Annotated in this window: 48 protein-coding genes and 1 pseudogene; 19 read left to right on the forward strand and 30 right to left on the reverse strand. The window is 71.7% G+C overall.

Translation table 11 applies throughout. The features are described from left to right. The coding region (locus MKK53_RS19230; protein ID WP_243930412.1) for a GTP-binding protein at positions 1–143 on the reverse strand (143 nt) is incomplete at its 3' end. A 290-nt stretch (positions 144–433) separates the two neighbouring features. Here MKK53_RS19230 and MKK53_RS19235 point away from each other — a divergent pair. From MKK53_RS19235 to MKK53_RS19255, 5 genes are all read left to right on the forward strand, one after another. Further along, positions 434–1,297 carry an outer membrane protein gene (locus MKK53_RS19235; RefSeq protein ID WP_243930347.1) on the forward strand — a complete coding sequence of 288 codons (864 nt, stop codon included), beginning with the start codon at positions 434–436 and terminating at the stop codon, positions 1,295–1,297. A 95-nt stretch (positions 1,298–1,392) separates the two neighbouring features. Further along, positions 1,393–2,040, forward strand: coding sequence for a maleylacetoacetate isomerase (gene maiA / locus MKK53_RS19240; protein ID WP_243930349.1), 648 nt, complete (start codon positions 1,393–1,395; stop codon positions 2,038–2,040). Between the two features lie 193 nt (positions 2,041–2,233). Next, entirely contained in the window at positions 2,234–3,565 is a 1,332-nt protein-coding gene (locus MKK53_RS19245) for an NAD(P)/FAD-dependent oxidoreductase (protein WP_243930351.1), read from the forward strand. A gap of 17 nt (positions 3,566–3,582) precedes the next feature. Beyond that, positions 3,583–3,885, forward strand: coding sequence for an EthD family reductase (locus MKK53_RS19250; RefSeq protein WP_243930353.1), 303 nt, complete (start codon positions 3,583–3,585; stop codon positions 3,883–3,885). Continuing rightward, positions 3,882–4,193, forward strand: a complete 312-nt coding sequence (locus MKK53_RS19255) for a hypothetical protein (protein WP_243930355.1) — start codon at positions 3,882–3,884, stop codon at positions 4,191–4,193. The genes MKK53_RS19250 and MKK53_RS19255 overlap by 4 nt, the downstream gene beginning before the upstream one ends. 22 nt (positions 4,194–4,215) lie before the next feature. On the opposite strand, the gene MKK53_RS19260 is transcribed toward MKK53_RS19255, so the two are convergent. The 7 genes from MKK53_RS19260 to MKK53_RS19290 form a co-directional block, all read right to left on the reverse strand. Further along, complete coding sequence (locus MKK53_RS19260; protein ID WP_243930357.1) at positions 4,216–7,596, reverse strand: PAS domain-containing protein; 3,381 nt, start codon at positions 7,594–7,596, stop codon at positions 4,216–4,218. Beyond that, a complete protein-coding gene (locus tag MKK53_RS19265) occupies positions 7,593–8,888 on the reverse strand; it encodes an O-antigen ligase family protein (RefSeq protein WP_243930359.1) in 1,296 nt (431 codons plus the stop codon). The genes MKK53_RS19260 and MKK53_RS19265 overlap by 4 nt, the downstream gene beginning before the upstream one ends. Before the next feature lie 149 nt (positions 8,889–9,037). Continuing rightward, entirely contained in the window at positions 9,038–10,657 is a 1,620-nt protein-coding gene (locus MKK53_RS19270; protein WP_243930361.1) for an ABC transporter ATP-binding protein, read from the reverse strand. Positions 10,658–10,660: 3 nt separating this feature from the next. After that, complete coding sequence (locus MKK53_RS19275) at positions 10,661–12,082, reverse strand: M20 family metallopeptidase (protein WP_243930363.1); 1,422 nt, start codon at positions 12,080–12,082, stop codon at positions 10,661–10,663. A 108-nt stretch (positions 12,083–12,190) separates the two neighbouring features. Next, a complete protein-coding gene (locus MKK53_RS19280) occupies positions 12,191–13,135 on the reverse strand; it encodes an ABC transporter permease (RefSeq protein WP_243930365.1) in 945 nt (314 codons plus the stop codon). Next, the gene (locus tag MKK53_RS19285; RefSeq protein WP_243930366.1) at positions 13,135–14,049 is read right to left on the reverse strand and encodes an ABC transporter permease; all 915 of its coding nucleotides are present in this window, start codon (positions 14,047–14,049) and stop codon (positions 13,135–13,137) included. The genes MKK53_RS19280 and MKK53_RS19285 overlap by 1 nt, the downstream gene beginning before the upstream one ends. Positions 14,050–14,316: 267 nt before the next feature. Further along, complete coding sequence (locus MKK53_RS19290; RefSeq protein WP_243930368.1) at positions 14,317–15,831, reverse strand: ABC transporter substrate-binding protein; 1,515 nt, start codon at positions 15,829–15,831, stop codon at positions 14,317–14,319. Between the two features lie 148 nt (positions 15,832–15,979). Between MKK53_RS19290 and MKK53_RS19295 the strand changes: the two genes are divergently transcribed. Together MKK53_RS19295 and MKK53_RS19300 are read left to right on the forward strand one after the other, a co-directional pair. Then, positions 15,980–16,888 (forward strand): LysR family transcriptional regulator, encoded by a 909-nt coding sequence (locus MKK53_RS19295; protein WP_243930370.1) that lies wholly within the window; start codon positions 15,980–15,982, stop codon positions 16,886–16,888. A 481-nt stretch (positions 16,889–17,369) separates the two neighbouring features. Continuing rightward, positions 17,370–17,561 carry a hypothetical protein gene (locus MKK53_RS19300; protein ID WP_243930372.1) on the forward strand — a complete coding sequence of 64 codons (192 nt, stop codon included), beginning with the start codon at positions 17,370–17,372 and terminating at the stop codon, positions 17,559–17,561. Between the two features lie 3 nt (positions 17,562–17,564). Here MKK53_RS19300 and MKK53_RS19305 read toward each other — a convergent pair whose 3' ends face one another. Continuing rightward, entirely contained in the window at positions 17,565–18,233 is a 669-nt protein-coding gene (locus MKK53_RS19305; protein WP_243930374.1) for a L,D-transpeptidase, read from the reverse strand. Positions 18,234–18,403: 170 nt separating this feature from the next. On the opposite strand from MKK53_RS19305, the gene MKK53_RS19310 reads away from it, so the two are divergent. Beyond that, complete coding sequence (locus tag MKK53_RS19310) at positions 18,404–18,847, forward strand: VOC family protein (RefSeq protein WP_243930376.1); 444 nt, start codon at positions 18,404–18,406, stop codon at positions 18,845–18,847. A gap of 2 nt (positions 18,848–18,849) precedes the next feature. Here the strand turns inward: MKK53_RS19310 and MKK53_RS19315 are convergent, their stop codons facing one another. Next, complete coding sequence (locus MKK53_RS19315) at positions 18,850–19,293, reverse strand: cyclic nucleotide-binding domain-containing protein (protein ID WP_243930378.1); 444 nt, start codon at positions 19,291–19,293, stop codon at positions 18,850–18,852. Positions 19,294–19,371: 78 nt separating this feature from the next. Between MKK53_RS19315 and MKK53_RS19320 the strand changes: the two genes are divergently transcribed. Further along, positions 19,372–20,175, forward strand: a complete 804-nt coding sequence (locus tag MKK53_RS19320; protein WP_243930380.1) for an electron transporter — start codon at positions 19,372–19,374, stop codon at positions 20,173–20,175. 6 nt (positions 20,176–20,181) lie between these two features. On the opposite strand, the gene MKK53_RS19325 is transcribed toward MKK53_RS19320, so the two are convergent. Further along, entirely contained in the window at positions 20,182–20,379 is a 198-nt protein-coding gene (locus tag MKK53_RS19325) for a hypothetical protein (protein WP_243930382.1), read from the reverse strand. A gap of 189 nt (positions 20,380–20,568) precedes the next feature. Here MKK53_RS19325 and MKK53_RS19330 point away from each other — a divergent pair, with 189 nt between their 5' ends. Further along, positions 20,569–20,757, forward strand: a complete 189-nt coding sequence (locus MKK53_RS19330) for a general stress protein (protein WP_238248473.1) — start codon at positions 20,569–20,571, stop codon at positions 20,755–20,757. 140 nt (positions 20,758–20,897) lie between these two features. On the opposite strand, the gene MKK53_RS19335 is transcribed toward MKK53_RS19330, so the two are convergent. Together MKK53_RS19335 and MKK53_RS19340 are read right to left on the reverse strand one after the other, a co-directional pair. Next, a complete protein-coding gene (locus MKK53_RS19335; protein ID WP_243930384.1) occupies positions 20,898–21,263 on the reverse strand; it encodes a hypothetical protein in 366 nt (121 codons plus the stop codon). A 421-nt stretch (positions 21,264–21,684) separates the two neighbouring features. Beyond that, on the reverse strand, positions 21,685–22,488 hold the full coding sequence (locus tag MKK53_RS19340) for a response regulator (RefSeq protein ID WP_243930386.1): 804 nt from the start codon (positions 22,486–22,488) through the stop codon (positions 21,685–21,687). Between the two features lie 301 nt (positions 22,489–22,789). On the opposite strand from MKK53_RS19340, the gene MKK53_RS19345 reads away from it, so the two are divergent. Then, the gene (locus MKK53_RS19345) at positions 22,790–23,026 is read left to right on the forward strand and encodes a NepR family anti-sigma factor (protein WP_243930388.1); all 237 of its coding nucleotides are present in this window, start codon (positions 22,790–22,792) and stop codon (positions 23,024–23,026) included. 103 nt (positions 23,027–23,129) lie between these two features. On the opposite strand, the gene MKK53_RS19350 is transcribed toward MKK53_RS19345, so the two are convergent. Next, complete coding sequence (locus MKK53_RS19350) at positions 23,130–23,306, reverse strand: DUF1328 domain-containing protein (RefSeq protein ID WP_007568853.1); 177 nt, start codon at positions 23,304–23,306, stop codon at positions 23,130–23,132. Between the two features lie 180 nt (positions 23,307–23,486). Here MKK53_RS19350 and MKK53_RS19355 point away from each other — a divergent pair, with 180 nt between their 5' ends. The 3 genes from MKK53_RS19355 (at position 23,487) to MKK53_RS19365 (ending at position 25,888) form a co-directional block, all read left to right on the forward strand. After that, positions 23,487–23,678, forward strand: a complete 192-nt coding sequence (locus tag MKK53_RS19355) for a hypothetical protein (RefSeq protein ID WP_243930389.1) — start codon at positions 23,487–23,489, stop codon at positions 23,676–23,678. A gap of 273 nt (positions 23,679–23,951) precedes the next feature. Beyond that, positions 23,952–24,911: a DUF2865 domain-containing protein gene (locus MKK53_RS19360; protein ID WP_243930391.1), complete on the forward strand. Its 960-nt coding sequence runs from the start codon at positions 23,952–23,954 to the stop codon at positions 24,909–24,911. A gap of 59 nt (positions 24,912–24,970) precedes the next feature. Then, positions 24,971–25,888: an MBL fold metallo-hydrolase gene (locus MKK53_RS19365; protein ID WP_243930393.1), complete on the forward strand. Its 918-nt coding sequence runs from the start codon at positions 24,971–24,973 to the stop codon at positions 25,886–25,888. 4 nt (positions 25,889–25,892) lie between these two features. On the opposite strand, the gene MKK53_RS19370 is transcribed toward MKK53_RS19365, so the two are convergent. Together MKK53_RS19370 and MKK53_RS19375 are read right to left on the reverse strand one after the other, a co-directional pair. Continuing rightward, complete coding sequence (locus tag MKK53_RS19370; RefSeq protein ID WP_243930394.1) at positions 25,893–26,672, reverse strand: DUF1499 domain-containing protein; 780 nt, start codon at positions 26,670–26,672, stop codon at positions 25,893–25,895. A gap of 80 nt (positions 26,673–26,752) precedes the next feature. Further along, entirely contained in the window at positions 26,753–28,576 is a 1,824-nt protein-coding gene (locus MKK53_RS19375; protein ID WP_243930395.1) for an AsmA-like C-terminal region-containing protein, read from the reverse strand. Between the two features lie 284 nt (positions 28,577–28,860). Here MKK53_RS19375 and MKK53_RS19380 point away from each other — a divergent pair, with 284 nt between their 5' ends. Then, complete coding sequence (locus tag MKK53_RS19380; RefSeq protein WP_243930413.1) at positions 28,861–29,601, forward strand: CoA transferase subunit A; 741 nt, start codon at positions 28,861–28,863, stop codon at positions 29,599–29,601. Between the two features lie 20 nt (positions 29,602–29,621). Further along, positions 29,622–30,281: a 3-oxoacid CoA-transferase subunit B gene (locus tag MKK53_RS19385; protein ID WP_243930396.1), complete on the forward strand. Its 660-nt coding sequence runs from the start codon at positions 29,622–29,624 to the stop codon at positions 30,279–30,281. A 266-nt stretch (positions 30,282–30,547) separates the two neighbouring features. Here the strand turns inward: MKK53_RS19385 and MKK53_RS19390 are convergent, their stop codons facing one another. The 4 genes from MKK53_RS19390 to MKK53_RS19405 form a co-directional block, all read right to left on the reverse strand. Next, positions 30,548–31,231 (reverse strand): metal ABC transporter permease, encoded by a 684-nt coding sequence (locus MKK53_RS19390; protein ID WP_243930397.1) that lies wholly within the window; start codon positions 31,229–31,231, stop codon positions 30,548–30,550. 50 nt (positions 31,232–31,281) lie between these two features. Next, entirely contained in the window at positions 31,282–31,986 is a 705-nt protein-coding gene (locus MKK53_RS19395; protein ID WP_243930398.1) for a metal ABC transporter permease, read from the reverse strand. Between the two features lie 321 nt (positions 31,987–32,307). After that, positions 32,308–35,007, reverse strand: coding sequence for an aconitate hydratase AcnA (gene acnA, locus MKK53_RS19400; RefSeq protein WP_243930399.1), 2,700 nt, complete (start codon positions 35,005–35,007; stop codon positions 32,308–32,310). A 480-nt stretch (positions 35,008–35,487) separates the two neighbouring features. Continuing rightward, positions 35,488–36,279: a tetratricopeptide repeat protein gene (locus tag MKK53_RS19405; RefSeq protein WP_243930400.1), complete on the reverse strand. Its 792-nt coding sequence runs from the start codon at positions 36,277–36,279 to the stop codon at positions 35,488–35,490. Between the two features lie 147 nt (positions 36,280–36,426). Here MKK53_RS19405 and MKK53_RS19410 point away from each other — a divergent pair, with 147 nt between their 5' ends. Beyond that, the gene (locus tag MKK53_RS19410) at positions 36,427–37,821 is read left to right on the forward strand and encodes a leucyl aminopeptidase family protein (RefSeq protein WP_243930401.1); all 1,395 of its coding nucleotides are present in this window, start codon (positions 36,427–36,429) and stop codon (positions 37,819–37,821) included. A 124-nt stretch (positions 37,822–37,945) separates the two neighbouring features. Here the strand turns inward: MKK53_RS19410 and MKK53_RS19415 are convergent, their stop codons facing one another. The 7 genes from MKK53_RS19415 to MKK53_RS19445 form a co-directional block, all read right to left on the reverse strand. Next, positions 37,946–38,266, reverse strand: a complete 321-nt coding sequence (locus MKK53_RS19415; RefSeq protein ID WP_243930402.1) for a BrnA antitoxin family protein — start codon at positions 38,264–38,266, stop codon at positions 37,946–37,948. Beyond that, complete coding sequence (locus tag MKK53_RS19420) at positions 38,253–38,528, reverse strand: BrnT family toxin (protein ID WP_243930403.1); 276 nt, start codon at positions 38,526–38,528, stop codon at positions 38,253–38,255. The genes MKK53_RS19415 and MKK53_RS19420 overlap by 14 nt, the downstream gene beginning before the upstream one ends. A 49-nt stretch (positions 38,529–38,577) precedes the next feature. Beyond that, positions 38,578–39,750, reverse strand: a complete 1,173-nt coding sequence (locus tag MKK53_RS19425) for a M20 aminoacylase family protein (RefSeq protein ID WP_243930404.1) — start codon at positions 39,748–39,750, stop codon at positions 38,578–38,580. Positions 39,751–39,842: 92 nt separating this feature from the next. Then, positions 39,843–40,286: a Cu(I)-responsive transcriptional regulator gene (gene cueR, locus MKK53_RS19430; protein WP_243930405.1), complete on the reverse strand. Its 444-nt coding sequence runs from the start codon at positions 40,284–40,286 to the stop codon at positions 39,843–39,845. Next, complete coding sequence (locus tag MKK53_RS19435; protein ID WP_243930406.1) at positions 40,283–42,796, reverse strand: heavy metal translocating P-type ATPase; 2,514 nt, start codon at positions 42,794–42,796, stop codon at positions 40,283–40,285. Before MKK53_RS19435 ends, cueR begins: the two co-directional genes overlap by 4 nt. A gap of 130 nt (positions 42,797–42,926) precedes the next feature. Next, complete coding sequence (locus MKK53_RS19440; RefSeq protein ID WP_409564373.1) at positions 42,927–44,174, reverse strand: ATP-binding protein; 1,248 nt, start codon at positions 44,172–44,174, stop codon at positions 42,927–42,929. 15 nt (positions 44,175–44,189) lie between these two features. Continuing rightward, complete coding sequence (locus tag MKK53_RS19445; RefSeq protein WP_243930407.1) at positions 44,190–45,293, reverse strand: lysylphosphatidylglycerol synthase domain-containing protein; 1,104 nt, start codon at positions 45,291–45,293, stop codon at positions 44,190–44,192. A gap of 232 nt (positions 45,294–45,525) precedes the next feature. On the opposite strand from MKK53_RS19445, the gene MKK53_RS19450 reads away from it, so the two are divergent. Beyond that, complete coding sequence (locus tag MKK53_RS19450) at positions 45,526–45,669, forward strand: hypothetical protein (protein ID WP_243930408.1); 144 nt, start codon at positions 45,526–45,528, stop codon at positions 45,667–45,669. 71 nt (positions 45,670–45,740) lie between these two features. After that, positions 45,741–45,911: pseudogene (locus tag MKK53_RS19455) on the forward strand (addiction module antidote protein); the annotation flags it as partial. Positions 45,912–45,924: 13 nt separating this feature from the next. On the opposite strand, the gene MKK53_RS19460 reads toward MKK53_RS19455, so the two are convergent. The 3 genes from MKK53_RS19460 to MKK53_RS19470 are packed head-to-tail and all read right to left on the reverse strand — an operon-like array spanning position 45,925 to position 48,538. Further along, on the reverse strand, positions 45,925–46,548 hold the full coding sequence (locus tag MKK53_RS19460; protein ID WP_243930409.1) for a uracil-DNA glycosylase: 624 nt from the start codon (positions 46,546–46,548) through the stop codon (positions 45,925–45,927). Further along, a complete protein-coding gene (locus MKK53_RS19465; protein ID WP_243930410.1) occupies positions 46,538–47,296 on the reverse strand; it encodes a PIG-L deacetylase family protein in 759 nt (252 codons plus the stop codon). Before MKK53_RS19465 ends, MKK53_RS19460 begins: the two co-directional genes overlap by 11 nt. Positions 47,297–47,299: 3 nt before the next feature. Next, the gene (locus MKK53_RS19470) at positions 47,300–48,538 is read right to left on the reverse strand and encodes a glycosyltransferase family 4 protein (RefSeq protein WP_313901569.1); all 1,239 of its coding nucleotides are present in this window, start codon (positions 48,536–48,538) and stop codon (positions 47,300–47,302) included. Between the last annotated feature and the right edge of the window lie 315 nt (positions 48,539–48,853).

Consider the following 48,853-nt stretch of genomic DNA (forward strand, 5'->3'; position numbering starts at 1 on the left):
TCGTAGGCCGTGAACGTCGCCCCGCCCGTCTCCGCAAGGACCTTCGTGATCGCCGCCGTCAGCGACGTCTTCCCGTGGTCCACGTGACCGATCGTGCCGATGTTGCAGTGCGGCTTGTTGCGGGAGAACTTTTCCTTGCCCATGATTCCCGTTCCTGCGGCGGGGGCAACGCGGGCGCCCCGGATCCAGCTCGGCCGCCCCCGACGCTTGACGGGGGCGAAAAGCGCCGGACGCTTAGAAGGTTGGTCCGCCCGGATCAAGGGCCGCGCCGAATCCGCGGGCCGCCGTCAAGGCGACGCCGGCCGGCAGCTGCCGCCACCCCCACGGCCCCGCTTTCGGAAGCTACTGTGTCTTTAAGGGCATAGGCGACTTCCGTTGCCGCGATTAACTTGGCCACATAGGCATTCAGAACAGAACACCGGGTCTCGCCGCAATGATGAAGAAAGTCCTCCTCGCCACCGCCGCTTCGGCCCTCCTCGCGACCGCCGCCGGCGCCGCCGACCTTCCGCGCCGCGCCGCGCCGCCGCCGATCTTCACCCCCGTGCCGGTCTTCACCTGGACGGGATTCTACGCCGGTCTCGAGTCGGCCTACACCTTCACCGACAACCAGCGCATCACCACCACCGGCGTGCTCCCGGCGAACGCCACCAACGTCGCCCTCGGCCGCCGCCCCGGCGCCGTGACGACCTCGCAGGACGGCATCGCCAACATCGGCGGCACCGCCGGCTACAACTACCAGTTCACGCCGGGCTCGGGCATCGTCGTCGGTATCGCCAACAGCATCGACTGGACGGACATCACCAAGAACCGCTTCGTCCTCGGTGCGCCGAACGTCGCCGGCGGCCCGCCGAACGCCAGCCAGTTCCGCCAGAGCCTCGACTGGCTCGGCACCCTGACCGGCCGCGTCGGCTACGCCTTCGACCGCGTGCTCGTGTACGGGACCGGCGGTCTCGCCTACGGCAACGTGTTCCACGATGCGAACTTCTACAACCCGGCCGGGGCCCTGCAGTTCGCCGGCCGCTACGACGACTTCAAGACCGGCTACGCCTACGGCGGCGGCATCGAGTACGCCCTGCCGACCGACAGCTTCCTGAGCAACTTCGCCGTCGGCCGCTACCTCGGCATCAAGTACGACGCCATCACCATCAAGGCCGAGTACATCCACTACGACCTCGGCACGCAGAACGTGCTCGTGAACGCCGTCTCGGGCGTCGGCACCGGCGCCTACGTCTCGCGCTTCCGCACCGAGGGCAACATCGTCCGCGCTGGCTTCAACTACAAGTTCGGCGGCTTCTAGGACCTCTGACGGAGAGGATTCTCCGCGCTAGAAAAGGGCGGGTGCCGGATGCGGCGCCCGCCCTTTTTCGTGGTCCCTTCGGTGGAGTGGCTCCCATGCACATGTACGGCAACTGGCGCTCGGCCGCCGCCTTCCGGGTGCGAATCGCCCTGAAGCTCAAGGGCCTCCCCTACGAGGAGACCTTCATCGACCTCGATGCCGGCGACCAGCACAAGCCGGAGTTCCGGGCGATCAACCCGCAGGGCGCGGTGCCGGCCCTGTTCGACGGCGACGGGCCGCCGCTCACCCAGTCCCTGGCGATCCTCGACTACATCGAGGAGACGAAGGGCGGCCAGCGCCTCCTGCCGGAGGACCCGCGGGCGCGGGCGCGGGCGCGGTCCCTGGCGCAGCTCGTGGCCTGCGACACGCATCCCCTCTACGTGCCGCGGGTGCGCACCTTCCTCACCGAGGAGTACGGGCTGCCGAAGGAGCGGATGATGGCCTTCGTGCGCCACGCCTTCGGCACGGGCCTGAAGACCCTGGAGACCCGCCTGTCCTCCGAGGCCGGGACGGGGCGCTTCTGCCAGGGCGACGCGGTGAGCCACGCCGACCTCTGCCTCGTCAGCCTGTGGGTCGGGACCGGGATCTTCGGCGTCGACACCGCGCCGTTCCCGACGGTGGGCAGGATCGCGCAGACCTGCCTGGAGATCCCGGCCTTCGCCGACGCCCACCCCCTGCGCCAACCGGGCGCCCCGCAGCCGTGAGGCGGTCGCCGCCGAAGTCTCCGGGCGATCGGCAGGAATAAGCCGTCCGGCGGGCCGGGGCCGGACTTCGACTCCGATAAAAATCGCGGCGCGTCGCCGCGCGGGAAGAACTGGCAATCCCGTGCTGCGTAAGTCTATTCAAGTTCTCCCATCGGCGGCGATAAAACCCGGCGCCGCGATCCTCGAGGCATCCATGGCGGCAAGGGCAAGCGAAACTGGGCGTCACCGTGTCGTCGTGGTCGGCGGCGGCGCCGCGGGCCTGCAACTGGTGACCAAGCTCGGCGACCGCCTCGGAAAGCGCGGGAAGGCGGAGGTGGCGCTCGTCGACCGGGCGCGCACGCATATCTGGAAGCCGCTGCTGCACGAGGTCGCCGCGGGCAGCCTCGATGTGGGCCACCACGCCGTGGACTACCTCCACCACGCCCACCAGCACCATTTCCGCTACCGGATCGGCCAAATGATCGGGCTCGACCGGCAGGCCAAGCAGATCACCCTGGCGCCGAGCTTCGACGCCGAGGGCCGCCAGGTCACGCCCGAGCGGGTCGTGGAATACGACACGCTGGTGGTGGCGGTGGGCTCCACCACCAACGATTTCGGCACGCCCGGCGTCGCCGAGCACGCCATCGCCCTCGACACGCAGGAGCAGGCGGTGCGCTTCCACCAGCGCCTCGTCAACGCCAGCCTGCGGGCGCACACCCAGGCGGGGCCCGTCCGCCCCGGCCAGCTCCACGTGACGGTGATCGGCGCGGGCGCCACCGGCACCGAACTCGCCGCCGAGCTGTACCGGACCCTGCGCCACGTGGTGGCCACGGGCCTCGACAAGATCGATCCGGACAAGGACATCCGCATCACCCTCGTGGAGGCGGCCGACCGGATCCTGCCCGCCGTGCCCGAGCGGCTCTCCGCCGAGGTGATGCAGATGCTCGCCAAGATCGGCGTCGATGTCCGGCTCAAGGCCCGGGTGACCGAGGTGCGGGCCGACGGCGTCGCCCTGGCCGACGGGACCTTCCTGCCCTCGGAGCTCGTCGTCTGGGCGGCGGGCGTCAAGGCGCCGCCCTTCCTGCAGGGGATCGGCGGCCTGGAGACCACCCGCACCAACCAGCTCGTGGTGACGCCGACCCTGCAGACCACGCACGACCCCGACATCTTCGCCATGGGCGATTGCGCCTACCTCGTGGAGGCGGGCTCCGACCGGCCGATCCCGCCGCGGGCCCAGGCGGCCCACCAGCAGGCCACCCACCTGATCGGGCAGATCGAGGCGAAGATCGCCGGGCGTCCCCTCACCCCGTTCAAGTACCGGGATTTCGGCTCGCTCGTGTCGCTCGGCCACTACTCGACGGTGGGGAGCCTGATGGGCTTCATCCGCGGCCAGAACATGCTGATCGTCGGCCTGTTCGCCCGCATGATGTACCGCTCGCTCTACAAGATGCACGAGCGCGCGCTGCACGGTACGGTGAAGACGACCATCGACGCGATGGCCCGCGCCCTCACCCGTCGCACGGTCTCGCGGGTGAAGCTGCACTAGACTCCAGGGAGAACGCCATGATCCTCGTCAGCGTGATGTACCCGGCCGGCCCGCCCTTCGACATGGGCTATTACCTGAACACGCACATGCCGCTGGTGCGCGAGCGCTGGTCCGGCCTCGGCCTGCACGAGGCCACCGTGGTGACGGGCAAGGGCACGCCCGATGGCGGCCCGGCCCCGTTCCAGGTGATGGCCCTTCTGAAGTTCGAGTCGGCCGACGCCTTCGGCAAGGCCGCCGCCGCGCACGGGGCCGAGATCTTCGCCGACATCCCGAACTTCACCCAGGCCCGGGCCCAGGTGCAACTCAACGACTTCGCGTGATCGACGTCATCGAAGCGGTGAAGAAGGCCGAGCCGGCGCTCGGCCCCTACGTCCTCGTCCTGCGCGGCGACGCCCGGGCGCTGGCCGCACCGGATCGCTTCACCCCCGAGGCCCTGGCCTGGATCGAGGCGAATGCGCCGGGGGGACGCCTTGCCCAGGTGGACGTGCTGCTGAGCCCCTACCCCGGCGCCCCCCCGGCCGCCCGGACCCTGACCGTCGCCGCCTTCGGCGACTCGCGCCAGCTCGCGGCCTTCGCCACGGCCTGGACCGCCGACCCCCTCGACGACGAGGACGAGACGGCGGTCTGAGGGACCGCGGGGCGGCGGCGGGCTACGCCGCCCTGATCGTGCGGATGATCCGCAGGGTCTTGGCCCGCTGCACCTCCAGGCGCCGGATCAGCTGAGAGAGGTCGCCGCCCGCATGGGCGGCGGCCTCCAGCTCGCGGCAGAGTTCCGACAGCCCCGCGAAACCGAGCATCCCCGCCGCCGAGACCATGGCGTGGGCGTCGTGGGCGATCTCCTGCCGGTCGTTCATGGCCAGCCGGAACCGCTGCGAGAGCTCGCCGGCCAGCATGTCGAGCAGGCCATCGACCCGGTCCGGCCCGAACCGCAGGCGCATGGCGTCGAGCACCTCGGCGTCGAGGGCCTGGGGGTCGATGGCCGGATCCGGCGGGACCACGGGTTCCGGCCGGGCCAGCCGCTTGCGCGCCCCCGGGGCGGTCCACCGCTCGATCATGGCGCAGAGGTCGTTCCGGCGGAACGGCTTGCCCACATGATCGTCCATCCCGGCCTGGAGCAATTCCTCGATCTGCTCCGGCAGGACGTTGGCCGTCATCGCCACGATGGGGACGTCGCAGGCCGGCGGGGCGAGGGTGCGGATCCGGCGCGTGGCCGCGAGCCCGTCCACCCCGGGCATCTGCACGTCCATCAGCACCAGATCGAAATCGAGCCCCATGGCGAAGGCGGCCTCGACGGCGGCGAAGGCCTCGCCCCCATCGACGGCCACGGCGACCTCGTAGCCCTGCGATTCGAGCACGGCGCAGGCGAGTTCGCGGTTGATGGCGACGTCCTCGGCCAGGAGCAGCCGCAGGGTGCGGGTCTTTTCCGGCACCGCCCCGCCCGTGATCGCCGCCACGGTGCCCGGCATGTCGCGCCGGGGCTGGGCGGGGGACAGGGCGGGCTGCTCCCCGCGCGGAAGGGTCAGGGTGAACCAGAAGGTCGAGCCCTCCCCCTCCCGGCTATCGACCCCGATCTCGCCGCCCATCAGCGTCACGAGCTGGTGGGAGATGGCGAGGCCGAGGCCGGTGCCGCCGAAGCGCCGGCTGATCGAGCCGTCCACTTGGCTGAAGCGCCGGAACAGGCGCGCCTGGTCGGCCGGCGCGATGCCGATGCCCGTATCGGTGACGGCGAAGTGCAGGGCCTCCCCCGGCCGGCCTTCCGGCGCGAGGCCGCCGCCCCGGCGCCGGACGCTCAAGGTGACGGAGCCGACCGTGGTGAACTTCACCGCGTTGTTCAGGAGGTTCAGGAGCACCTGCTGGAGGCGGCTCGAATCGCCCACCACGAAACGGGGCAGGTCGGGGTCGAGATCGACCCTGATCGCCAAGCCGCTCTTCAGCGCGCCGCCGCGCACGATCGAGATCGCCGCCTCGATGAGGGAGACGAGGGGGAAGGCCACGGCCTCCAGGGCCAGCTCCCCCGCCTCGATCTTCGAGAAGTCGAGGACGTCGTTCACCACCGTGAGCAGGGCGGTGCCCGAATTCTGGATCAGGCTGAGGCGCCGCCTGTCCTCGCCCACCAGCGTGTCGCCCTCGAGCAGCAGGTCGGCGTAGCCGAGGATCCCGTTCAGGGGCGTGCGGATCTCGTGGCTCATGGCGGCCAGGAAGTTGCTCTTGGCCGCGCTCGCCCGCTCGGCCTCGGCGCGGGCCGTCTCGGCATCGTGGGTCGCCGCGCGCAGCGCCGCCTCGGTCGCCTTCGAATCGGTGATGTCGAGGTGCAGCCCGACCATCCGCACCGGGCGCTCGGCATCGCCGAACACGGTGCGGCCCCGGGCGTAGATCCACCGATCCCCGGCGCGGAACTGGGCGGCGTAGGTGGTGCGGGAATCGATCGCCCGACGGACCTCGTTCCAGGCGTCGGCGGCGTCGTCGGGGTTGAGGAGGGCGGTCCACTCGGCGGCGGAGAGCAGGCAGGTCTCCCCGGGGCCGCATTCCAGGCCGTGCATCCGCGCGCTCTCGGGCGCGAGGCTCACGAGGCCCGTCTGCATGTCCCAATCCCAGGTGCCGGCCCCCGCCGCCTCCAGGGCGAGGCCGAGCAGCTGGCGCGCATCCTCCACGGCGATGCGGGCGGTGACGATGTCATCGACGTCGAGGGCGGTGCCGAACCATTCGAGGATGTCGCCCCTGGCGTCGAGCAGGATCGGCGAGACCGAGATCTGGTGCCAGCGGTACACGCCGTCGTGGCGGCGGATCCGCCACTGGCCGGAATAGCCCTGTCCGGTCGCCAGGGCCCGCTCCCAGGCCTTCTGCATCGCCGCGGAATCATCGGGATGGTTGCGGGCGAGGCGCTCGGCCCGGGCGGCGCCGATCGGCCCGTAATAGGCGCGGAACTGGGCGTTGAGATACGTCGCCTCGCCGTCGCTGACCCGCATGGTCCACACGAGGAGGGGCAGGCTCTCGGCGAGGCCGCGGTAGCGCACGTCGCTGCGCCGGACGGCGTCCTGCACCCGGCGCATCTCGGTGACGTCGATCAGCACGCCGACGAGGCCGATCGCCGTCCCGTCGGCGTCGTGCTGGCACACGCCCCGCACCACCACGTCGCGGGTGGAGGCGTCGGGCCGCAGGATCCGCGCCTCGTAGGCGAAGGAGTCCCCCGAGGCCACCGCCGCGGCCACGGCGGCCTGGACGCGCTCGCGGTCGTCGGGGTGATAGTAGGCGGCGAGCTGGGCGAGGTTGGGCGGGGGCTGCTGCGGATCGAGCCCGCTGATCCGGAACAGGCCGGGCGACCACGTCACCCGCCCGTCCGCCAGGGTGACCTGCCACGTTCCGATGGAGGCGAGCCATTCGGCCATCATCAGCTGGGCGTCGGCGCTCTCCTGCGCCCGGGCCCTGAGCTCGATCTCGTCGTTCTGCTTGAAGATGACCGCCTCGCGCGCCTGGACCACGGCGGCGGCCTTCGTCCGCTCGGCATTGGCGTGCGCCAGCCGCAGATGGGCGATGACGGTCTCGGCGAGGTCGGCGAAGGTGGCGGCGTGCTCGTCGGTGAAGTCGCGCGGGACCGTGTCCACGAGACAGAAGGTGCCGACCGGCAGCCCCTTCTCCAGGGCCAGGGGAATGCCGGCGTAGAAGCGCACGGCCCCCTCGCCGCGCACGGCGGCGAGGTCGCGGAAATCGGGGTGCTCGCGGGTATCCCGCGCGACGATGGTGGTGCCCCGCTCGACGGTGAAGTGACAGAAGGTCTGGCGCCGGGGGGCGGTGGTGGGGATCAGCTCGCAGGGCGTCTTCAGCCAGACCTGCTCGTCGCCCATCATGGCGACGAAGGCGCCGGCCACGCCGAACACGCGCCGGGCGATCCGGCACACCGCCTCGAAATGCGGCTCCGGCGCGGTGCCGAGGATGCCGAGGGCGGCCAGGGCCTCGATCCGGGCGGCCTCGTCGCGGGCCGGCCCGGGGCCAGGGGGGGACTGAGGGATGTCCTGCGTCGGGTCCTGTATCATCGGCCGCGCACCGTCCCGTATTGCCACGCCTCCGGATCGACTGCCCCGGTCCTCCGCCGCTTGTGCCACGACAGGCGGGCCGCCTCCAGTGCCCAGACCATGCCCAGCATCATGTAGACGTGGCGCCACTTCTCGATATCGATCTGGAATGCCTGGAGGAAGAACATGAACAGCGCAGGCCAGACGATTTGCGCATGGCGGGCATAGGGCGACCGGCGGGTGATGAGCCGGAAGCCGACGACGGTCGTGGCGCCGACCAGGAGGATGAAGACGGCACCGCCGAACCACCCGCCGTTGGCGAAGGAGCCGATGTAGGAATTGTGCGGCTCCAGGCCGAAGACGAGGCGCCAGTGCATCGGCCCCATCCCGAAGGGCCGCTCCATCAGCATCGGGATGCCCCGGAGCTGGTTGCCGAAGCGGCCGGTCTCCCCCTCGTCGTAATCCTGGGTGAGGGCGGCGCGGGTCTCGAACATCTGCCGGACGGAGTCGAGGCAGAGCAGCCCGGCCACGGCCACGAGCCCGAGCCCGAGGGTCGCCAGGGTCAGGAGCACGATCCGCCGCCGCAGCCGGGCCGACCCGCTCGCCGCGTAGACCGACACCACCATGACCGTCACGGCGACGACGGTGCCGCCCCAGGAGCCGCGGGAGAAGGATAGGAAGATCCCCGCGAGGATCACGAGGAGGCCCGCGAGGCTCAGCGCCGGCCGCCGGGCGGTGCCGGTCAGCAGGGCGTGCATCAGGTAGAGGGCGCCGAGCGTCAGGAACGAGCCGAACACGTTCGGGTCCTGAAAGGTGCCCGAGGTCCGGCCGTAGCGGTAGAACAGGTCCTCGACTCCCAGGAGGTCGAGATAGCCGACGATGCCGGCGATGGCCGAGAACAGGCAGCTCGCCGTGTAGGCCTTCAGGGCCAGCTCCATCCGGGCATGGGTGTCGTCGGCGAAGACCATCGCGAAGAACACCCCCGTCGTACACAGGTAGACGAGCTGGACCGTCCAGGTGACCGGGAACTCCTCGTCGAGGAAGGGCAGCAGGCTGGCGATCATCGCCGCCGGATAGAGCACCAGCAGGGCGACCAGGGGCAGCACGCCCCGGTGCAGCCGCAGGCCGAGGCACAGCCACAGGGCGATGGTGGGGATCGCGATCACGTCGTAGGGCGACGTGTCGGAGAAGGCGAAGCAGGCGAAGAACACGAAGGCTGCGAACATCGCCCCCGCGACGGCGCGCACCGCATCGATCAGCGGCAGGCCGGGCGCTGCGGCGAGGGCCCCGGCGGGGGCGGCGGCGTGAGCCATGATACGCGACTCCGCGGGCCGGAGACGCGGGCCCACGCCGCCTCTATCGCGCACAAATGGTTTCGGCCGGGTAACGCCGGGGCGGATCGCCCGCCCCGGGTTGCAGGACCATCCGGGAGCGACATCCCGGAAGCCCGACGCGAGGGGCCCTACCCCGCCGCCCGGGCGCCCGGCACGGCGGCGAGCAGGCTGCGCGTGTAGGCGTGGGCCGGCGCGGCGAAGAGTTCGGCGGTCGGGCGCAGCTCCACCACGGCCCCCCGGTGCATCACCGCGATCCGGTCGCAGATCGTGGCCGCCACCCGCAGGTCGTGGGTGATGAACAGCATGGCGAGCGACAGGCGCTTCTTCAGGTCCTCCAGCAGCGCCAGCACCTGCGCCTGGACCGAGACGTCCAGGGCCGAGACCGCCTCGTCCGCCACCAGCACGTCGGGCTCCATGGCCAGCGCCCGGGCGATGCCGACGCGCTGGCGTTGCCCGCCGGAGAAGGCGTTCGGGTAGCGGTCGTAGGCTCGCGGGTCGAGGCCGACCAGGGCGAGCAGCTCCTCGGCCTTGGCCCGGGCCTGCCTGCCCGGCATGCCGTGGGCGATGGGGCCGGCGGTGATGATCTGCCCCACCGTGCGGCGCGGGTTGAGGGAGGCGAAGGGGTCCTGAAAGATCATCTGGATCCGGCGGCGCTCGCTGCGCAGCGCGGAGGGCGCCAGGGCCGAATAGTCGAGGTCGCCGACGCGGATGGTGCCCCCGTCGGGCTCGATCAGGCGGATGGCGAGCCGCGCGGTCGTGGACTTGCCGGAGCCGGATTCGCCCACGAGGCCCAGGGTCTCACCCCGGCGGACGTCGAAGGTCACGGCATTGGCCGCGTTCACCACCCGCGGCGGGCCGAACCAGCTCGCCTTGGTGATGAACGTCTTCTTCAAACCGCTCACCGAGAGGGCGACCGGGGCGCCGTCCAGGGGGGCCCGCTTCGGCGGGTTGAGGGTCGGCACCGCCGCGAGCAGCGCCTTCGTGTAGGGCGCCTGCGGATCGTGCAGCACCGCGGCGGCAGGGCCGAACTCCACCAGCTTGCCGCGCTGGAGCACCGCCACCTGATCGGCGATGTCGGCCACCACGCCGAAATCGTGGGTGATGAACATCACGCTCATGCCCCGGCGCCGCTGCAACTCGCGGATCAGCTTGAGGATCTGCGCCTGGGTGGTGACGTCGAGGGCGGTGGTCGGCTCGTCGGCCACCAGCACCGAGGGTTCGAGGGCGAGCGCCATGGCGATCATCGCCCGCTGGCGCTGGCCGCCGGAGAGCTGGTGCGGATAGGCCCGGACGATCTCCGCCGGGTTCGGCAGGCCGACCTCGGTGGCGAGCGCCACCACCTTCTCCTGCCGCTCGGCCCGGGTGAACAGGCCGTGCGCCTCGTACATCTCGGCGATCTGGTCGCCGATGCGCATGACCGGGTTGAGGGCGGTCATCGGCTCCTGGAAGATCATCGCCACCCTGCGCCCGCGCAGCTCCCGCCACTGCGCCTCGGTCAGGCCCAGAAGCTCCCGCCCCTCGAAGGTGATCGAGCCGCCGGAAACGGTCAGGGCACGGGGGAGCAGGCCGGTCAGCGCGTAGGCGCTCATCGACTTGCCGGAGCCCGATTCGCCCACCACGCAGAGGATCTTGCCGGCCTCCAGATCGAGGCTCAGCCCCTCGACGGCGTAGGGCCGGTCCGCGCCCTTGGGCAGGGCGATGGTCAGGTCGCGGATGCGCACGACCGGCGCGGCGGCGGGTTCGGACATGATTCAGGCTCCCCCGGCGCGGCGGCGCAGGATGGCGGGGCCGTCCTCCCCGAGATCCCAGAACAGCCCGGCCATGATCGCCATCGCCTCACGGGATTCGGAGGCGAGGAGGTGCTCGTCCGGGGCGTGCTGCTGGCAGGCGGGGTAGGAATGCGGAACCCACAGGGTCGGCAGGCCCAGGATCTCGGAGAAGGCGTCGTTCGGCAGCGAGCCGCCGAGGTTCGGCAGCAGGGCCGGCGCCTTGCCGCTGCTCGCCTCGATGGAGCCGAGCGCCCAGCCGACCCACGGGTCCTCCACAGGAAGCCGCGTCGCCTGGAACACCTCCGCCGCCCGGGCGGGGCCGACCGAGACCATCGTGAAGCCGTGCGCGTCGAGATGGGCGCGGACGTTGGCGAGCAGGTTCTGCCAGTCCGTGCCGACGACGAAGCGCAGCTGCATCACCGCCTTGGCATGGGGCGGCACGGCGTTGACCGGCCCGTCCGGATCGCCGGTGCGGAAGGCCAGCACCTCCAGGGCGTTCCAGGCGAAGACCCGCTCGGCGGGGGTGAGGCCCGGCTCGCCCCACTCCTCGTCGATCGCCGGGGCGTTGGGATCCTCGCCGACGCGGATGTCGCTGAGCGCCGCGCGGACGCCCTCCGGGATCGGCGGCGGGCGCAGGCTGTCGAGGAGGATGGTGCCGCGGGCATCGACCAGGGAGGCGATGGCGCTCGCCAGCACCGTGCCGGGGTTGCGCAGCAGCCCGCCCCAGTTGCCCGAATGGTGGCCGCCCTCGCGCAGGTGGATCGCCAGCTCGAAGTTGTACGCCCCGCGCGAGCCCAGGAAGAGCGTCGGCCGCACGGCGTTGAGGCGCGGCCCGTCGGAGGCGATCAGCACGTCGGACTTCAGGGCCGCCGCCTGCTCCCGGCAGAACGGCCGCAGGCCCGGCGAGCCCAGCTCCTCGCCCATCTCGATCAGCAGCTTCACGTTGAAGCCGAGCCGGCCGCCGCGGGCCGCCATCACCTGCTCCAGGGCGACGAGGTTGAGGACGTGCTGGCCCTTGTTGTCGGCGGTGCCGCGCCCGTACCAGCGGTCGCCCTCGACAGTGACCGACCACGGGTCGAGCCCGTCTCGCCACTGCTCGGGGTAGCTGCGCACGGTGTCGCCGTGGCCGTAGATCAGCACCGTGGGGAGGTCGTCGCCCTCGTGGCGGGTGGCGATCAGGAACGGGCCGTGGGCGCTGTTCGGGTTCGGCAGGATCCGCTGGTCCGTGAAGCCGAGCCGCCCGATCAGCGGGCCGATGAAGTCCGCGAGGTAGGTATGGAGCTGCCCGGCATGGTCGGGCCGCTGGCTTTCGGTGGGGATCGCCACCGCCTGCCGCAGGAGGGCGAGGTAGCCGCCCGCATCGAAATGGGCGGTGGCGCGGGCGATGGCGTCGTGGCGCGTCATGAGGGGGCTCTCGGGAACTGGAGTGGCCGTCTGTGCGAGCGGAGCGGAGCGCGCCCTGGGAAGCGCCCCGCATTCACCCCGCGCGCGATGGCGGCGCGGGGGGAGGCTTCAGGTCCGCGCCTCGGGGGCGGTGACGTCGCGCAGGCCGTCGCCCAGCAGGTTGATGGCGAGGACGAGGACCAGCAAAGCCACGCCGGGGATGGTGATCACCCAGGGCTGGAAGAACATGTACTGCTTGCCCTCGGCGATCATCAGGCCCCACGACGGCAGCGGCGGCTGCACGCCGAGGCCGAGGAAGGACAGGGCCGCCTCCAGCAGGATGGCGTGGGCCATCTCCAGGGTGGCGACCACGATCAGCGCGTTGGCGATGTTGGGCAGGATCTCCTGCAGGACGATCCGCAGGTCGGTGAGGCCGGAGGCGCGGGCAGCGCTGATGAAGTCCTGGTTGCGGATCTGCTGGGTGGTCGCCCGGGCCACGACGGCGAAGCGGTCCCAGAGCAGGAAGCCGAGCACCAGCACCACCACCTTGAGCGAGCCCCCCACCAGGGAGGCCATCGCCAGCGCCACGAGCACCACCGGCAGGGCGAGGCGGGTGGTGACGACGTAGCTCACCAGGGCATCGACCCGGCCGCCGAAATAGCCGGCGCAGACCCCGAGGAAGGTGCCGATCGCCCCGGAGATCAGGGCCGCGGTGAGGCCGATCAGCAGGGAGATCTGGCCGCCGTAGAGCAGGCGGCTGACATAGTCCCGGCCGAGCTTGTCGGTGCCGAGCATGTGGTCCCAGGTGCCCTTGGCGTGCCAGATCGGCGGGATCAGCCGGCGGGACACGTCCTGCGCGTAGGGATCGTGCGGGGCGATCAGCGGCGCGGCGAGGGACGCGAGCACGATCAGCCCGAGCAGGCCGCCGCCGATGAGGCACCCGCCGTGGCGCAGGAACCGGCCGAGGACGATCGCGCCGGGGGAGCGCTGGGAGGCCGGGACCGCCGGGGCGGCCTCGGCGTCCGGCGGCAGGTTCGGGGCGGCGAGGGCCGCGGAATCGCGGGGCAGGGTCATCACTGGCGAAGCCTCGGATCGAGGAAGGCGTTCAGCAGGTCGGCGGCCAGCGTCAGGCAGATGTAGATCATCGCCAGAACCAGCACGATCGCCTGGACCACGGGGAAGTCGTTGCGGGCGATGGATTCCCAGGCGAGCTGCCCGAGCCCCTGGAGGGAGAACACCGCCTCGATCACGATGGAGCCGCCGAGCATGAAGCCGAACTGCACCGCCGCCAGCGCGATCACCGGGATCACCGCGTTCCGCAGGGCGTGCCGCACCAGGATCTTGCGCGGCGGCAGGCCCTTGGCCCGGGCGGTGCGGACATAGTCGGAGGACAGCACCTCCAGCATCCCGTTCCGGGTCAGGCGCATCACCGCGGGCATGGCGTAGTAGCCCAGCGCCACCGCGGGCAGGACGAAGTGCTTCCACGTCGCGTTGCCGGAGACCGGCAGCCAGCGCAGGTTCACCGCGAAGATCAGGATCAGCGTCAGGCCGAACCAGAAGCTCGGCATCGCCTGCCCCAGCACCGAGACCGACAGGGCCAGCCGGTCCACCCAGGTGTCCCGCTTCACGGCGGCGATCACCCCGAGGGGGATCGCCACGAACAGCGCCACCGACAGGGCGATGATCCCGAGATAGAGGGTGATCGGCAACCGCGCGGCCAGCAGGTCGATCACCCGCTCGCGGAAGTAGAACGAGTTCCCGAAATCGAGGTGCAGCGCCCGCCAGCCCCAGGTGAGGAACTGTGCCAGCAGCGGCTGGTCGAGCCCGTAATCCCGGCGGATCTGTTCGATCTGCGTCGCGGTCGCCTCGGGGCCGGCGATGGCGGTGGCGAGGTCCCCCGACAGGTGCAGGAGGAGGAAGCTCGCCACCGCCACCGTGAAGGCGACGGCCAGGGCGACGAGGATCCGCCGGAGGGTGAAGGCGAGCATGGTGCTAGGCTCCTTCGGATCGGCAGGGCGCGCGGGCGGGCGCCGCGCGTCTGCCGGGATCGGTGGACGAGGGGGCGCCCCCGGCCGTCCCCACCTGCCGACCCCGTCTTTGCGCGCACAGCGAAGCGATCCAGGGATCCGCCCCGGTCCGGGACGTCCCGCTGCCCTGGATGGCGTCGCTGGCGCTCGCGAAGACGTTGAGGGTGGCAGGACGCGGCGGGGTCCCGCGCCGATCCGCGCCGGGGGAGAAGGAAGGAGCCACCGCCGTCACTTCCACGAGGCGGCGTAGAAGCGCGGCACCTCGTCGGGCTGGGCGGTGAAGGACAGGTCCGAGGTGAAGGCGTAGTTGGTGGAGTAGGAGAACATCGGAAGGGCGTAGGCCTGGGAGGCGATCCGCCCCAGCGCCTTGGCGTAGGCGGCCTTGCGCTTGTCCGGGTCGGAGGCGGTGTCGCCCGCCTGGAGGTCGGCGATGACCTCCGGGTCCTTGGTCAGATCCTCCTCGCCGCCGCGGAAGTAGACCCCCGCGAAGGCCGAGACGTCGTTCACCGAGAACGAGCCCCAGGTCTGGTAGCCGATGGAGACCTTGCCGGCCCGCAGGCTGTCGCGGAAGGCGGCGTAGCGCAGGTAGTTGAGCCGCGCCTTGATGCCCACCGCCCCGAGGTAGCCGATCACCGCCTCGGCGTAGTCCCGCTCCCGGTAGGCGCCGAGATCGATCTCGAAGCCGTTCGCGTAGCCGGCCTCATTCAGCAGGGCCTTGGCCTTGGCCGGGTCGTAGGGGTAGCGCATCACCCCCTGATCGACGCAGCCGAACTGGTCGATGAAGCACAGCGAGTTCATCACCCGCGACGAGCCACGGACGAGGTTGTCCACCATCGCCTTCCGGTCGATGGCGTAGGAGATCGCCTGCCGGACGCGGACGTCCTTGAGGGGCGAGTTCTCCTTGGCGCGGCCGAGGGTGTCGAACTGCAGGAAGCCGACGCGCATCGTCTCGGAATTGAGGATCGTGATGTTCGGCGCGGCGCTGAGCTGGTCCGCCTGGTCGCTCGGCACCCGCCAGATCCAGTCGACCCCGCCGGTCATCAGCTCGGCCACCCGGCTCTCGCCGTCGGGGATGACCCGGAACTCCAGCTTGCCGATCTTCGGCGTCCCGAGGGGGCTGCCGGGCCAGTATTTCGCGAACCGCTCCAACTTCACGCCGCGCCCGCTGTCCACCGCGACGATCCGGTAGGGGCCGCTGCCCACCGGCGCCTTGGCGAACCCATCGAGCCCGACCTTCTTGAAATAGCCGGCGGGGAAGATCGGCGTCGGGCCCGCCAGGTATTCGAGGGCCGCCGGGAACGGCTGTTTCAGGTGGATCCGCACCGAGTGCGGGCCTGTGACCTCCGTCGACTTCATCCAGTCGACGTTCTGGCGCGTCACGGTGCGCGCCTCCGGGGTGAGGACGTAGTTGAAGGTGAAGGCGATGTCTTCGGGACCGAGGACATCACCGTTGTGGAAGGTAACGCCTTCACGGATCACCAGATCGAGGGTCGTCTCATCGACCCATTTCCAGCTGGTCGCCAGCATCGGCTCGTAAGCGCCGGTCTTGGTGTTGCGGTAGATCAGCGTATCCCAGCAGTTCCGGGCGAGGATGACACCCTCCCGGGCGCTGTTATGGTACGGGCTGACGTTCTCTGGCTCCGAATCGGATGCGTAGACCAATGTGTCGTTGGCTTTTCCTGCGAGCGCAGGGCCGGCGATCAGGCTGGCGATCAGCGCGGCGGCAAGGGTGCGTGGCGGCATACGGGTCTGCTCCACAACGCGGAAAGGCCTCAGGGCCCATGCCGCTTTTTTCACCGTGCCAGCATGTTGTGCAGAAACCATCGCAACAAGTAGAATTTGGCGATGGATGCGTTGCCGGTTCGGCAGGGCAGGTCGGGAATGGGGGCCCATGCAGACCACGAGCCTGCGCTACTTCCTCACCGTGGCCCGCGCCGGCTCGATCGCGGCGGCCTCGGCGCAGCTCAACGTCGCCGCCTCGGCGATCTCGCGGCAGATCGCCAACCTCGAAGCCGAACTCGACTGCGTGCTGTTCGAACGCCTGCCCCGGGGGATGGCGTTGAGCCCGGCCGGCGAACTCCTCGCCCGGCACGCCCACCAGGTGCTGGTGCGGGCGGACCAGGTGGTCATGGAGATCCGCGAGATCGAGGGCCTCGCCCGGGGCCGGATCCGCGTGGCCTGCTCGGAGGGCTTCGCCCTCGACATCATCCCGAACGTCATCGCGGATTTCCACGCGGACTATCCCGGCATCCGGTTCGAGGTGTCGATGCTGCCCCCGGCCCAGGCGACGACCCTGGTGGCGCAGGGCGAGGCCGACGTGGCGATCACCTTCGCCATGAGCCCCGCCGAGGGCGTCGATGTGCTCTACGACGGCACGGTGGAGATGATCGCGCTGGCCGCGCCGGACCATCCCCTCGCGGGGCAGCCGTCGCTGCACCTCTCCGATATGCCGAAATACCCCCTCGCCCTCCCCACCCGGGACACCACGGTCCGCCTCGTCTTCGACGCCGCTTGCCAGACGGAGGGGATCGTCGTGGAGCCGGTCCTGACGGCGAACGTGCTCTCGGCGCTGCTGCCCTTCGTGCGCCGCTCCCGGGGCCTCGCCCTGATGTCGGCCCTGCCGGTGCAGACGCCGCTGCGGCTGAACGAGATCATCAGCCTGACGATCCGCTCGCGCATGCCCCTCACCCGGACGATCCAGATCCAGGCGATGCGCGGCCGGCGCCTGCCCCGCTCGGTCCAGGCCTTCGTGAGCCGCATCCGGGCGGCCCTGCCCCCGGCGCGGGAGCTGGCGCCGTAGGGGTTCCCCGGGTTTCCCGCGTCCCCCGCCCGCCACGGCGGGCACCATGGCAATATTCGACATAGGCCGGAAACATCGCCCCCGCACATTTCACCTCGGGAGGGCCGGACGATGCTTCAGGACGACATGGACGAATCGCGGGCGCGATCGATCGACCGGGCCCTACTCGCCGCAGCACTGATTTCGCTGCTGTTCGGGCTGACCGCGATGATGGCGGGGCTGGTGCGGTGAGCGAACGGGCCGGCAAGGAGGCGGACGAAGCCCGGTGGACGGCCCTGGTCCTCATGGGCGTCGGCCTCGCCCTGCTGGCCCTGGCGCTCGCCTTCGTCGGCTTTCCCTGAGGGACGGCCCCGATGGGGGTAAGGCGCCGGCCGGCCCAAACCCATCACGGCGATGGGGCGGATGCCGCGGACCGCAGACTCAAGGACACCGAGCCGACGCCATGCGGGGAACGGTGGACTCGGCCGAATGTTGACCTGACATGCGCGCGCTCACGACCATCGCCTACGGCTTTGCCGCAGCCCTCGCCTTCGTCGTCGTGGCCGGCCATGTGATCGGCCCGCCCGACCCGGACGAGGCCCGGCACGGCGGCCTCACCGCGGCGACGGTGCTGGGGACCGACGGGTCGCAGGCCGATGCCGAGCGCGAGGCGGCCGCGAGCCCGTCGAGCTGAGCGTCAGCTCCGCGCGCCCCGCCCGCTGCGCTTGACCAGAACGCGGGTGCCGACGGGCACGTGCTCGTACAGGTCCGCCACATCCTCGTTCAACATGCGCACGCAGCCCGACGACATCTGCTCGCCGATGCTCCAGGGTTCGTTGGTGCCGTGGATGCGGAACAGGATGTCGCGGTTGCCCTGGTAGAGATACAGGGCCCGGGCGCCGAGGGGGTTGTCGACCCCGCCCTTGCGGGTTCGCGGGAGGTCCGGGTGCAGGGAGACCATGGTCGGGGTCGGGCTCCAATCCGGCCAGACGCCCTTGCGGCCGACCCGCGCCTCGCCCCTCCAGGAGAAGCCGGCCTTGCCCACGCCGACGCCGTAGCGCAGCGCCGTGCCGCCCTCCTGCACGAGGAAGAGCTGCCGTTGGTCGATGTCCACCACGATCGTGCCCGGCGCCTCGAGGCCCGTATAGGCCACGGTCTGCCGGCGGTACTTCGGATCGAGCCGGCCGGTATCCACCAGGGGGATGTCGAACGGCTTGTCGGCCTTGGCGCCGATGTACCAGGCCGAGTCGTCGTCCTGCGCAAGCTGGGACTGGCGGGTCTGGCAGCCGGCGAGGGAAACCGTGGCCGTCAATGCCAGAATCACCGCGTGGATCGGGCGGCGGATGTTCGGGCGTGGAGCGGCCATGACCTTCCTTCTGCACTGTTCCAGGCCGTGCCTAACCTGAAGCCGCCCGCGCCGATGTAGCTTTTGCGCCGCATCCGGGGTGGAACGGCGCTACGCGCGGCCATGCCGGCGCCCTAATTCAGAACAGGGTTCGCCACGCCGGGGCGCGGGGCATCCCGGGGAGGCCATCCATGCCCGAGACGCAGACCGAACCCGCCGATGCCGTCGAGGCCTCCGTCGCCCACCTGCGGCCGGCGATCCACCTCGACCATTGCGTCATCCATGTCAGCGACTGGGACCGGTCGAACGCGTTCTACCGGGACGTGGTCGGGGCCGAGATCGTCGCCCGCGGGGCGGGCTTCGCCTACCGGTTCGGCGGCGTCCAGCTCAACTGCCACGGCCCGGGCGTGAAGGCCGAGCCGGTGGCGGCGCAGCCGGTCCTGCCCGGCAACAGCGACCTGTGCTTCCGCTGGTCGGGCACGGTGGAGGAGGCCATCGCCCACCTCGAAGCCTCGGGCACCCCGGTGGAACTCGGCCCCGTCGAACGCCACGGGGCGGCGGGCGCCGGCCGGAGCGTCTACTTCCGCGATCCCGACGGATCGCTCCTCGAATTCATCACCTACCCGGCCGAATGACCTCAGCCCCGGCTCTCGGCAAGCGCCTGGTTCGTCTGTTCGAGGCGCGTCGCCAGGACCCGCATCAGGGCGATGCTGATTTGTGGAAACTGCGCCAGCAGTTCGAGGAACACCCCCCGGTCGATGCGCAGGGCGGTGACGGCGGTCTCCGCCGTGACGGTGGCCGAACGGGGCTGGTCGGCCAGGATGCCCATCTCCCCCACCAGCGCGTCCGCCCCGAGCAGGGCGAGGCGCACCGGGCCCACCGGCCCGTCGATGCTGACCTCGGCGCTGCCTTCCAGGATGACGTAGGCCGCATCCGACACGTCGCCCCGGGCGAAGAACCGTTGGCCGGGCTCGAAATGTACCCTCTCGCTGGTGAAGGCGAGGAGCTTGAGGCGCGCCGGCTCCACCTCGCGGAACAGCGGGACTTGCCGGAGGGACGAAACCTCGGTGTCGAGGGTCATAAGTGGCTCCACGACCGGGAGGACAACCGGGAACTGAACCAAGGCCCGGGGCACCCATCCATGCGGCTCGGCCGGGCTTTGTCCAGCCCCACGCGCCGCCTCGCCGCATCGGCCGCCCTCGCCTGCGTCCTCCTGGCGGCCGGCACCCCCGCCGAGGCACGCCTCGCCCGGGCCGAACTGGACCGGGTCGCCGCCGCCCCGGCGCCGGGGGCGAAGGCGCCCATGGACCTCCCCGTGACCGATGCCCGGGACGGCCGGACGACCCGCCTCGGCGCCGTGCTCGACGGGCGCCCGGTCCTCTTGCTGCCGGTGGACTACACCTGCGGCAATGTCTGCGATCCGATGATCGGCCTCTCGGCGGATGCCCTCGCCGCCACGGGCCTGCGCCCGGAGGACAGGCGCCTCGTCCTCGTCGGGATCGACCCGAAGGACGACGCCGCGACCGCCCGGGACCGAACCGCCGCGATCTGGGGCGACCGGCCGGGGGGCCCAGTCCTCCTCGTCGCCGATGCGGGGGGAATCGCCCGGCTGACCGGCGATCTCGGCTACCGCTACGCCTACGACCGGGACACGGACAGCTTCGCCCACCCCGCCGCGGCACTGCTGCTGACCGGGGACGGGCGGGTCTCCCGCGTGCTCTCCCCCCTGGCCCTCGACGGCCGGGACCTGCGCCTCGCCCTCACCGAGGCGGGCGAGGGCCGGGTCGGCACCCTGTCCGACCGGCTCGCCCTGCTCTGCTACGGCTACGATGCGGCGAAGGGGGTCTACGCCCCCCTCGTCGGCCGGATCCTGATGGTGTCGGGGGCGATGACCATCGTGGCCATCGCGATGCTGATCCTCGTGCTCGTCCGGGTGAGACGGCGACAGGACAGCGCGGCCTGAGGCCCGTCAGCGACGGGTGGCGAGGCCCTGCTTCTCAGAATCGGGCGCGTCGCGCTTGGCGCTGGCGTTCGGCTGGGGCGAATCGATCGGGTCCTCTCGGGTGGTCGGGCGGCTCGCATCCTCGGGCGCCGGCATGGGGGGCAGCGGTGCCGTGTTGGGCTCCACCTTCGCCGCCTCTCCGTTCACCATATTGCGATTGGTCATGCGGTGAGATCCTGCGTTGCAAGTGTCGACTTATGCACGCCAGCCGACTTGTCTTCGCCAACGTTTCCGGGAGGTGCAGGGTTGCCGCCAAGCTCAGCCGGCGTTTCCGGCTCAGCTGGCAGGCCTAGCAGGAACCTTGGTTATTGCTGAAGGTTGTTGCCGAGTGCAGCGAAGCCTGAGGAGGAACTGATGGCATCCGGAAACTCGACCTCGAAACGGGGCTTTGCCTCGATGAACATCGAGCGGCAGCGCGAGATCGCAAGCAAGGGCGGCCGCAGCGTGCCGGCCGAGAAGCGCTCCTTCTCGCAGGACCGCGAACTGGCCTCGTCGGCGGGTCGCAAGGGCGGGCAGTCGACCGGCACCGGCCGCGGCGAATAGTTCGGCGTGTGAGTGAAGTTGCGTAAGGCGCCGCGTCCCCCAAGGACCGGCGCCGTTTTTTTGCCTCCCCGCTCCCGCCCACGAAAAAACCCCGCACGGGGCGGGGTTCCTGTCGACCTGGCGGATTGGGGGGGGGTGGTTCAGGAGATGCAGCGCCCCGGCACCATGCGGCGGGCCTCGGGGCCGACCAGGGAACTGAGGGGCGCCTCGCAGCCTTCGCGCTGGAAGCGGCGGGCCGGCTTGGCCGGCGTCATGCCATCGGGTTCCTGAACGCCGATCGCCACCGGGCCGGTGTCACGGGTTCCGTGGTCGATCCCGGCGACGCGGGTCGGGCTCAGGGCCAGGGACGCGGGCCGCATGCCCGGCAGGACCGAAGGCGTTGCCGGCGCCGCTATGGGGACGAGGGGCGACCACTGGTCGGCGGTGGTCCGCACCACCGGCTGTGCCAGCACGGTGAGAAGAACAGCCGGAGCACCGATCCCGAAGATGAAACCAGACCGCTGCATCACCGTGACCCTCACGAGGAGCTTGACAGGATGTTCTAATAACGTCGCTCCCGTTGACCGGTTCCTCGACTGTCACGCTTCTTTAATGAGTCAGTATTCGCACCGCAGCTCGGCCGGCGGGCGCCGCCCCGCTCCCGCTATCCACAGCCCGGCGCTGTGACACGAAAAACACGTCCGCCCATCAAAATGACGGAACCGCGATGCCGCCCCGCCGTTCTCTCCACAACCCCGGCCACTTGGTCCTCCCCGCATCCCCTTGTGCATCGGCCGGAACCTTTTCGACGGGCTGGAGCGTACGCTCCGGCCCGTTTCTTTGTGTCCGGACGCCCGCGGCTGGATCGCGGGCACGAAAAAGCCCCGGCCGGGGGGCCGGGGCTCGCAGGGTGGCGCGCGACGTGTCGGGCGGTCGGGCGCTCTCGTATCAGGCGCTCTTGGCTTCCCGGCGCCGGGCGGTCTGCTGGAAGAACAGCGCCTGGCTGATGACGGCCGAGACGTTGGCCGGCTGGAAGGGCTTGGCGATGAGGAAGGCCGGCTCCGGCCGCTCGCCCGTAAGGAACCGCTCGGGATAGGCGGTGATGAAGATCACCGGCACCTCGAAGGTCTTGAGCAGGTCGTTCACCGCATCGAGACCGGACGACCCGTCGGCGAGCTGGATGTCGGCGAGGATCAGGCCGGGACGGGCCTCGCTGCTGGCGATCTTCACCGCCTCGCTGCGCGTCCGGGCGACGCCGATCACGTTGTGGCCGAGGCCCTCGACCAGCGCCTCGAGATCCATGGCGATGAGCGGCTCGTCCTCGATGATGAGGATGCCGGTCGCCATGTCGGCGGCCAGTTCGCGGCCGGCCTCGTCCACGAGGTCCCGCACTTCGGCGACATCGACGCCGAGGATCGTGGCGGCATCCTCTTCCGAGAAGCCCTCGAGGCAGGACAGCAGGAAGGCCTGCCGGGGGAGCGGCGTGATCTGGCCGAGGCGGACTTCCGCCGGGAGATCGTGCTGGACCTGCTCGCTGCGGCCGTTCACCGACAGCGAGTTCCAGATCCGCGTGAAGACACGGAACAGGTCCGCCTTGATGTTGGTGCTGCGCCCGAGCGTATCGGGTTCGTTGACCAGGGTCTCAAGGGTCGCCGCCACGTAGGCATCACCCGCCACCTGGCTGCCGGTCAGCGCGCGCGCGTAGCGGCGCAGGTACGGCAGATGCTGCACCACGAGTTGCGATGTCGACATTCTCTCTACCTGTGCCTCGCCTTTGGCCTCGGGCAACGCCCGACACGACATGATCGGGAACGCTGCCTGGGCCGCGGCTTATGATCCTTGGCCTTTCGCCCAACGCGAGTGCGACAGCTCCGTTCCGCGAAAAGCGGAACCGAACCGAAGGGCGGACGTTGCCGCCGAAGCCATGACGTAACTCGCGCCGCAGCACAATGTGGCTTCGCAGCAGCGCGCAACAAGGGGCGCTTGGATGACGGTGGAGAGATCTGACCAGGATCTCCGGACACACTCGTCCGACTCCGGACTTCTCGCAGGCATGGAATCAGGTGAAGCGTTGGTCGATCGCCCCGAGAATGAATCCCACGATGACGAGAACCCACGTCACGAGCCGCGGCCCGGCGCGTCCAAGGGCGTCTCCCTGACTCCACAGATCCGCGACCGCATCGCCCTGCAACTGCGCTCGATGTACGATTCCGTGGCGAGCCAGCCCGTCCCCGACCGTTTCGCCGAACTCATCGCGCGGCTCGACGCCTCCGAGCACGACCAGGGCTGAAGCCCACCGATCCTCTTCCCATCCATCCGATCCGCCCTCGCCGAAAACGAAGCGGGCCGCCCCGAGGGGCGGCCCTTTCCGTATCCGGATCCCGATGGACCGGTCAGAGTGTCGGCGAACGGCCGCGCATCAGGCCGACCACCGCCGAGATGGCGAACAGGACGATGGCGACGAAGAAGACGAGCTTCGCGGCTTCCATGGCGGTGCCGGCGATACCGCCGAACCCGAGCAGAGCGGCCACGAGGGCGACGACGAGGAAAGTAACGGCCCAACCCAGCATCGCGAAGATCCTTCCAAAGCTCCGGCACGGCCGACGGCCCGTGCGGTGATTGCCTTGAAAACGCCAAGTTTCGGGTCCGGTTCCCATCTGTCGCAAGGCGTCGCACCGGGACGGATCGAGGAACAGTCAGGACCGCCCGGCGTTCGTCACAAGGTCTGAAGCACCTTCGCGGAGTAAGCGATGCCGGCTTTCGAGTTCAAGACGATGCGCAAGGGAACGCGTACGGGCGCTGGCGGCATTCCCGACCGGCTGTCCGGGCTCGGGAAAGCCGCGTCGGATTTCGTGGCCAGCATCGTCCGGGGCCTCATGCCGGCCCCCGTCCTCCAGCCGATCCCGGTCCGCGTGCGGTCCGGCGGCCAGCGTCGGATCTGAGGCTTCGCCACCCCGTACCGGCGGGAGTGAGAGACCGGTTCGGCCACGTCCGAGCCGCCGAATTCTGCCATACGCGATCGCTGGCTGGTATCCGACCGATACAGAACCGGCGAATCCTGCATTCATCAGTTGTTTACCGGTGTTGCCCGGTGCGATTCCGCGCGTCTAATCCGGCCCTTGCGCCGGGGCGCGGGTGGGCCGGGGATGATCGTGCCGAATATCGTGGGGGGCTGGGGCGCGTCCCCCCGGCGTGTCGTGGCACGTGTGGCCGGGATGGTGGCCTCGCGCGGGGGCCGCCGGCAGATGATCGGCACCGCCCTGGCCGGCCTCATCCTCGGCCTCGGCTCGGTCTGCGTGGGAAGCTCCCTCGTGAAGGCCTCGGAGCGGGACGGGGTGGCCGGCTTCTTCGAGATGCTGTTCGGCGGCGGCGCCCGCCGGCAGGCAGAGCTTCGGTCCCCGCCGCCGCCCACCCGGTACAACGCCCTCCCGTCCCACCGGCTCGACCGGATCCCCCGCCGCGTCGCCCATACGCCACGGCCCGAATCCTTCTCGTTCGACCACGAGGACCGGCCCCGTCGCCGCCGGGCGAAGGCGGTGGAGGTCGCCGCCCTGTCCCCCGGACGCAGCGGCGACAGGACGGTCTGCGTCCGCCGCTGCGACGGCTACCTGTTCCCCCTCGGCAGCCTGCGCGATCCGGCGGACCTTCCGCTCCACAAGTCCGGCTGCGCCGCCGCCTGTCCGCACGCTGCCACCGATGTCTACACCCTCGCGGCGGGGGAGACCGAGCTGGAGCGCGCCGTCAGCGGAAGCGGCCTGCCCTACCGGGCCTCGGCCGTCGCCAACGTCTACCGGCAGCGGCGGGTGGCGGATTGCTCCTGCCAGCCCGCGGGCGGGGCGGTCCATGCTGCCCTGGAGACGGACCCGACCCTTCGGCGCGGCGACATCATCGCCACCGGGACCAGCGCCCAGGTCGTCACCGGCCTCCGCTCCGGCCGGGTGGACCTGCAGGATTACCGCCGCGCCGCCATCGGGCGCGGTCAGGTGCGGGCGATCGATGCGCGGGTCGGCACGATCCGCCGGGAGTCCGCCGCACGCAGTTTCCGCCAGCAGCTGCGCGCCGTCGAGCGCAGCGCGGTGGTCCAACTCGCGGGCGCGGGCGAGGTTGTCCTCCCCGTGCGGGCGGCGGACGGCGCCGGCCCGCGGGTCGTCGCCCCCTCGCCCTATGCGCGCTGAAGGCGGGCCCGCGCCGGGATGGGGCATCCCGTGGGCGCGAAATGCGCTAGATGCCGGCCATGGCAGAGACGCACGACACTGACCCCGCCCCCCAGGCGATGCCGGAGCCGGGGCGCCTGGACGCGGTGGCGCCGCTGATCCGGCGGCGGGTGGCGGGGAACCGCGGCCCCTTCACCGCGACGGGCACCTGCACCTACGTGGTCGGCCACGACCGGGTGGCGGTGATCGACCCCGGCCCCGATGACCCTGCCCATCTCGACGCGCTGCTGGCCGACCTGTCGGGCGAGACCGTCGAGGCGATCCTCGTCACGCATACCCACCGCGACCATTCCCCCGGTGCCCGGCGCCTGAAGGTGGCCACCGGGGCGCCGATCCTGGGCTGCGGACCGCACCGGGCCGCCCGGCCCCTCGGGGAGGGGGAGGTGCCCGCCCTCGACGCCAGTGCCGACCGGGAGCATCGCCCCGACCGGGAGATGGCGGACGGGGACGTGGTGGCCGGCCCGGGCTGGACCCTCGGCGCCGTCGCCACGCCCGGCCACACCATGAACCACCTCGCCTTCGCCTGTCCGGAGGCCGACGCGCTGTTCTCGGGCGACCACGTGATGGCGTGGTCCACCACGGTCGTCGCCCCGCCGGACGGGCAGATGCGCGCCTACATGGAATCCCTCGACAAGCTGCGGGCGCGGACGGAAGCAGTCTACTGGCCCGGCCATGGCGGCCCGGTGCGGGACCCGGCCCGCTTCGTCCGCGGCCTCGCCGGGCACCGCCGCCAGCGGGAGGCGGGGATCCGCGCCCGCCTCGCGGCGGGGGACGAGCGCGTCGCCGAGATCGTGGCGGCGGTCTACCAGGGGCTCGATCCGCGCCTGCGGGGGGCGGCGGCCCTGTCGGTCTTCGCGCATCTGGAAGACCTCGTCTCCCGCGGCCTCGCCACCAGCGACGGGCCTCCCCTCCTCCACGGCCGCTACGGGCCGGCCTGACCCGCTACTTCGCGGCGAGGGCGAGGTTCGACACCTCGTCGAGGAAGGCGCGGATTCGGTCTGCGTTTCCGCCGAAGTCGCGGTCGCCGAGGCGGGAGGCGGAGCGCACGTCGATGCGCGCCCCGTCGGCCCGGGGGCGCACCCGGATGGTGACGTCGTCTGGAAGGTTGAGCACGAGGCCGCGGGCGACGGCGTCGATCCGGCCCTGGCCCATCCGCCCGCCGGGCCGGATCGCCTCCACGATCTGCCAGTGGCGCTTCACCGCCGCCTGCCGGGCCAGTTCGAAGGCCTGGTCGGCGTCGATGTCGAGGGTCAGGGGTGCGATCTGCGGGTAGGCCCGGCGCTGGGTCTCCCGGGCGGCCCGGCCCGGATCCGGCGGGATGCGCCCGTCCCGGGCGGCGAAGGCCACGCGGGACCGGGAGAAGGCCGGCGGCGAGTCCGGATCGGTGGAGATGTCGGACAGGGGCGGCAGCCGCGCCCCCCGCAGCCCCGCATAGGCCGGGTAGGCGAGCACCAGCACCGCCACCACCAACCCGCCCAGGGCGGCGCCGAGCCCGCGCGCGCCCTCCTGCCAGACCCGCACGAAGGCGAACACCGCCGCAAGGATCGCCAGCACGGCCACGCCGAGCCCCGCCCCCAGGGCGACCAGGGCCGCGGAGACGTCGGCGCGCGGATCGCGCACCACCAGCAACGCGATGAGGGTGGCGAGGAGCGAGAAGACCGCGAGCTGCCGGGCGAGCGGGCCGGCGCGGGTCACGGGTTCCTCGGCGAGCAGGCGGCTCATGGGTCTCCCTTGGGCGGGCTGCGGCGGGCATCGGTGGCGGAGGGAAGGCTTAAGCGAGGCGGATGCCCGCCGCCAGCCCGCTACGGCGCGTAGGCGCGGATGTCGACCGGAAGGCCGATGGCGGCCGGGATCTGGAGGATCCCGCGCATCCGGGCCAGGGACGAGGTCTGCCCGGCCGGATCGTCGGCATCCCCGCGCTGGGCCTGGGCCGTCGGCGCATCCCACGGGCCGGTGATGGCGATGCGGACGGTGCGCCCCCCCTCCGCCGCCTGCCGCGGGGCCAGCAGGGCCACCATGTCGAGGCGCTGGGCCGGCAGGGAGACCTGGCCCCGCAGGGTCGCCGCCACGCCCGCGCCGCGCAGGTCCGCTTCGGTGATCTCGCCGATCCCGTCCGTGAAGCGCAGGACCACGGCCGCGCGCTCGAAGCCGGTACGGCCGTTGCGCCGGGCGAGGGCCCCCGGCGCGAGGCCGCCGTTGCGGTGGATCACATCCGTGAGGTCGAGGCCGGAGAGGGCGCCGCCGTCGATGGCGAGGCTCGCCCGGCCGCCCAGCCCGGCGACCAGCGCCGCCACGTCCCGGCCGTGGCTCTCCACGGAGAACTGGCCCTGGAGTGGGCCGGACACCCAGCGGCTGCTGCCGAGGTCGCTCATCAGCCCGCCGAGATCGACCTGATCGAGGCCGCCCTGCGCCCTCATGTCCGTCTCGGTCGGGTCCGCGCCCCTTACCAGGGTCAGCCGCCCCTTCAGGATCCCGTCCTTCAGGCGAGCGCGGTTGAGGGCCATCTCCACGGCGGCGTCGCGCACCAGCACACTCGCGGCGAGGTCGCCCACCGCGAGGGGCCCGACCTGCCCCTGCGAGGCCGAGATGCGCAGGTCGAGGTCCCCCCGGCTGAGGGGGGCGAGGGCCACCGGGGCGCTCCCGTCCGCCAACAGCGTCACCAGGGCGCCCGCCAGGGGGCCGAGGTCGAGCCGGTCGGCGGCGAGCGTCGCCTGCGCGGACAGCCGCGGCACCTCGCCCATGCCGAGGGAGAAGGCCCCCGCCCCCTCCAGGACGGCACTGCCCGCCCCCACCCGGAGGACAGGCCAGGAGACCGCCCTGCCCTGCGCCTCGAAGGCGCCCTCCAGGCTGAACGCCCCGGCCAGCGGCCCCAGGGGCGCCTCGCAGCCGATCCAGCCCAGGGTCTCCGGCAGGGAGGCCGTCTCGAACCGGGCGCGCCCCGACAGGGAGGGGGAGCCGGCGGCTTCGGCCGGCAGCAGGGCGGTGCCGTCGAAGGCGAGGCTGCCGCCGGGCCACGTCGCCTGCGCGGCGAAGGGGCTGCGATGTCCGTCGATGAGGTCGGTGGGGCGCAGGCGGGTCAGGGAGACCCGCGTCGGCACCCCGCGCCAGGTCAGGCTCGCGTCGAGCGCGACGGCGCCGCTCCAGAACGGCCAGCCGATGTCGAGGTCGATGGCGCGGGCCTGGGCGCCGTCACCGAGCGTCGCCCCGCGCAGGACGATGCGCGGCGGATGCAGGCCCCCTCGCCCGCCTTCGCGGAGGCGGCCGAGGGGGCCCGCCCAGGCGGAGGCCTCGTCCGAGATCCGCCCGCCGTCGAGGGTCAGGCCGTCCACGGGCGCACGGCCCGAGACGAGGCTCAGCGGATCGAGGTCGGCGGTGAGGTGATCCCCTTCGAGGAGGACCGGACCGCTCGCATCCGCGACGCGCACCCGCGAGAGGGACAGGGAGGGCAAGGGGAGGAGGCGGACGGTGGCGGAACCCTCGGCGGTGAGCGTCAGCCCGTAGGAGGCGAGCGGCCCGTTCGCGTAGGCGACGGCCTTGCGGCCCTCCACCGGCCAGTCGCGCAGGCCGAGCCCGGCGAGCACCAGGGCCCCGAGGGCGAGGGCGATGATCGGGCGGCGCGGCGACATCGGGCTCCGGAGGAACCGCCGCCGCGGGGCGGCCCTGCGAGCCGGCGCGGCCCGGCGGGGCTCGTCGATTGACCCTTCGGCATTAACGGTTTCCGAACGCTTTGTCTGCCCGGGCGGCGCGTTCCGCACCGGAAGGTGTGATCCCTCCAGCGCCGGAGGGATCGGCATGACGGATCGGCCGGGCTGCCGCTCCCGGCACTGGACCGCGGGCGCGGAATCGGGAACAGCACGTGCAGACGATGCTCACCGGCGCGGCCGGGGCCGACGGGAGGAAGGACGGTTCGATGCGGAAGGTCTACAAGGGTCCGACGGAGGCGCTCGCCGGCCTCCTGCGCGACGACATGATGATCATGTGCGGCGGCTTCGGCCTGTGCGGCATCCCGGACGAGCTGATCGACGCCATCCAGGCGTCGGGCGTGAAGGGCCTCACCATCGTCTCCAACAATGCCGGCATCGACGGCGTCGGCCTCGGCAAGCTCCTGGAGACCCGGCAGGTCGCCAAGATGATCTCGTCCTATGTCGGCGAGAACAAGGAGTTCGCCCGGCAGTACCTCGGCGGGGAGCTGGAGATCGAGTTCAACCCGCAGGGCACGCTGGCCGAGCGCATCCGGGCCGGCGGCGCGGGCATCCCGGCCTTCTTCACCAAGACCGGCTTCGGCACCAAGGTCGCCGAGGGCAAGGAGACCCGGGAGTTCGACGGCGAGAACTACGTGATGGAGCGCGGCCTGTTCGCCGACCTCGCCATCGTCCACGCCCATACCGGCGACACCGAGGGGAACCTCCGTTACCGGATGACCGCGCGCAACTTCAACCCGATGATGGCCTCCGCCGCCAAGGTGACGGTGGCGCAGGTGGAGCATCTGGTGAAGCCCGGCGAGATCGATCCGGACACGATCCATACGCCCGGCATCTTCGTGAAGCGCATCGTCGCCCTCAGCACCGGCGAGAAGCGCATCGAGCAGCGCACCACCCGCAAGCGCAACGACGCCACGCCCGCCGCCGCGGCCGGCGGCGGCACGCACTGATCGAGGGAGAGGAGACCACCATGGCCTGGACCCGCGAGCAGATGGCGGCACGCGCCGCCAAGGAGCTGGAAGACGGCTTCTACGTGAACCTCGGCATCGGCATCCCGACGCTGGTGTCGAACTACATCCCGGACGGCATGTCGGTGCAGCTGCAATCCGAGAACGGGATGCTCGGCATGGGCCCCTTCCCCTACGAGGGCGAGGAGGATCCGGACCTCATCAACGCCGGCAAGCAGACGATCACCGCCCTGCCCACCACGAGCTACTTCTCCTCGGCGGACTCCTTCGGGATGATCCGCGGCGGGCACATCAACCTGTCGATCCTCGGCGCCATGCAGGTGGCCCAGAACGGCGACCTCGCCAACTGGATGATCCCCGGCAAGATGGTGAAGGGCATGGGCGGCGCCATGGACCTCGTGGCCGGCGTCAAGCGCGTCGTGGTGGTGATGGAGCACGTCGCCAAGAACAAGGACGGCACCGAGAGCGCGAAGCTCCTCAAGGAATGCGACCTGCCGCTCACCGGCACCCGCGTCGTCGATCTGGTGATCACCGACCTCGGCGTCTTCGCCATCGACAAGAAGGGCGACGGCGGCATGACCCTGATCGAACTCGCCGACGGCGTCAGCGAGGAAGAGGTCCGGGCCAAGACGGAAGGCGCGTACACGGTCGGGCTGAAGTAGGCCCACCGCGATGCCCGCCCCCCTCGGCGGGGGAGGGTGGCCCCCAAAGGGGGTCGGGAGAGGGGAGCGGCGGTGCCGGATGCGGCACCGCCCCCCCGGATCACCAAACCCCGTCATTGCGAGCGAGAGCGAAGCAGTCCAGACGACGCCGCCTTATCCGGACGAGTCGCGCCCTGGATTGCTTCGGCTCCGCCTCGCAATGATGGACTGGATGTCAGGGCCGCCCGGATCCCGCGACGGCCCCCGGCACAGGCCGGCCCGCAAGATTACATCGGCGGGGTCAGGCCGTCCTTGCCGACCGCGACCAGCTTGCCGTCAGCCTTGCCGCCGTCCTTGTCGACCACGGCGAACACCTTGGCGCCCGGCTTGAGGACGCTGGTGTCCGCCGGCTCGAAGGCGACGATCGGGGCCGAGGACGGGACGACGATCTGCTTCGAGCCGTCCTTGCCGTAGCTCACCGTCAGGGTCCGGTCGCCGCCGGCGGCAGCCTTGTCGGCCTTGACCGTGCCGTTGGTCATGGCGCTCTTCACCTTCGGGCCGCCGCCGCCGGTCTCGGCCTTCACGGTGCCGTTGGTCATGGCGCTCTTCACCTTCCCACCGCTGGTGGTGTGGTCGGTGATCGCGTCCCAGCCGTAATGGCCCTCGGCGGTGCCGCGCATCGACTCGGGGAACAGCACCACCTCCAGCGCCGTCATCGGGTTCTCGCCCTTGGTGGCGGTGCCGATGAAGGTGCCGTCCTTGATCTGGTCGAGGCTCGACGGCACCACCGACACGACCTTGGCGCCCGTGAGCGCGATGGTCTCGGTGGAGCCCGCCTCGGTCTTCAGGGTGACGGAGCTGGCATCGGCCTTGTCGATCGTGCCGCGCACGCGCTCCAGGGCGGAGGCGGCGGAGACGCCCGCGAGGCCGATGAGGCCGGCGGCGGCGAGGCGTAGGGTAGCAGACGTCATGGGGACTTGGCTCCGATGAGGGGGGAAAGGAATTTCGGGGACCGGACTGGTCACATCGGGGGGGTCAGGCCGTCCTTGCCGACGGCCACGCGGGTCGCGGTCAAGCCGCCGTCGTGGCGGGTTGCGACCACGAACACCTTCGCGCCCTTGCTGAGAGCGGTTCGCCCGGCGGGCTCGAAGGTTACGACCGGGGCGGACGAGGGCACGAGGATCGTGCTCGACTGGCCGCTGCCGTAATTGACGGTGAGCGTCTTGGTGCCGTCCTTTCCGGCTTCGGTCTTCACCGTGCCGTTGGTCATGGCGCTCTTGACCTTCGGGTGCGCGGTGCTCCCCGTGGTCTCGGCCTTCACGGTGCCGTTGGTCATGGCGCTCTTCACCTTGGCGCCCCCGGCCCCCGTGGTGTCGGCGATCTCATCCCACGGATATTGCCCCTCGCCCGTGCCGCGCATGGCCTCGGGGAACAGCACGACTTCGAGGGCCGTCATCGGGTTCTCGCCCTTCGTGGCGGTGCCAATGAACGTGCCTTCCTTGATCTGGTCCAGGCTCGCGGGGATCACCCAGGACACCTTGGCGTCGTCCGCCAGCGCCAAGCGCTCGGTCTTTCCGTCGCGGGTCATCAGGGTGAGGGCGTTCGGCTCCACCGACTCGATCGTGCCCCGCAACCGCTCGGGCGGGGCGGCCTGGGCGATGGCCGTCAGGCCAAAGAACCCGGCGACGGCGAAGCCGGCCAACGTTGTCCTCACGAATGACGTCATGAATCATGTCCTGGCTGCGGAACCCGGAACATGGGGCGCGCCCGAACGGCGACAAGCTTGCGCACGATTGATCTGCGCGACATCGACGCCCACGCCGTCACCCCAGGCAGGCCGTCTTTGCGAGCGTCAGCGAAGCAATCCAGGGTAGCGGGCCGTTTGCGAACCGTAGCGGATCCCTGGATTGTTCGCTTTTCTCGCAATGACGGGCGGAGGCGTGGGATCGGCTGTTTCTGCATCACGGCGCGAAAGCGAAAAAAGGGGCGGTGCCGGCCGGCACCGCCCCCCTTCCCTCCCCCGCCAAGGGGGAGGCCGTCGTGTCGGTTAGGCCGCGAGCGAGCGGAGCACGTAAGGCAGGATGCCGCCGTTGCGGAAGTATTCCAGCTCGTCCAGCGTATCAATGCGGCAGGTCAGCGGGACCTGCTTCACCGAGCCGTCGGACGACTTGATCTCCGCGGTCAGGGTCTGGCGCGGCTTCAACTCGCCGGACAGGCCCTTGATGGTGACGGTCTCGTCACCCTTGAGGCCCAGCGAATCCCAGCTCGTCTCGCCCTGGAAGACCAGCGGCACGACGCCCATCCCCACGAGGTTCGAGCGGTGGATACGCTCGAAGCTCTCGGCGATCACGGCGCGGATGCCGAGCAGCTTGGTGCCCTTGGCCGCCCAGTCGCGCGAGGAGCCGGTGCCGTACTCCTTGCCCGCGAAGACGACCAGCGGCGTGCCCGCCTCGGCGTACTTCTGCGCCGCGTCGTAGATGAACATCTTCTCGCCGGTCGGCTGGAAGAGGGTGTAGCCGCCCTCCACCACGCTGCCCGAGGGGTCGCGGACCATCTGGTTCTTGATGCGGATGTTGGCGAAGGTGCCCCGCATCATCACCTCGTGGTTGCCGCGGCGCGTGCCGTACTGGTTGAAGTCCTGCACCCGCACCTGATGCGACTGCAGGTACTCGCCGGCCGGCGAGGCGGCGCGGATGTTGCCGGCGGGGGAGATGTGGTCCGTCGTGATCGAGTCGAGGAACAGGCCGAGGATGCGGGCATCCTCGATGTCCGTGACCGGCGCCGGGGTCTTCTCCATGCCGACGAAGTAGGGCGGGTTCTGCACGTAGGTCGAGCCGCCGTTCCAGGCGAAGGTCTCGGCCTCCGTCACCTCGACGCCCTTCCAGTTGTCGTCACCGCCGAACACGTCGGCGTAACGGCTCTTGAACAGCGCGGAGGTGATGGTCTTCTCGATGAAGCCCTGGATCTCGGCGGCCGAGGGCCAGATGTCCTTCAGGTAGACCGGCTGACCGTCGGACCCGATCCCCAGCGGCTCCGTGGTCAGGTCGATCTGCATCGAGCCGGCCAGGGCGTAGGCGACGACGAGGGGCGGCGAGGCGAGGTAGTTCGCCCGCACGTCCGGGTTCACCCGGCCCTCGAAGTTGCGGTTGCCGGAGAGGACGGCGGCGGCGACCACGTCGTTGTCGTTGATCGCCTTCGACACGGCCGCCGGCAGCGGGCCGGAATTGCCGATGCAGGTGGTGCAGCCGAAGCCGACGAGGTTGAAGCCGAGCGCGTCCAGGCTCTCCTGAAGGCCCGCCTTCTCCAGATATTCGGCCACCACCTGCGATCCCGGCGCCAGGGAGGTCTTCACCCACGGCTTGGAGCGCAGGCCCTTGGCCACCGCGTTGCGGGCGAGGAGCCCGGCGCCGATCATCACGCTCGGGTTCGAGGTGTTGGTGCAGGAGGTGATCGCCGCGATCACCACGTCGCCGTGGCCGAGGTCGAAGTTGGTGCCCTCGACGGGGAAGCGGCCGGAGATGTCGCCGCCCTTCTTGAACTCGGTCTCCATCGAGCCGGCGAAGCCGGTCTTGGCCCCGGTGAGCAGCACCCGGTCCTGCGGGCGCTTCGGGCCGGCGAGGGAGGGCTGCACCGTGCCCATGTCGAGCTCCAGCGTGTCGGTGAACATCGGGTCCGGCGTGGCGGCGTCGCGCCACATCCCCTGCGCCTTGGCGTAGGCCTCCACCAGGGCGATCCGGTCGTCGTCGCGGCCGGTGACCTTGAGGAAGTCGATGGTCTTCTGATCGACGGGGAAGAAGCCGCAGGTGGCGCCGTATTCCGGGGCCATGTTGGAGATCGTGGCGCGGTCGGCCACCGGCATGTCGTCGAGGCCGGGGCCGTAGAACTCCACGAACTTGCCGACCACGCCCTTCTTGCGCAGCATCTGCGTGACGGTGAGCACGAGGTCGGTGGCGGTGGTGCCCTCGGGCAGCTTGCCCGACAGCTTGAAGCCGACGACCTCGGGGATCAGCATGGAGAGCGGCTGGCCGAGCATGGCCGCCTCGGCCTCGATGCCGCCGACGCCCCAGCCGAGGACGGCGAGGCCATTCACCATCGTGGTGTGCGAATCGGTGCCCACCAGCGAATCCGGATAGGCGAGTTCCTCATCGCCCTCCTTCTTCGTCCACACGGTCTGCGACAGGTATTCGAGGTTGACCTGGTGGCAGATGCCGGTGCCCGGGGGCACGACGGAGAAGTTGTCGAAGGCCGACTGGCCCCACTTCAAGAAGGTGTAGCGCTCGCCGTTGCGGGCGTATTCGAGGGCGACGTTCTCGCCCAGCGCCTTCGGGGTCCCGAACTCATCGACGATGACCGAGTGGTCGATCACGAGGTCCACGGGGACCAGCGGGTTGATCTTCTGCGGGTCGCCGCCGAGCGCCACCATCGCGTCGCGCATCGCCGCGAGGTCGACCACGGCGGGCACGCCGGTGAAGTCCTGCATCAGCACGCGGGAGGGGCGGAAGGCGATCTCGACCTCGGCCTTGCCCTTCTGTTCGAGCCAGCCGACGGCGGCGGCCACGTCGGCCTTCTTGACCGAGCGGTCGTCCTCGAAGCGCAGCAGGTTCTCCAGGATGACCTTCATGGAGAAGGGCAGCGCGGTGGCGGAGGCGAGGCCGTTCTTCTCGGCCTCGGGGATCGAGTAATAGGTGTAGGTCTTACCGCCTGCGGTCAGGGTCTGGCGGGCCTTGAAGCTATCGAGAGATGCCACGGCTGGTCGTATCCTCGCTGCGAATTGTCGAACACGCGCAGGCATAACCCGCGCCACGGAGGTGTTCGGCCTGGAAAGCGCCCGACGGGCGCGCGCCGCCCCGGGAGTGCCCGGATCGAACGGTGCGCGGGGGGCGATTTGGACGCCCGAATGCCGCGCGGCGCAGCCGGGGCCGGTATAGAACGTTTCGAATGTGCCCGCTACGGGGGCAGGATGACAGGCGCGGGAGGGTGTCGTGCGCGGCGGTGCCGTGTGCCCTCACCCCTCGGGGGGCCGACGCGCGGTCCGGTGGCGAACCGTTGCTCCCACCCGATCCCCTCATCCTGAGGTGCCGGCGCGAAGCGGCGGCCTCGAAGCAGCTCTCCGGGGATCGCACGGCACGCTCAAGCCCGCCTTCTAGGCCCGCCGATGCGGGCGCCTCAGGATGAGGCGGAGGTTGGGATCACTCGGGCGATGGTGCCCTCGAAGGGAGAGGCGCGGTCAGCTCCGCTGGGCCTTGGCCAGACCTTCCTTGAACCGATTCGGCGAGGCGGCGAGGCGTCGAAGGGCCGCGACGTTGGTGGCGGCCTCCTCCGGGCCCATGTCCTGGCGCAGCACCACCTCGGCCTCCGGGTAGCGGCCCTTGAGGCCGAGGACGAGGGCGAGGTTCGCCCGCATCTTGGCGTCCGCGCCCGGCTGGGACACGGCGAGGCGCATGGTCTCCTCCGCCCGGTCGAGGTCCCGCGAGAGGGCGTAGGACAGGCCGAGGTTCGACAGGAGCGAGGGCTCGTTCGGGCGGATCTTGAGGGCGGCCTCGTAGAAGCCCTGGGCGCGGGCTTGGTCGCCCATCTGCGCGGAGGCCGAGCCCTCCGCCGAGAGGATGCGCCAATCGGGGTCGGCGGGGGTGTGGGCGTTGGAGAGCACCTCCAGCGCCTCGCGGTAGCGCCCGGCCTCCACCAGGGACTTGCCGTAGGCCCCGAGGATCACCGTGTCCTTCGGATTGCGCAGGGCCGCCTGCTGCAGCACGGCGCTCGCTTGGCTGATCTGGTCGGTGGCGCGCAGGGCCCGGGCGTAGCGGAAGGCGGTGCGGGCATCGCCCGGATTGGCCTTGTACGCCTCCGCGAGGCCGTCGAGGTCCCGCCGGGCCGAGGCCGCCGCCGAGGCGGACGCGCCGAGGGGGCCGATGGATCCGGTCGTCTCGGGGGATTGGGTGTTGCAGGCGCCCAGCGCCAGGGCGACACCGAGGGCGCTGAGGGCGGCGATCCGGCGGCGGGCAAACGGGGCCGATGTCATGTCACGCTCCGCGCGGGGCTCACAGCGACGAGGGGGCGGGTGCGCGGGTTGCGCTTCTCCGTCCCGACGCCCCGGTGATAGACCGTTAAGCCTAATCTCCCGTTAAGGGCGCGCCGGGCGGCCGCCCCACCGACCATGCGAGGGTCCATGACCAAGGCCGCAGCCACGACGACCTCCATCGCCGAACTCCTGCCCGCCGACACCCCCGCCATCGGCGTGACCTGCGTGCGGGCGAACGGCTGGGAGGGCGGCCTGACCGCGGCCGAGCGGGCCTTCGCCTGGGCGACGGGCTTCACCGGCAAGGCGGGCAGCCTCGCCTTCCTCCCGGCGGCGGACGGCAACCTCGGCCGGGTGCTGTTCGGCCTCGGCGATCCGGACGCCCCCGGCGCCGACGCCCTCGCCGCGGGCCGCCTGCCGGGCCTGCTGCCGGTGGGCGCCTACCGCCTCGACGGGGCGCCGGACCCCGCCTTGGCGGCCCTGGCCTGGCTCCTCGGGAGCTATCACTTCGCTCGGTACCGGAAGGGCGAGAGCGCCAAGGCATGCCTCGTCGCACCGGAGGGCATCGACGGGCCGGAGGTGCGGCGGATCGCGGCGGCGGTGGCGATGGGGCGCGACCTCGTCAACACTCCGGCCAACGACCTCGGCCCGGCCGAGATCGAGGCGGCCGCCCGCGCCCTGGCCGGGCGCCACGGGGCGGCGGTCACGGTGGTGCAGGGGGCGGACCTCGAACGCGACTTCCCGCTGATCCAGGCGGTGGGCGCCGCCGCGACCCGGGCACCCCGGCTCATCGACCTGAGCTGGGGCCCGGAGGACGCGCCGCGGGTGACCCTCGTCGGCAAGGGCGTGGCCTTCGACACCGGCGGGCTCGACATCAAGCCCTCCTCGGCCATGCTGCTGATGAAGAAGGACATGGGCGGGGCCGCCGTCGCCCTGGCGGTGGCCGACATGGCGATGGGCGCGGGCCTCGCGATCCGCCTGCGCGTCCTGGTCCCGGCGGTGGAGAACGCGGTGGCCGGCAACGCCTTCCGCCCCGGCGACGTGCTGCGCAGCCGCGCCGGGCTCACCGTCGAGATCGGCAACACCGACGCCGAGGGACGCCTGATCCTGGCCGACGCCCTGGCGCTGGCCGACGCGGAGGCGCCGGACCTGATCCTCGACTTCTCGACCCTCACCGGCGCCGCCCGCACCGCCCTGGGGCCGGACCTGCCGGCCTTCTTCACGGAGGACGACGCCCTGGCGCAGGAGGTGGCGACGGCGGGGCAGCGGGCGGTGGACCCGGTCTGGCGCATGCCCCTCCATCAGCCCTACGCGGCGATGCTCGATTCGAAGGTGGCCGACCTCAACAACGTCTCGAACGGCCCCTTCGCGGGGGCGATCACCGCCGCCCTGTTCCTGCGCCGCTTCGCGCCGAAGACGAAGCGGCACGGCCATTTCGACCTCTACGGCTGGAACCCCTCCAGCAAGCCCGGCCGCCCGGAGGGCGGCGAGGTCCAAACGGCGCGGCTGGCCTACGCGTTGCTGAAGGCACGGTACGGGGGGTGAGGCCCTCCTTTGCCATCGCGAACGACACGCAATGATCCGGGACCGCGGGATGGCACGGAATGTGGCGCCTCCCGCGGTCGGTTCGCTTCGCTGGCGATGTTGGTGGCGTGCCGCCGATAACGGCTCAAGCTGCTTTGAGCTTTTTGGCCGCCTCGGCGAGGGCGTCGTTCATGCGGGTCTGCCAGCCGGGCCCAGTCTCCTTGAAGGTCGCCAGCACATCGGGATCGATGCGCAGGGAAACCGGCACGCGCTTCGACGCAGCCTTCGGGCGACCTCCCCGGCTCTGGAGGGCCTTAGCGAGGAACGGAGGCAATCCTTCGCCGGCCGGCCGCAGTTGGGCGATCTCCGCCTCGCTCAGTTCCGGGTTGTCGCAGACTTCGTCCCAATCATCCCGCGAGTAGGCGGGGTTGGGTTCGTAGCCAGGGGCACGATCAGATCCGGTCATAGGCAGCCCTCTCCTGACGGCTGGCGGGGCGGATGCTCACGATATCGGTCGCCTCCGTCCCCAGGGGCGAGACGATCACCGTGACGACGGCATTCTCGAACCACTCGCCGATCAACAGGAACCGCTCGCGCCCGGTCCGGCTGGGCTTGGTCGGGCGGCTCAGGAAACGGTCGAAACTGAAGGCGTCCTCGAACTCCGCGAAGTCGAGGCCATGCTTTGCGATATTCGCCTGTCGCTTCGGCTCGTCGTAGGTGAACCTCACGGTATGTGTATATACCGAAACAGGCGCCGGGCAAGTGGCTCCACGGGCCCTAATCCCCCACCGGCAACCCGGTCTCGATCAGCCGCGCCCACAGGGCGGCCCCGTAGGGGGCGGCCTCGTCGTTGAAGTCGTAGAGGGGGTGGTGCAGCGAGGCGCTGTCGCCGTTGCCGAGGAACATGTAGGCCCCGGGCCGGCGGCCGAGCATGTAGGAGAAATCCTCCGCCGCCATCATCGGCGCCACCGCCCGGTCGATCCGCCCCGGCCCGACCAGTGCCTCGGCCACGTCCGCCATGAACGCCGTCTCGGCGGGGTGGTTCTCGGTGACGGGGTAGCTCGATCCGTACCCCACCGTCCCCGTCGCGCCGAAGCCGGCCGGAATGTCCCGGACCACCGCTTCGAGCCGGCGCTTGATCGCGTCGCGCACCTCCTGGGACAGGGTGCGCATCGTCCCCCGCATCGTGACGCTCTGCGGCAGGACGTTGAACGCCTCGCCGGCATCCAGGGCGCAGACCGACACCACCGCCGATTGCAGCGGGTCGAGGTTGCGCGAGACGATCGTCTGGAGGGCGACGATGACGTGGCTCGCCACCAGCACGCTGTCGATGGCGTTGTGGGGCAGGGCCGCGTGGCCGCCGCGACCCTCGATGGTGATGGTGAACCGGTCGGTGGAGGCCATGATCGGGCCGGGCCGCACGGCGAAGGCGCCCACCGGCAGGCCGGGGATGTTGTGCATCCCGTAGACCGCCTCGATGCCGAAGCGCTCGATCAGCCCGTCCTCGACCATCGCCTCGCCCCCGCCCCCGCCCTCCTCGGCGGGTTGGAAGATCAGCACGGCGTTGCCGTCGAAATCGCGGGTGGCGGCGAGGTACTTCGCGGCGCCGAGGAGCATGGCCATGTGCCCGTCATGGCCGCAGGCGTGCATCTTGCCCGGAACGGTGGAGCGGTAGGGCAGGTCGCGGACCTCCTGGATCGGCAGGGCGTCCATGTCGGCGCGCAGGCCGATGGCCCGGTTCGAGCGCCGCCCCCGGCCGCGCACCACCCCCACCACCCCGGTGCGGCCGATGCCGGTGACGACCTCGTCGCAGCCGAACTCCCGCAGGCGCTCGGCGACGAAGTCCGCGGTGCGGTGCACGTCGTAGAGGAGTTCGGGCTGGGCGTGCAGCGCCCGCCGCCACGCGGTCATGGGGCCGGAAAGGGCTGCGATCGGTTCGGGGACGGGCATCCGCCTTGGGACTCGCTGAGGAGGGTCCGGACCAAGAGCAAGCCGAAGGCCAGTTGCTCCGTCAAGCCGCGACGGGCCCTTCTCCCCTCCCCTTACGGAGGGGTGCGCTTTTCCCGCGGGGCGCGCTCCCCCAGCCCCGCCGACAGATCGTCGAGGATCGGGCAGTCCGGCCGGTCGTCGCCGCAGCAGGCGTCGGCGAGGTGTTCGAGGCTGCGCGCCATGCCTTCGAGGGCGGCGATGCGGCGGCGCAGTTCCACGATCCGCGCCTGCGCGATGGCCTTCACCGCCGCGCTCGGCCGGTCGCGGTCGCTCCACAGGGCGAGCAAGCCGGCGATGGCCTCGACGTCGAAGCCGAGGTCCCGCGCCCGGCGCACGAAGTGCAGGGCCCGGATCTCGATCTCGCCGTAATGGCGGTAGCCGGCGGCCGAGCGCGCCGCGGGGGGCAGGAGGCCCCGCGCCTCGTACCAGCGGATCATTTTGGCGGAAACGCCGGTGAGCCGCGCCGCCTCGCCCACCGTGACGGTCTCCCCGCTCATGCCGCCCCCCCGGCGGGCGACGGCCCGGAGGCGGTCCGCGCTGCCCCGCCCCCCGCCCGGCGCAGCCGCAGGGCGTTGCCGAGGACGAACAGGCTGGACAGCGCCATCGCCCCCGCCGCCAGGACCGGCGACAGCGAAGGGCCGCCGAACGGGGCGAGCAGCCCCGCCGCCAGGGGAATCAGCGCGGCGTTGTAGGCGAAGGCCCAGAACAGGTTCTGGCGGATGTTGGCCATCACGGCCCGCGACAGGTCGAGGGCCGCCACCAGGGCGTCGGGTGCCCCCGACATCAGCACCACGTCGGCGCTCTCCACGGCGATGTCCGTGCCGGTGCCGATGGCGAAGCCGACATCCGCCTCCGCCAGGGCCGGGGCGTCGTTCACCCCGTCCCCAAGGAAGGCGACCGGCCCGTGGGACGCCTGGAACCGCTTCACCGCCTCGGCCTTGCCGCCGGGCAGCACCCCGGCCGCCACCTCGGCGATGCCGAGGTCGGCCGCGACCCGGCCGGCGGCGCCGGGGTCGTCGCCCGTCACCATCGCCACCGCGATCCCCCGCGCCTGCAGGGCGGCCACCGCCTCCCGCGCGCCGGCCTTCACCGGATCTGCCACGGAGAGCACCGCCGCGTGGCGCCCGTCGAGGGCGAGGTGGACCGGGCTGAGGCCTGCGCCGGCCCATGCCTCCGCCCGGGTCATCAGGGCGGGATCGCGGGCGATCCCGAGGCGGGCGAGGTAGCGCGGCGCGCCCACTGCGACGGCCCTCCCCGCCACCCGCCCGGTCACGCCGAACCCTTCCACCGCCGCGAAGGTCTCCGCCTCCGGCAGGTCGAGCCCCCGCCCCCGCGCCGCCGCGATGATCGCGCCGGCCAGGGGATGCTCGGAGCGGCCCTCCAGCCCGGCGGCGAGGCGCAGGGCCTCGTCCTCCGAGAGACCGGGCACCGCCTCGAAGCCGGCCAGCGCCGGGCGGCCCTCGGTGAGGGTGCCGGTCTTGTCGAGGGCGACGAGCCTCACCCCCTGCAGGGCCTGGAGGGCGGCGCCGTCACGGAACAGCACGCCCCGCTCCGCCGCCCGCCCGGTGCCGACCATGATCGCGGTCGGCGTGGCGAGCCCCATGGCGCAGGGGCAGGCGATGATCAGCACCGCCACGGCGTGGACGAGGGCCGGCCCGAGGGCGGGGGCCGGGGCCAGCGCCAGCCACCCGAGGAACGTCGCCAGGGCGATGCCGATCACCGCCGGCACGAACCGGCCGGTGACCCGGTCCACCAGGGCCTGGATCGGCAGCTTGCCCCCCTGCGCCCGTTCCACCATCGCCGCGATCTGAGCCAGCACCGTGGCGGCCCCCACCGCCCCGACCCGCAGGTCGAGGCTGCCGCCGCCGTTGAGCGTGCCGCCGACCACGGCCGCGCCGGGCGCCTTGCGCACCGGGGCGGGCTCGCCCGTCACCATGCTCTCATCGACCCGGCTCTCCCCCGCGACCACCGTGCCGTCGGCGGCGATCCGCTCGCCCGGACGCACCCGAACCACGTCGCCGACCCGGAGGGAGGCCAGGGGCACCTCACGCTCGGCGCCGTCGCGGACGACCCGGGCCGTCCTGGGCGACAGGTCCATCAGGCGGCCGATGGCCTCTCCCGTCCGGCCGCGGGCGCGGGCCTCGAGGCTGCGACCGAGGAGGATCAGGGTGACGATGAGGGCGCTCGCCTCGAAGTAGAGGTGGGCCGCCCCCTCCGGCAGGATCTGCGGCGCGAGCACCGAGACCAGGGAGTAGAGGTAGGCCGCCCCGGCCCCCAGCGCCACGAGGGCGTTCATGTCCGGGTGGCCGCCGACGAGGCCGGGGATGCCCTTCAGGAAGAAGCGCCGCCCCGGCCATGCCAGGATGAGGGTCGCCAGCACCGCCTGCAGCAGGGCCGCCCCATGGCCCTGGGCAATGTCGGGCATCCGGTGGCCCAGGAGGTGGCCGCCCATGTCGAGCGCCACGACCGGCGCCGCCAGCAGGGCGGCCACCGAAAAGTCCCGCCGCAGCTCCCGCGCCTCGGCCTCCCGCCGGGCGCCGGGATCGGCCGGCGGGGCATCCGAGGGGAGCGCCGCCGTGAAACCCGCGGCCTTCACCGCCGCCGCCAGGGCGGCGGGGGCGACGACCCCCTCCCCGTGCCGCACCCGGGCCTGCCCGGTGGCGAGGTTCACGCTCGCCTGAGCGACGCCGGGGATCGCGGCCAAGGCCGCCTCCACCCGGCCGACGCAGGAGGCGCAGTGCATCCCGTCGATGGGCAGGACGGTCTCGGCCTGCGCGACGGGGTAGCCCGCCCCGGCCAAAGCGGCGGCCACGTCGGCGGGCCCGGCGGCGCCGTCGAGGGCGAGGCTCGCCCGGCCGGTGGCGAGGTTGACCGACACGTCCCGGGCGCCGGGCAGCCCGGCCAGGACCCGCTCGACGCGCGACACGCAGCCCGCGCAGGACATGCCCTCGACGGGCAGGCTCAGGCGCATCGATCCGGGCACGGAGGGTGAGAGATTGGTATCCATGCCCCCTCAGATGGACCTTCCCACCGTGGGAAGGTCAAGGGCCGGGGCGGCGCTCGTCCGCGACCGGCCGGCGGAGGCCGCCTCGGGGGACCGGATCGGCCGTGCCGAGGACGGCATGGGGTTCGAGGCCCTACGCCCCCTGATCGGCTCCGCCGCGGTATTCGGGCAGGGTGACGCGGGCGGTGGTGCCCTGGCCGACCTCGCTCTCGATCGTCAGGCGGCCGCGGTGCCGCCGGAGGCTGTGCTTCACGATGGCGAGGCCGAGACCGGTGCCGCCGCGGGCGCGGCTGGAGGCGACATCGACGCGGTAGAACCGCTCGGTCAGGCGGGGGATGTGCTCCGGCGCGATCCCGGGGCCGTCATCCGCGACGGTCAGGACGATGCGGGCGCCGAGGCGGGGGTCCTCCTCGCGGGCGAGGCCGACGCGGATCTCGCCGCCGCCATACTTCACGGCGTTCTCGATCAGGTTCTCGATCACGCGGGTCAGCTCGTCGGCATCGCCCTGCACGCGGTACGAGCCGGCGCCGACGGCGAGGGTGATCCCCGCCTCCCGGGCGGCGGCGAGGTGGGCCTGGGCGTCCACCATCTGCCGGGCGAGGCCCCCCAGATCCACGACCGTGGTCGGCGCGACGTGCTCGCGCAGCTCGATCCGCGACAGGGACAGGAGGTCGTCGATCAGGCGCCGCATGCGCTGCGCCTGCACGCGCATGATCTCCAGGAACCGCTCCCGGGCGGCGACGTCCTCGCGGGCGGGGCCCTGCAGCGTCTCGATGAAGCCGAGCAGCGAGGAGAGCGGCGTGCGCAGCTCGTGGCTCGCATTGGCCACGAAATCCACCCGCATCGCCTCGAGGCGCCGGGCCGAGGTGAGGTCGCGCAGGAACAGCACCGCCCCGGCCCCCAACCCGTCGGGCACCTGCAGGGGGCCGATCTGGACCTCGAAGGCCCGCTCCATGGGGACGCGGGTTTCGTAGGAGACCCGCTGCGCGGGGCCGCCGCTCAGCACGGCCTCCACCGCATCGGTGACCTCCGGGTTGCGCAGGCCGAAGGCGAGGGGGTGGGACAGGTGCAGGGCGGGCAGGAGCGCCCGGGCGGCCGGGTTGGCCTCCAGCACCCGGGTCCGCCGGTCCACGAGGATCACCGGGTCCGGGATGTTGGCGAGGAGCGCCTCCGCGACGGCGTGGCGCGGGGTGCCGGCCACGGTGCGCGTCGGCGGCTGCGCCCGGCGCCGCCCGCCGATCAGGCCCCCCAGGGCGACGGCGGCGAGGGCGACGGGGATGGCGCTGCTGAGGCCCTGGTCCCACAGGATCCAGAGGAGGAGCAGCCCCCCTGCGATCACCGCACCGGTCCAGGCCGCCGGCCTGCGAGGATCGTCGATCACCGGGCCTTCCCGTGGTCAGTGGTCGCGTGTGTCGGGCCAGGCCTTGCCCGAGGGCCCTGCGGTGCCTTCGGGGGGGACGGCGTCGGTCGCGCCCCGGTCCGCGGCGCCGCCGGCCCGCTTCACGATCTCGTAGAGGCCGAGCATCGCCAGGGCGGTCACGAACGGCACGACGTAGTAGCAGCCCCGGAACAGCAGCAGCGAGGTCAGCACCTCGTTGCGCGGCAGGCTCGACAGGGCGAGCAGGATCGTGGCCTCGAACACGCCGATCCCGCCCGGCGCGTTGGAGGCGATGCCGAGCATCGCCGCCAGCACGTAGATCGCTAGGAAGGTGGTGAAGCCGATGCTGATCTCGTTGGGCAGCAGCACGTAGAGCACCGCCGCCGCTGCGCAGACATCGCCGATGCCGACCATCATCTGGCCGATGGAGACCGAGGCGCCGGGCAATTCCAGCCGCCACTGCTTGACCGTGACGCTGCGGCGCTTGGCCGAGACCCAGGCGAGGTAGCCGAGCACGGCCAGCAGGGCGGCGAAGCCGATGCCCTGGTTCAATTCGATGGAGGTGAAGGCGAGCCCGGCGAGCTGCCCCGCCTCGATGATGAGGGAGAGGCCGAGCACCACCCCCATGCCGAGCCAGAAGGTGAAGCCGGCGATCACCGTGAGCGCGGCGATCTTGGAGGCGGAAAGGCCCTGCCGGGCATAGATCCAGTAGCGGATCGTCCCCGCCGTCAGCAGGGGAAAGCCCAGGGTGAAGCTCACGGCGTAGCTCGTGAACGAGGCGAGCGCGGTGATCCGATAGGGCACCTTGATGCGCAACTGGCGGAGCGCCAGGGCATCGTAGCCGGTGAGGAAGATGTAGCTGATGCCGACGAACAGGAAGGCGAGGCCGAGCTGCCGGGCGGAGGCCGCCGCCAGGGCGCCCTTCACCTCGTCCCAGGACACGCTCTGGACGAGCTTCCACAGCACGCCGAGGGACACGAGGGACAGGATGATGCTTGCGGCGGTGCCGATCCATGCAAAGCGGCTGGTGCGCGAGCGCTTGGGCGCCTCGCCTTGCCCCCCACGCGCCTCGACCGGTTCGGCCGAGGCGACATCATCGCGATGCTGCCCCTGGAAATTCATACCGATCGGCGTCCGTCCCCTCGCGTGCGCGGGCCGGACGGGTTCAGGCCCATGCCGGATGATCCCGGACCGCGGCCCGTTGCCCGCCATGTAAGCCGAACACGCTGCCATGACCAGCGAGGCGACGATTTCCTCGGGTGATCCCGGCCCGAAAGGCGCGGATGCGGCGGGCGTTCGGGTGCGCCCGCGGTAGGGCAGCTGCGGACTTGTCGCCTCAAAGCCACCAAGCTTCATGCTGACGATCAGGCGGATGCGGGTGTTCGCCCACTGGCTCGCGGGCTTGCGCGACGTTTGGGCGAAGGCCCGGGTCGATGCGCGGCTGCGGCGGCTCTCCCTGGGCAGCACCAGATGCTCCAGGGCGGGGGTGGCGAACTGACGATCGGTCACGGACCCGGTCACGGAGTGTATTAAGCCCGGAGGGGCGACGAGGTGATCGTCCTGCTTTTCGGCGATGGGGCGAGGGCGCGCGGGATGGCGCAAATCGCCCAGGAGACCGGCCGGTCCCGGGAGAGCCTTTACCGGGCGCTTTCGGAGAAGGGCAATCCGCAGCTCGATACCCTGATCGGCGTGCCGAAGGCGTTGGGTCTGCGGCGCAGCATCAAGCCCCTGGACGCCTGATCCGGCCGCGATCTCACCCCCGCCGCAACACCGCGGCGGCGTCCGACAGGCCCTGCCGGATGCGGGCCGGGACCTCCGGCGAGGTGCAGACGGAGGTGGGGCTCGGGTGCGGGATCGCGACCAGCGGCAGGCGTGGGCGGAGCGTCGCCAGGGCCGGGGCGCAGCCCGCCGCGAACCGGCCGGCCAGGACCGCCACGGCGAGATCCGGCAGCAGGGCCAGCAGCGGCGCGAGGTAGGGCTCGGCCGCCTTCGCCTCGGCCCGGCGGGGGGCGCGGTTGAGGGCGCCCGGCGCGTGGATCACCCAGGGCACGGCGTTCCAGATCAGCGTGTCGGCCCGGGCGAGTCCGGCCTCCCGCAGGAAGCGGAACAGGTTGGGGGCGGTGCCGTTCGCGCTGTCGCGGGTGACGAAGCCGGTGCGCAGGACCATCGGGCCGGGGGTTTCGAGCAGGAGCAGGAGCCGGGCCGTCACGCCCCCGTCGAGGGGATCGGGGTCGGGGACCGGCGCCCCGCGCTCCTGCGCGATCCGGCGGGCGAGGGCCCGGAGCGGGGCGACGTGCGGTGCGTCGGCCAGGGCCCGCCGGGCGGCGAGGGCGGCCGGGTCGGCGAGGCTCTTCGGGGCGTCCGGCTCAGGGGGCATCGCGGGCGGGGAACGGCTCCGGCAGCCGTCCGGACAGGCGGAACCGCTCGACGCCGGCCTCCCGTGCGAGGCGCGAGGCGAGCCCAGCCACGCCGCCGAACTGGAAGCCGATCTGGCTGGCATAGGCGGCGCAGGCGGCGAGCTTGCGATCCTGCCCCCCGGGGCCGAAGGCGAAAGCCCGCCCGGGGAGGTCGGCGAAGAGCGCGGCCAGGGGCTCCTTCGGCGTCGCCTCCCGGACGGTGTAGGGGAAGTCGCGCCACCAGAGCACCGGCACCGCGGATGCGAGGGTGCGCAGCGCCCGGACGACCTGGACGTGGTCGACATGCCCGCCCACCGCCTGCGGCGCGAGGATCAGGTCGGGTGCCTCCGAGGCGATGAGATCCCCCAGGGCGGGGGCGAGATCCCGGTCGATGCCATCCTCGGTACGCAGGTCCGCGAAGAGTTCCGGCGCCGAGGCGTAGCCCCGGTGGGGCGCCTCGCGGAACGGCAGGTGCAGGGGTGCGGCGATCCCCAGCGCGTCCGCGGCTCCGTCGTCCTCGGCCCGGCGCAGGGCCATGTAATCCACCTCGGGCGCCAAGCCCTTGTCGAGCTGGCAGGCCAGGGCGAAGCCCTGCGGATCGGGAACGCTCTGCGTGAAGACCGTCGCCATCACGACGCGCCAGCCGGAGGCGGCCAGGGTCGCGAGGAGCCCGCCCGCCGAGAAGGCGGCGTCGTCGAGATGCGGCGAGAGGGCGAGGGCGGTGGGCATGGCTCAGAGCAGGTGCGGTTCGGCGCGGAACCGGCAGGACGGATCGAAGGGCAGGTCGTCGGGGAAGTCGGTGGCGGGGCGCTCCCGCAGCACCTGTCCGTAGACGCCCATGATCTGCGCGCCGACCGCCTGCCACGAATAGACCCGCCGGCACTCCTCCAGCCCCGCCGCGGCGAGGCGGCGGCGCAGGGGCGCGTCCTCCACGATCCGGGTGAGGGAACGGGCCAGGGCCGGCACGTCGCCCGGCTGGGTGAGGAGGCCGTTCTCCCCGTCGCGCAGGCAGTCCGACACGCCGACGGCGTGGCAGGAGACCACCGCGAGCCCCGCCGCCATGGCTTCGAGGATGGTGTTGGAGAACCCTTCCGCATAGGTCGGCGAGGCGAACACGTCGGCCTCGCGGTAGAGGGCCGGCACGGTGCCGTACTCGGCGTAGCCGGTGAAGCGGATGGCCTCCGGGCCGAAGCCGTGGCGCTCGACCAGGGCCTTGGCGGGGTCCACGTCGGGGCCGATGCCGGAGATCGTGGCGGCGAAGGGGGTGCCCTGCCCCCGCAGGATCGTCAGGGCCTCGATGAAGTCGAGCACGCCTTTCCGGCGGTCGACCCGGCCGTGGTAGAACATCCGCACCGGGCCGGCATGGGCCCCGGGCAACCCGTCCGGCGTGCCCTGGGCGAAGCGGGCGGTGTCGACGGCGCCGGGCACGATGGTGAACCGGGCGGGGTCCGAACCCAGCCGGTCGCACACCTCTTCCACGAACGAGGCGCCGCCGATCAGCAGGGCGTTGGCGTGGTCGAGGACGGCCCGCATGCCGAGGCGGTGCGTCTCGCAGCAGGAGCCGACCCAGTGGCCGTCCCCGCCCTGGATCGAGACGACGTTGGGCACCCCGAGGCGCTTCGAGGCGAGCAGCACCGCCCAGCCGGTGGGGTAGCCGTACTGGGCGTGCAGCACGTCGAAGGGCGCCTTGGCGTGCTCGGCGCAGATGGTCTCGACCATCACCTCGATGTCGCGCTCGAAGTCGCCGCTCGTCTGCTCGCCGACCTGTTCCAGCCCGATCACCTTCACGCCCGGCACGGCCGGGGGCGGCCCGCCGCCATAGACGCGGGTGCCGAACGCATCGCCCCGGTACTGCGAGACCATGGTGACGTCGTGCCCGGCGGACACGAGTTCGCGCAGGAGGTTCTGGGCGTAGACGCTCATCCCCGATATCGCGGGGAAGTAGCGGCGGCTGAGGAAGAGGATTCTCATAGGGCTTGCCCGTTCCACCAGCGTATCCCTCCCCCCTTCGCGGGGGAGGGTGGCCCCCGAAGGGGGTCGGGAGAGGGGAGCGCCGGTGCAGGACCAAGCACCGCCCCGCACGCCTGACGCGCCCCATTCGGAAGCCGGGTTGCCCTCTCCCGACCCCGGCTCACGGCGGGGCCACCCTCCCCCGCAGAGGGGGGAGGGAAGGCGTCGTCGCTCACGCTGCTCACTGCCGCCGGGTCTCCTGCCCGGCGGCGAGGTCGGGGCCGGGGCGGCGGCAGGTGCGGAGGTAGTCCAGCGCCTGGGGGATCATCAGGTCGG

It is taken from the genome of Methylobacterium sp. J-076 (assembly GCF_022829405.1).
GTDB lineage: Bacteria > Pseudomonadota > Alphaproteobacteria > Rhizobiales > Beijerinckiaceae > Methylobacterium.

Bases quoted from the DNA above. Each gene is read 5' to 3' on its own strand.
- MKK53_RS19235 (WP_243930347.1), top strand. From the start codon at position 434: ATGATGAAGAAAGTCCTCCTCGCCACCGCCGCTTCGGCCCTCCTCGCG.
- MKK53_RS19260 (WP_243930357.1), bottom strand. From the start codon at position 7,596: ATGATACAGGACCCGACGCAGGACATCCCTCAGTCCCCCCCTGGCCCC.
- MKK53_RS19415 (WP_243930402.1), bottom strand. From the start codon at position 38,266: ATGACCGGATCTGATCGTGCCCCTGGCTACGAACCCAACCCCGCCTAC.
- MKK53_RS19340 (WP_243930386.1), bottom strand. From the start codon at position 22,488: ATGTCGACATCGCAACTCGTGGTGCAGCATCTGCCGTACCTGCGCCGC.
- MKK53_RS19405 (WP_243930400.1), bottom strand. From the start codon at position 36,279: ATGACATCGGCCCCGTTTGCCCGCCGCCGGATCGCCGCCCTCAGCGCC.
- MKK53_RS19310 (WP_243930376.1), top strand. From the start codon at position 18,404: ATGCCCGAGACGCAGACCGAACCCGCCGATGCCGTCGAGGCCTCCGTC.
- cueR (WP_243930405.1), bottom strand. From the start codon at position 40,286: ATGAGCGGGGAGACCGTCACGGTGGGCGAGGCGGCGCGGCTCACCGGC.
- MKK53_RS19345 (WP_243930388.1), top strand. From the start codon at position 22,790: ATGGAATCAGGTGAAGCGTTGGTCGATCGCCCCGAGAATGAATCCCAC.
- MKK53_RS19290 (WP_243930368.1), bottom strand. From the start codon at position 15,831: ATGCCGCCACGCACCCTTGCCGCCGCGCTGATCGCCAGCCTGATCGCC.
- MKK53_RS19375 (WP_243930395.1), bottom strand. From the start codon at position 28,576: ATGTCGCCGCGCCGCCCGATCATCGCCCTCGCCCTCGGGGCCCTGGTG.
- MKK53_RS19380 (WP_243930413.1), top strand. From the start codon at position 28,861: ATGCGGAAGGTCTACAAGGGTCCGACGGAGGCGCTCGCCGGCCTCCTG.
- MKK53_RS19390 (WP_243930397.1), bottom strand. From the start codon at position 31,231: ATGACGTCTGCTACCCTACGCCTCGCCGCCGCCGGCCTCATCGGCCTC.
- MKK53_RS19325 (WP_243930382.1), bottom strand. From the start codon at position 20,379: ATGACCAATCGCAATATGGTGAACGGAGAGGCGGCGAAGGTGGAGCCC.
- MKK53_RS19280 (WP_243930365.1), bottom strand. From the start codon at position 13,135: ATGACCCTGCCCCGCGATTCCGCGGCCCTCGCCGCCCCGAACCTGCCG.
- MKK53_RS19395 (WP_243930398.1), bottom strand. From the start codon at position 31,986: ATGACGTCATTCGTGAGGACAACGTTGGCCGGCTTCGCCGTCGCCGGG.
- MKK53_RS19335 (WP_243930384.1), bottom strand. From the start codon at position 21,263: ATGCAGCGGTCTGGTTTCATCTTCGGGATCGGTGCTCCGGCTGTTCTT.
- MKK53_RS19360 (WP_243930391.1), top strand. From the start codon at position 23,952: ATGGTGGCCTCGCGCGGGGGCCGCCGGCAGATGATCGGCACCGCCCTG.
- MKK53_RS19315 (WP_243930378.1), bottom strand. From the start codon at position 19,293: ATGACCCTCGACACCGAGGTTTCGTCCCTCCGGCAAGTCCCGCTGTTC.
- MKK53_RS19460 (WP_243930409.1), bottom strand. From the start codon at position 46,548: ATGCCCCCTGAGCCGGACGCCCCGAAGAGCCTCGCCGACCCGGCCGCC.
- MKK53_RS19450 (WP_243930408.1), top strand. From the start codon at position 45,526: ATGCTGACGATCAGGCGGATGCGGGTGTTCGCCCACTGGCTCGCGGGC.
- MKK53_RS19365 (WP_243930393.1), top strand. From the start codon at position 24,971: ATGGCAGAGACGCACGACACTGACCCCGCCCCCCAGGCGATGCCGGAG.
- MKK53_RS19445 (WP_243930407.1), bottom strand. From the start codon at position 45,293: ATGAATTTCCAGGGGCAGCATCGCGATGATGTCGCCTCGGCCGAACCG.
- MKK53_RS19350 (WP_007568853.1), bottom strand. From the start codon at position 23,306: ATGCTGGGTTGGGCCGTTACTTTCCTCGTCGTCGCCCTCGTGGCCGCT.
- MKK53_RS19470 (WP_313901569.1), bottom strand. From the start codon at position 48,538: ATGAGAATCCTCTTCCTCAGCCGCCGCTACTTCCCCGCGATATCGGGG.
- MKK53_RS19270 (WP_243930361.1), bottom strand. From the start codon at position 10,657: ATGTCCGAACCCGCCGCCGCGCCGGTCGTGCGCATCCGCGACCTGACC.
- MKK53_RS19370 (WP_243930394.1), bottom strand. From the start codon at position 26,672: ATGAGCCGCCTGCTCGCCGAGGAACCCGTGACCCGCGCCGGCCCGCTC.
- maiA (WP_243930349.1), top strand. From the start codon at position 1,393: ATGCACATGTACGGCAACTGGCGCTCGGCCGCCGCCTTCCGGGTGCGA.
- MKK53_RS19465 (WP_243930410.1), bottom strand. From the start codon at position 47,296: ATGCCCACCGCCCTCGCCCTCTCGCCGCATCTCGACGACGCCGCCTTC.
- MKK53_RS19355 (WP_243930389.1), top strand. From the start codon at position 23,487: ATGCCGGCTTTCGAGTTCAAGACGATGCGCAAGGGAACGCGTACGGGC.
- MKK53_RS19265 (WP_243930359.1), bottom strand. From the start codon at position 8,888: ATGGCTCACGCCGCCGCCCCCGCCGGGGCCCTCGCCGCAGCGCCCGGC.
- MKK53_RS19425 (WP_243930404.1), bottom strand. From the start codon at position 39,750: ATGCCCGTCCCCGAACCGATCGCAGCCCTTTCCGGCCCCATGACCGCG.
- MKK53_RS19285 (WP_243930366.1), bottom strand. From the start codon at position 14,049: ATGCTCGCCTTCACCCTCCGGCGGATCCTCGTCGCCCTGGCCGTCGCC.
- MKK53_RS19250 (WP_243930353.1), top strand. From the start codon at position 3,583: ATGATCCTCGTCAGCGTGATGTACCCGGCCGGCCCGCCCTTCGACATG.
- MKK53_RS19245 (WP_243930351.1), top strand. From the start codon at position 2,234: ATGGCGGCAAGGGCAAGCGAAACTGGGCGTCACCGTGTCGTCGTGGTC.
- MKK53_RS19300 (WP_243930372.1), top strand. From the start codon at position 17,370: ATGCGCGCGCTCACGACCATCGCCTACGGCTTTGCCGCAGCCCTCGCC.
- MKK53_RS19435 (WP_243930406.1), bottom strand. From the start codon at position 42,796: ATGGATACCAATCTCTCACCCTCCGTGCCCGGATCGATGCGCCTGAGC.
- MKK53_RS19305 (WP_243930374.1), bottom strand. From the start codon at position 18,233: ATGGCCGCTCCACGCCCGAACATCCGCCGCCCGATCCACGCGGTGATT.
- MKK53_RS19330 (WP_238248473.1), top strand. From the start codon at position 20,569: ATGGCATCCGGAAACTCGACCTCGAAACGGGGCTTTGCCTCGATGAAC.
- MKK53_RS19410 (WP_243930401.1), top strand. From the start codon at position 36,427: ATGACCAAGGCCGCAGCCACGACGACCTCCATCGCCGAACTCCTGCCC.
- MKK53_RS19385 (WP_243930396.1), top strand. From the start codon at position 29,622: ATGGCCTGGACCCGCGAGCAGATGGCGGCACGCGCCGCCAAGGAGCTG.
- MKK53_RS19295 (WP_243930370.1), top strand. From the start codon at position 15,980: ATGCAGACCACGAGCCTGCGCTACTTCCTCACCGTGGCCCGCGCCGGC.
- MKK53_RS19275 (WP_243930363.1), bottom strand. From the start codon at position 12,082: ATGACGCGCCACGACGCCATCGCCCGCGCCACCGCCCATTTCGATGCG.